This window comes from Burkholderia sp. S171 (assembly GCF_009766085.1).
Taxonomy (GTDB): domain Bacteria; phylum Pseudomonadota; class Gammaproteobacteria; order Burkholderiales; family Burkholderiaceae; genus Caballeronia.
Genome location: NZ_LMUF01000026.1, coordinates 58,131 through 115,801, shown reverse-complemented (window position 1 = coordinate 115,801; position 57,671 = coordinate 58,131). Strand labels below are relative to the sequence as shown.

Genomic DNA, 57,671 nt, shown 5'->3' with positions numbered 1-57,671 from the left:
TTAAGATCTACATCTACGGTTACCTGAACCGTATTCAATCCAGTCGTCGTCTTGAGCGCGAGGCCCAGCGCAACATTGAATTGATGTGGCTCACGGGCCGCCTGGCACCGGACTTTAAGACCATTGCGCGGTTTCGCAAAGACAACGGCAAAGCGATCCGCAGCGTCTGCCGTCAGTTCGTCATGCTATGCCAACGCCTGGACCTGTTCGCCGAAGCGCTCGTTGCGATAGACGGGAGCAAGTTTAAGGCAGTGAACCATCGCGACCGCAATTTCACGAGCGCAAAACTGGAGCGGCGAATGCGGGATATCGAGGCAAGCATCAGCCGTTATCTTGTGCAAATGGACACCGCCGATCGCCAAGAACCCACTATCGCGAAGGCGAAGACGGAGCGGCTGCAAGACAAGATCGCGGCTCTCAAAGAGCAAATGCAAATCCTCAAGCAAGTCGAAGTTCGACTCAACGCGACGCCCGACAAGCAAGTGTCGCTCACAGACCCGGACGCGCGGTCGATGAAGACGCGGGGGACAGGCGTCGTCGGCTACAACGTCCAGGTAGCGGTCGATGCAAAACACCATCTGATTGTCGCGCACGAGGTCACCAACAACGGTATTGATCGAGACCAACTCACGTCGATGGCCAAGCTCGCGCGTAAGGAAATGGGCGTCGAGAAACTCACGGCAGTTGCGGACAGAGGCTATTACAAAAGCGAGGAGATACTCGCGTGTCACCAAGCTGGCATTACCGTATTCGTTCCGAAGACAGTGACGTCGGGTGCGACGGCTCACGGTCGCTTCAGCAAAGACGATTTCATTTACAACGCCGAGGCGAACGAGTATCGCTGTCCAGCGGGAGAGCGTCTCATATGGCGCTACGTGACGATCGAGCGCGAGCTAAAGTTGCACCGTTACTGGAGCTCGAACTGCCAGCAGTGTTCGTTAAAGGACAAGTGCACGCCGAGCGTACAACGCCGGGTAACGCGCTGGGAACACGAAGGGGTTCTCGATGAGATGCAAATCCGTCTTGACCACAGCCCCGACATGATGCGTATCCGAAGACAAACCGTCGAGCATCCGTTTGGCACAATCAAGGCTTGGATGGGCGCCCCGCATTTCTTAACACGAACGATCGAGCGAGTCAGCACCGAGATGAGCCTGCACGTGCTTGCGTACAACATGAAGCGAGTCATTAAGTTACTCGGTTCAGAAACGGTCATGAAAGCGATGCAGGCATAGGCCCGCATGCGATCAACTGGGGACTAGACGACATCCTCTTTGACGAAATCGATGTTCCAAATGCCGCATTCAATATTCGCACTTCGCTGCGAGAACAGGTGTCGTCCGAGTCTGCGCCGCTACGCGTTTTGACACGGTCTGGGCCAGTTTCGGTCATTCGACGACGGCACTCGAAATGTGAAATATACGTATCAACGAACCTACGCGTTAGAACATCTTGCATTGAAAAATCTGGAGACAGTGATGAGATCGGGTCCTTGGAAACCGAGAGGGCCATTGGTGAAGTTGGTCAAAATGATTCCACTGTCGATCGACTATTCCGTTATTTGTGACCGCTGCTACTGATCGGCCGTGAATAGGCGCGGCATGAAAATTGCGCTTAGTTCTCGTCATCGCAGTAGGTGCGCACTTCACATTCGCTGGTGTCTTCAGCGCGGGCCGCAACCCTTTTCACGGAACGAAGATGCCAGCGTCGGTGGTGCTATCCTCAAAGGCGACTCAATGCGACTTCGAAAGTCTCGGCCAATCTGCGCGATCTGGAGCGTGCGCATCCCACAATGACAGATCATCGCCCTTCGGAATTACCCCCTGCGCTGGAAAATGACTCGCCTGTGAGCGCTTCGACCCTAGGATTTCCCGTGGTCGGCATCGGCGCGTCGTCTGGCGGCATACAAGCGTTGCTTCGCTTCTTCGAAAATATGCCGCGTGACTCTGGCATGGCCTTCGTGATCGTGCTGCACTTGTCGCCGAAATTTGAAAGCCACGCCGACGAAATTATCCAACGGGCAACGAAGATGCGCGTGACGCAGGTGACGGCACCTACGGTGATCGAGAAGAACTGCGTCTACCTGATTTCGCCGGCGAGCAACTTATCGATGATCGACGGCTCGCTGCACGTTACCCGTGCGGAACGCCCGCATGGTCGTCCTGAAGCGATTGACCTGTTTTTTCGCAGCTTAGCCGAAGCTCACGGGATGCGAGCGATCAGCATTGTCCTATCGGGTACCGGTAGCGATGGCGCGGTCGGAATCAGCCGCATCAAGGAGTGTGCGGGCGTCACCATCGCCCAAAGTCCGGAAGATGCCGAATACGACGAGATGCCGCGAAGCGCACTGGCGACCGGTATGGTGGACATCGCCTTGCCGGTGGTCGATATGCCGCAAAAGCTGATCGAACTGTGGAGCAACGCCCGTGTCATTGCGCTTCCCAAGACTGACGATAGAGAACTATCTGCCGTGGTGCAGGAGGATGGAGAAGACGCAGAGCGAGCGCTGCTCGGCATTCTTAAGACGCTGCAAGCCCGCACGGGCCACGACTTTTACCACTACAAGCGCGCTACGATTTTGCGACGTATCGAGCGGCGCTTGCAGGTCAACGCGATCGCTGACCTGCCCACGTACCTGCGCTTCCTGGACACGCACCGCGAAGAAACCACAGCATTGCTCAAAGACTTTCTGATCGGTGTCACGAACTTTTTTCGGGATCGCGAGGCATTTGAAGCGCTCGAGCGCGAGGTCGTGCCAAAGCTGGTGGCAAACCGCTCCGCAGAAGAGAAAGTCCGTGCATGGGTGGTGGGCTGCGCAACCGGCGAAGAAGTCTATTCGCTCGGCATGATATTGAGCGAAGGCGGCACCGATCCGCTGAACATGCCTGGCCTTCAACTGTTCGCAACCGATATTGACGAAAAAGCCATCCAGTTTGCCCGATCGGCGACCTATCCCGAGGCGATCCTGACAGATGTGCCGCCGGCCCGTCTTCAACGTTTTTTCGCGAGAACACGCGGTCGCTTAGTGATTTCGAAGGTGTTGCGCGAAAAGGTGCTATTCGCGTCGCACAATATTTTGCGCGATCCGCCGTTCTCGCAGCTCGATCTGATCTCCTGTCGGAACCTCCTCATCTACCTCGATCGGACGGTGCAGCGTCAGATCTTGCAAACCTTTCACTTCTCGCTTCGCCCCGGCGCCTATCTGTTCCTGGGCAGCGCAGAATCCGCCGAGATCGCCGACGACTTGTTTACACCCGTGGACAAGAAAAACCGGATTTACCGGGCAAGACTGCTATCGTCAACCCAACAGATGCGGACCCTGCCTCCCGTCGTCACACAGATCGCATCGACTGCTCAGTTCAGCGTTGGGCCGATTGCGCCGCCCCGTGCGCGATCGCCCTCGACCGGGACCGGGACCGGGACCGGGACCGGGACCGGGACCGGGCTTCATCAGCGCGTACTGGAACATCATGCCCCGCCGTACGTGATTGTCGATCGGGATACACAGATCGTTCACCTGTCCGACGAGGCGGGTCGCTTTCTCAGATACGTGGGCGGCGAGCCCACTCACCAGCTCCTGACGCTGATCAATCCCGACCTACGCGTGGAACTGCGTGCTGCACTGTTTCAAGCGCTTCAGCAGGGACAAAACGTCGACGTTCGACATGTACGGTTCTCACGCGGTGAAGCCCATTCCCACGTCGACATAGCAGTGCGCCCTTACCACGACAACGCGGACGATACCGATGTCGTGCTCATTACGTTTACCGAATTGCAACAGGCAAACACACCCGTTTCGGGGGATGGCAGCGAGAAGGTGCTCGATCCACTTGTCGCCCAATTGGAAGGTGAGCTACACCTTACCAAGGAACAACTGCAGGCCAGCATCGAACAGTCGAGCATGTCGAACGAGGAACTCAAAGCGTCCAACGAGGAGTTGCAGGCGATTGTCGAAGAGATGCGCTCGACCAGCGAAGAACTTGAGACCGGGAAGGAAGAGTTGCAGTCCGTCAATGAGGAGCTCACCACGGTCAACGGTGAACTGTTATCAAAAGTGGAAGAAACCGCCAAAGCGAACGACGATCTCGAAAATCTCCTTGCCGGCACAGGGATCGCGACGATCTTTGTCGATCGCAACATGCGCATCAAACGCTACTCTCCGTCTGCTGTTGGCTTGTTCAACCTCATTGATTCAGACATCGGGCGACCCCTTCCAGACCTGACGCATCGCCTCATTTACCCTCAACTTACCGCCGATGCGACAAGCTCCTTCGAGGACCTGAAGCTCATCGAGAGGGAGATCCAAACGAACGAAGACCGCTGGCTTCTCGCTCGTCTGCTGCCCTATCGCACTTCCGACGACCGCATCGATGGCGCGGTCCTCACGTTGATTGACATCACGGCCCTTCGACAGGCCCAGCATGAGGCACGAGCAAGCGGGGACCGCTTGAAGCTGGCGGCTCAAGCTACCGACGATTACGCGATCATCGTACAGGACACAGATGGCGTGATCGTCACGTGGAACAAAGGGGCCGAACGGGTATTTGGATATTCGGCGGACGAAGCCGTCGGTCAGCCAATCGACCTGATCTTCCTTCCCGACGAGCGCGCTGCGGGCATGGCGCTCAGGGAACGGCAGCAGGCTGCGACTGCGGGGCGCGCAGATGATGACCGTTGGCACGTGCGCAAGGACGGAACACAAATCTATTGCAGGGGCGTTGTCACGCCGATTGATACCGACAGTTTCAAAGGCTACGCGAAGATAGCGCGAGACGATACCGACAAAAAGGGTGCAGAGAGTCAGCAGGAACTGCAACTGACGCTGGAGCGCGCGATCCGTACGCAGGCCGAAGAGTCCAATCGGCTTAAGGACGAGTTCTTTGCGGTGTTATCGCACGAGCTCAAGAACCCGCTCAATCTGATTCACGTGAAAGCGGAACTGTTGACACGATTGCCCGCAGCGAAGGAGATCGCCCCCGTAAGGGAGGCGGCCGATGCGATCCAGCGTTCGGTGATCTCTCAAGCGAAGATCATCGATGACCTGCTCGATCTGTCGCGTGTGCGCACGGGCAAGCTGACCTTGCAATTCGAACCAGTCGATCTCGCAGCCGTACTTCGCGCGGTAGTCGATGCCAGTTCTGACGATGCAAGGTCAAACGGCATTGATCTTTCGGTGTCCGGCATCGACGCCCCATTGGTTGTTCAGGCCGATGCCGTGCGTTTTGAACAGATGCTGTGGAACGTGGTGCGCAATGCGCTCAAGTTTACGCCGCGAGGCGGCCGCGTAGACCTCTTGCTGTCGCGCGAGAATGGGTTTGCATGCATCGAAGTGGCAGACACCGGCCGCGGTATCCCCTCGGATTTCCTGCCCAAGGTCTTCGATATGTTCAGTCAGGCCGAAGGCGGAGGACGACGGGATCGCGGTGGATTGGGCATCGGCTTGTCCCTCGTCAAACAACTAGCCGAAATGCACGGGGGCCGGATAGAAGCCGAATCGGCGGGCCTCGGGCTCGGCGCTCGCTTTAGGCTATGGCTACCCGAGCGTTACTACTCGTTTTACGAAAAGAACTCCACTGAACCGATCGATCCGAGCATTTTAAAAGGACTGAGGATCCTGCTCGTCGACGATGCGTTGGATGGACTCGAGGCATTCCGCATGCTCCTTGAACTCGAGGGCGCGCATGTGCAAACGGCGACAAGCGGGGAGTTGGCCTTGTCTGCAGCTTCGAAGGACGACTTCGATGTGATCTTGTCCGACATCGGCATGCCTGAGATGAGCGGCTACGAGCTTATCGCGCAACTGCGCAAATCACCTCGCACAGCGAGGGTGCCGGCCATTGCGCTAACGGGATTCGGGCGGGAACAAGACATAGCAAGAGCCATAGAGGCAGGGTTTGACGCTCATATCAGCAAACCGGTGACGTTGCGCGCGTTGCTGGACGCGATCGGACGAAGCGTGCCGCGAAGTTCATGACGATTGACAGCGCTTGACGTCAGTTACACCTCGCGCATCCAAGGGGCATGCCTACGTCATTTCACTTCTATCTTAGTATCCGGGGCAGCCCCATTAGTCGATGTATCTTCGATTGGTAGCTTGCATCCGCCATGCGCTAACGCATTCTCAAGTGCTGCAGCGATCGCCAACCCGTTTCCAATGAAGCCGATCGGACCGTCATAGTCGATGGCGTTTTGCTGCATTCCAATTGGTTTGTGGGCCGGGTCGAGTACCATCGTCAGTCCCCCCGCAGCGTGAATGGCGGCCAATCCGCGCGACCCGTCATCGAGTGCACCGGAAAGAACGATGCCGACGGCCCGCTCGCCCGCGTGAAGAGCGATAGATTCAAATAGTGTATCGACCGTTCGATTCCTCAGGCGATTATCAGTTCCCTCGACGAGGAAAGCCCGACGCTCGGTCGACAGTGAGAGTGCCTGATTCGGCTCTCCGATGTAGCAGATGTTCGGCAAGAGTACCTGGGCTGCCTTCGCGACGACGATCGGCAGCGCTGAACGGCGACTCAGGATTTGTTGTAAATGGCTGATTTCATCGCTGGAGCGATGTAGAACAACCATCACCACCGCTTGAAGCTCATCGGGCCATGCGCTGAGAAGGTCCACGATGTCGTTGAGCCCCTCCGCTCCGGAGGCTCCTATCGCAACGACATACGGAAGGTAATTCGTTTCCATTAATCCATCATAGGCCACTATCTCGTCCCCTCGAAGCATGTGCGCTCACGCCACTTCAATAAACTCGAATGCGGCGCGTGCTTCTGGCAGCATATCGTCGAGTGTGACAAATTTCGTTCGCGGTTGCTGAATTTGCGCTACGGCTAAACGGCGTCGCACGATGTCAGTCGTGTCAACTAGCCAGACCGCGCTGGGTGCGTGGGATGCAAATTGAACGGCCGCTTCCCGGAAAAATCTACTGTCGCGTATGGGTCGACTTGCGTCGGTGAGGTGTGATCAACACCGGGCCACCAGCTCGGTTCAGCATCGGACTGGATTCGGGCGGCAGGACGCTGGACAGCGAGATCCGCGAAGCTAAAGTTAGACAGGCTTCCGGCCGAAATGGCGACCCGCTGCGATCCAGTACGTCAGGCCAGCCAGGGCGCCCGCCACCGCGAATATGTTTGCCATCGAATGGAATTCCTGCCAAAACGTGGGGGGCGGTGGAGGGTTCGGGGGATCTGTGTACCACGTCAAACCAGATGTTGCCCAAATGATGGGAGCGACAGTGAGAAGCGCTAAACAACATCCCATAAAAACGTAAAAAAGCGGATTTCGAAGGCGGTATCGGCGGGCCAGGAGTTTGAGCAGAACGCATGGCAGAACGGAAAAGAACGCAGCCGGCAACCAAATGACGAAGATGAGGCCGCAGTCTGAGAGAAGAACCAAAAGTGTTTGCCGCAGCGGGTATAGCAGTCCATCCGAAGCTCGCTGCGCGATTACGTGCGGAAACCCTGAGGCAGTCATATAAGTGGTCGCTGCGGTCACACTAAGCCATTAGGCCACCGTGGTGCGTATGGCCGATGGCTGCAGAGGTTCGCTGTCCTGGTTCATCGCGGCTGATAGTTCGATCATCGCAGAGATGATAAATCGAATGTCCGTTACGAAAACAATTGGATGACCGTTATGGGTCGGTACCTGCCCGGTCGCGACGATTCGAAGCCGGCACTGTTCAGCCTGTAACAACCTCAAACCACCGCATTAATAGCGTCGCGTGTTCGCCGCGCCGCTTGCGCCCCCGCATCAGCAAAATCATCGCCCTTGCCGGCATAGATAATCGCGCGCGAAGAATTAATCAGCATCCCGCCTTTACCCGAAGAATCCCGCCCAGCGCGAACCGTCGCTTCAACATCTCCGCCCTGCGCACCAATGCCCGGAATCAATAACGGCATATCGCCAACAATAGACCGCACGACCTCAATCTCCCGCGGAAACGTCGCCCCAACCACAAGCCCCAACTGGCCACTCGCATTCCACTTCTCAGCCGCGAGCCGCGCCACAACCTGATACAGCGGCGTTCCATCGACGTTAAGAAATTGCAGATCCGAGCCACCGGCATTCGACGTGCGGCACAAAACGATCACGCCCTTCCCGTCATGTTCCAGATACGGCTGAACGGAATCAAAGCCCATATACGGATTAACAGTGACGGCATCGGCTTTGTATCGATCAAACGCTTCGATCGCATATTGCTCGGCGGTGCTGCCGATATCGCCGCGTTTGGCATCCAGGATGACAGGCAATCCCGGATGCTCGGCATGAATATGCGCGATCAACTGCTCAAGCTGATCCTCCGCCCGATGCGCCGAAAAATACGCAATCTGCGGTTTGAACGAGCAGGCAAACGGCGCCGTAGCGTCGACAATTTGACGGCAAAAATCGAAGATCGAATCAGCGCGCCCGTTGAATGCGCCCGGAAACCGGGAAGGCTCCGGATCAAGCCCGACGCAGAGCAGGGACTGGGTCCGCGACCACGCGGCATTGAGCGATTCGATAAAAGACATGGGCATCCGGGGGCGAGAGGGCAAATAAGCGATCCCGCATTTTAACGCGCCGCCGCCACGCTTTCTGACAGCGCTATCGCACCGCCGCCGCCGTCTTGCGCGCTTTCTGCCCCGCGGGCTGCTTGGGCCGCCCACGCCGCTTGGCTTCCCCCGATCGTTCGACGGTAAAACTGAACTCGCGGGTCAGGCTTTCGCCCGGCGCCAGCACCGTCATGCCGTGCGCCGCGCCGCCACCGGGCAGATTCACTGCATTGATCGGGTGATCGACGGGTTCGAAGCAAAAGAAATTCTGGCCAGCCGGCGCGTAGAGCACGTAGTAATCGGTATCGGCGCAAATGGTCAGCGACAACCGCCGCTTCGGCCACATCACGCTCGTGCGCCCGCTCCATCCGGTGAACGCGTTGTTCACCATCGCGGCGGGCATGGGGTAAGCCACGCCGAATTGCCACGCGGGCGGGGCCGGAACGTGCCGGATCGGCAGGAAATCATCGCCGCAAAGCCACAAGCCGTCGGCGGCAGCAGACAATTCGGTATCGGCTTCACGCGTGATGAACGGATGCAATCCCAGCCCGAACGGCAACGTATCGCGCCCGGTATTCTCAATAGAAAGCGTCACCACCAGCGTCGACGCTTCGAGCGTGAACGACTGGGTCGCCAGATAGGAATACGGCGCGCCATCGCGGCGATCGAGCGTGAGCCGCACGTGCGTCGAACTCTCCGACGCCACGTCCCACGCGCCGAGCCAGCCGTCGCCATGCAGGGGCAGCGGCTCGCCGGGCCGGTTGCACGGCACATCGACACCGCGTCCGAGAAACTGAAACCGCCCGCCGCCGATGCGATTCGAATACGGCAGCAGCGGATAACACGCGAGCTCGTTCGGATCGGTGGCCGCGCTGGGCGCGAGGCACGGCCGGAAGATCGGCACGAGCGCGCCGTCGCTACGCCAGTCGAAGCGCGTGATGCCGCCGCCAAGCGCCGGCGCGATATCGAGGCGTAGTTGTGCGTTCGCGAGCGTGATGCAACCGTTGACACCCGCGCCGCCCATCGCGACAACCGACGTGGCGGGCCCGGGACGAATCGGCGGTTCCGTCGCGGCGGCAAGCTTCGAACGGCGGGTGGGCGCAGCAGCCCGGGACGACGCCGAAGGAGGCGTGGAGCTTACTGCTGGACGGGCAACGGTCATGGTGGCTGACTCCGAACGAGAGGCGATCGATCCCGTGGTTCTGGCCTGAGGCTCCAGCGTGCCCGGGAAGCTGCGGGCAGCGCGTCGTGCGCGCCGCCTCGTATTGTGCGTGCAAGGTGATACCGCGGGTCTGCGGCGCGGCATGTAGCGCCCCGCCGAGCCAACCCGCTCAATGCGTGTGGCTATGCCCGCGAAACACCGGCTCGGCGATACCCTTCGCCGACGGCGTCGCAATAAAAACCGCACCCGCGTGCGGATCGTCCTGCAACGCGGCCGCATCCAATCCGACCCGCGCGCTCGTGATGTACACCGTGTCGAGTTGCGCTCCGCCGAACGCGACGCAGCTTGGCTGCGCCGTTGGAACCTCGATACGCGCTGTTTCGCCGCCATCGGCGTCATAACGCACCACGCGGCTGCCGCCCCACTGCGCGTTCCACAAGCCGCCATCGCTATCGACTGCAGAACCATCCGGCTCGCCGCTCGCATCCGTCAGTTCGACAAACACGCGCTGATTGGCAAACGAATCGTAGTCACAAACACGAATCACACGTTCCGGCGAGTCGCAGTAGTACATGCGCGAGCCGTCCGGACTGAACGCGATGCTATTCGAAATCGCGCACTCGCCGAGCGGCAAACGCTCAAGCGATAAATCAGGGTTCAATCGATAAAACCCGCCGATCTTCTCCGCCTTCGCCACGTCGTGTTTCGTCCCGAACACGAAGCGGCCTTGTCGATCGCATTTGCCGTCGTTGATGCGAGTCGGCAGATCGGCTTCCACCGGCATGATCGTTTCAATAGCGCCAGTCTTCAAACTAAAGAACGCGAGCCGTGAAGCCAAGCCGAGCAGCAGCACGTCAGCATCGGCGCATAACGCGAAGCATGCAAGCCGTTCCGGCATGTCGAACGAAACGCGGCTGGCATCGCGGGGATCGTAGCGCCACAAACGCTCGCCTTCAATGTCCGTCCAGTAAAAACGCCCGGTCGCGGCGCACCATGTCGCGCCTTCACCCAGCGCGGATTGGCTGTCGATCAGCAGTTGCGCTTTCATGCCCAGCCTCCGTCAATGACCACTTCCTGCGCGGTCATCATGCTGCTGTCGTCCGATGCCAGGAACAATGCGGCGCGCGCAAGATGCACGGGCAGCAATTCCGCATCAATGCACTGGCCTTCTTTGATCGCGCGCTTGCCCGCTTCGTCGAGCCACAAGCGACGCTGTTTGTCTGTCATCACCCATCCCGGCACCAACGAATTCACCCGGATATTGAACGGGCCGAGATCGCGAGCGAGGCCATTCGTCATGCCTTGCACCGCCGCTTTCGCCGTGACATACACCGGAAAACCGCCTTGTTTAAGCATCCAGCTAATCGAGCCGAGGTTCACGATCGAGCCACCGCCGAGCTGCTTCATATCGTCGATCACCGCCTGCGCCGCGAAAAACTGATGGCGCAGATTCACCGCGATACCGGCGTCGTAGAACTCCGGCGTCACGTCTTCAATCTTATGACGCTTGTCGTTTGCCGCGTTGTTCACCAGCACGCTGATGAGGCCAAGCGTGCTGCGCACATCGGCGATACCTTTGCGCAACGCGTCGATATTCGTCAGGTCCACGCGCAGGAACATCGGCCGGAATTGCCCGTCGGCCGGATCCGCGCCGAGTTGATCCGCGAGCGCTTCGCCGGCATTGGTATCGATATCGAAGAACGCGACCTTCGCGCCCTGATCGAAGAAATGCTCGACGAACGCCGCGCCAATGCCCGTCGCGCCGCCGGTGATCAGCACCACTTTGCCGGCGAGGCTCGGATAGCGCGCGAGGTTTTTATCGACTGAACTGGACATCTGTTTCAACCCCACATTGAATCGCCGAATTTAGTCGCGCGAGCCGCGATTCTTCAACTGGTCGAGCAGCACAGCGGCAAGCAGGATCGCGCCGCGCACGAGGTACTGATAGAACGCGTCGATGTTCATCAGGTTCATCACGTTCTCGACCGTACCCATGATCAGCACGCCGATCACCACGCCCGAGATGGTCGCGCGGCCGCCGAGCAGCGACACGCCGCCGAGCACGCACGCAGAAATCACGTTGAGCTCGAAGCCGTCTGCGGCGTTCGGTTGTCCCGACGTAATCCGCGACGCCAGAATCACCCCGGCGAGCGCTGCCACTGCGCCCTGGATCAGGAAGATCCAGATGCGCGTGCGTTCCACATTAATACCCGCCAACCGTGACGCTTCCGGGTTACCGCCGATCGCAAGCGTATTACGTCCGTACACGGTTTGATTCAGCAGCACGCCGAAAACGATGAAACACGCCAGCGTGACCCAGATCGGCAGCGATACGCCGAACATGGTCAAGCCGCCGAGCGCGATAAACGTATCCGACGACACGCCCACCGCCTGTCCATGCGACACGATAAACCCAAGCCCGCGCACCACTTCCATCGTAGCCAGCGTAGTAATCAGCGCGTTGATCCGCAAGTACGCAATCACCGCGCCGTTCACGAAGCCGATAGCCGACCCCGCCGCCACCGCCGCAATAATCGCGATAAAGGTGTTGCCCGTGGCGTTCAGCACCATCGCGCAGAGCACGCCGGCGAACGCGACCGTAGATCCCACCGACAAGTCGAAATCCCGCGATGCGAGGCAGAACATCATCGTGCAAGCGACCATGCCGATCTGCGAAATCGACAGCGCCAGGCCGAGCATGTTCTCGATCGAGAAGAAGTGATCGACCGTGAGCGACATCGTGATGAACATCAAGACGAAGATCACGACGAGGCTGTATTCGGTGATCTGCTGCCACCACCGCTGCTTGTCGTTTTTCGCTGGCACCAGCGTGTTGGTAATATTTTCCCTGACTTCCATGATGTCCTCCATCTCCACTTTATTACTTCAGGCTGCCTGCGCAGTCGGTTCGGATTGCACAGGCAGCGCAAGATTCAGCACTGATTTTTCGGTCGCCTTCCCGCGCAGCAATTCGCCCGCGATCCGCCCTTGCCGCATGACCAGGATCCTGTCCGATACCCCCAGCACTTCCGGGAGTTCAGACGAAATCATCACGATCGCGCAGCCGCGTTCGGCCAGTTGATAAATCACGTTGTAGATCTCGTGCTTCGCGCCCACGTCAATACCGCGCGTGGGTTCATCGAGGATCACAACCTTTAGTTCCGGCTCAGCGAGCCAGCGCGACAGAATGGTTTTCTGCTGATTGCCACCCGAGAGGAAGCGAATCTTCTGCCTGCGGCTCGGCGTCTTGATCTTCAACAACTGGATGAAACGGTCGGCGGTTTCGGCTTCTTTCTTACGATCCAGGAACAGACCGGCGCGCAAGTAATGCCGGCGGCACGAGATATTGATGTTCTCCGACACCGAAGCCATGGCCACGATGCCCTCTTCTTTCCGGTCCTCTGGACACATCACGATGCCATGCCTGATCGCTTCACCCGCGCTGCGGACTTTGATCGGCTTGCCATCCAGCTCGATCGTGCCGGCCTTCTTATGGTCCGCGCCGTAGACGAGGTGCATCAGTTCGCTGCGTCCCGCGCCCACCAGCCCGAAGAAGCCGACAATCTCGCCGCGGCGCACTTCAAAACTCGTCGGTTCACGCAGCGCATGACCTTCCACATTCTTCACGGAGAAGCGCACATCGCCGAGCTCGCGTGGCTTGTAATCGTAGATATCCGCAATTTCACGCCCGACCATTTCCTGCACCATCGTATCGCGCGGAACCTCGGCCAGATTCGCGTGCGACGCGATCTTGCGGCCATCGCGGAAAATCGTGCATGTATTGCACAGCTCGTAAATCTCGTCCATGCGGTGCGAGATGTAGATCAGCGCGCGGTTGTCCGCTTTCAGCTCGCGCACGAGCTTGAACAGCACTTCCGTCTCGCGATGCGACAGCGACGACGTGGGTTCATCGAGCGCAATCACGCGTGCATTGCGCAGCAGCGCCTTGCAGATCTCCACCATCTGCCGTTGCGCAATGGAAAGCTTCTTGAGCTTTGCGTTCGGGTCGAGATCCACACCCATTTGCAAAAGCCGCTCGCGCACGTGCTTTTTCCCTTCGCGCTTGTGCACCCAGCCGAACGTGTTCGGCAAAGAACCGAGCAGCAGGTTTTCTGCGACCGTGAGATCGGGCACGTATTGCAATTCCTGGTGAATCACCGCGATACCCGCCGCAATCGATGCAGCCGCGCTGCCGAATTTCACCTCGTTGCCATCGATCAGGACACGCCCGGAATCCGGCTGATATTCACCGCCCAGCACTTTCAGCAAAGTCGATTTGCCCGCGCCGTTCTCGCCCATCAGGCCGTGCACTTCGCCGGCGTTGACGTCGAACGACACGCCGTCGAGCGCGCGCACGCCTGGAAAAACCTTACCGATATTGTCAAAACGCAGCGTCGCTGACACATCGCCTCCTTGGAATTCGTGCGGACCGCAACGCCTTAAGAGACGCTGCGATCCGTGTTGCTCTACCAATACCTGATACGAAAAGACCTTACTTAGCCGATGCCAGGCCCATCTTTTCGCGCACTTCACCCACGTTGTCACGCGTTGCCAGCATGCCGGTCGTCAGCGTCACGAGCGGCGGTTCCTTGCCGTCCTTGATCCATGTGTACATGAGTTCCGATGTTTCTTCGCCATGACGCTTCGGGCTGATGATCACCGTGCCGTAGAAGCCGGTCGGGTTCGGTTTCTTGAACTCGTTCAACGCCGAATCCGAACCGCCGATACCCACGCCAATCATGTTGTCCGCCTTGAAGCCACGGCCTTCTGCAGCACGCACTGCGCCGAGCACGGCTTCGTCGTTCAGGCCGAACGCCACCCAATGCTTGAACTGGGTGTTTTTCGTCAACGCGATGTTGGCTGCGTTGAAGGCGTTTTCAGTATCGGTCTTGGCTTGCGGCGCCATTACGATATTGGCCTTCGGAAAGCCCGCTGCGACCAGCGCTTCGACTGCGCCAGCGGTGCGGTCATGTGCGGTCGGAAGCTGTTCGTACGTCACGTCGATAGCGCCGACTTCGGCCATGTTCCAGCCGCGCTTCTTGATCTCGGCCGCAATGCCATCGCCCACTTGCTTGCCGATATTGAATGCCGAAATACCCATGTAAGGCACCGATTCAATCGGCTTGCCCGAGCCGTCGACCAGACGGTCATCCACCGTCATCATCTTCAGTCCGGCAGCCTTAGCCTTCGCAACGATGCCCGGTCCGAGCTTGACGTCAGGCGTGCAGATCACGAAACCCTGTGCCTTTTGCGCGGCGAGGTTATCGATCGCGCTCATCACCTTTTCACCCGACGGCGCGCCGATCTTCACCAGCGTGAAGCCCTTCGCCTTGGCCGCCATTTCGGCGAATTTCCATTCGTCCTGGAACCAGGGTTCTTCGGGTTGCTTCACCAGGAAGCCGATCTTGACGTCGTCGGCGGCTTGCGCCACCGGCGCCGCGAACATGGTCGCGCTGGCTGCGGTGGCCGTGGCAACCAGTGTGAGGAACATTCTGCGTTTCATGGTCTGTCTCCTGACTTGAGCTGTCTAGTTGGTACGAAGGTGTTGGCCGCGTCTTGTTGTCATGACGTCGCACCACGGCCAGTGCGTCATCCTTTACTACTGAATCGTTTACGTCTCGTTCAGTCGTGGTACAGCGCCGAGCGCCCGCCATCGACCGTAATGCAACTTGCGTTGATAAACGGCGCCTCGTCGGACGCGAGGAACACGGCGGTCATCGCCACTTCCTCCGGCTGGCCGATGCGCTTCATCGGCTGCAGATCGAGCGTTGCCTGTTTGGCCTTCGCCGGATCAGCCTGTTCGTTCCACCAGTCGTGCGTGAGTTGCGTCTCGATGTAACCCGGCGCAATCGCGTTCACCCGCACCTGCCGCCCCGCATATTCGATACCCAACGCCCGCGTCAATCCGATCACCCCGTGCTTCGCCACCGGATACGGAAAACACCCCGGGATGATCTTGAACGCGTGCGTAGAAGCAATATTCACGATGCTGCCGCGCCCGCGTTCAACCATGCCCGGCAACACGGCGCGACAGCCGTTCCAGACGCCGTCGAGATCGACGGCAAAACAGCGGCGCCAGTCATCGTCGGTCATGGTCAGCGGATCGCAGAACACATTGATGCCCGCGTTGTTTATCAACACGTCGACGGGGCCGAACTTCGCTTCGGCTTCGCTCACTGCGTGTTGCACCGACGCGCTTTGCGTCACGTCCGTTTGCACCGCGAGCACGTTGTCCGTCGATCCGATCCGCGCCGCCGTTTCACGCGCTAACGCAATATCCAGTTCCGCCAGCACCACCGCCGCGCCTTCGCGCACGAACGCGCTGGCAATCGCCGCGCCGATGCCACGCCCGGCGCCGGTGATGACCGCGACCTTGCCTGCGAGCCGGTTCATTTCTTCTGGCCTCGTGCCACAGCCAATCCATTGATGAACGCCTTCGCATGCGACGCCGTGGTCGCTGCGCTCTGACCCGGCTTGTACAGCGCTGAACCGAGACCAAAACCATTTGCGCCCGCGGTCAGGAACGGTCCCATGTTGTCCGGCGAGATTCCACCCACCGGCACGAGCGGCACTTGCGCCGCGATCACCGCGCGCCAGGCCTTCACCACATGCGCGCCAAGCTGCTCGGCGGGGAACATCTTCAGCACATCGGCGCCGTTCTTCAGCGCGAGAAAGGCTTCGTTCGGCGTCGCGACGCCCGGCGAACACGCAAGCCCTTGCGCTTTCGCGGCGCGCACGACATCGCCGTCGCTGTGCGGCATCACGATCAACTCGCCGCCCGCATTTTTCACTTGCGCGACGTAATCCGGATGCAGGACCGTGCCCGCTCCGACGATGGCATCGGCAGGCAACGCTTTGCGAATCGCCGCGATGCTGTCGAAGGGTTGCGGCGAATTCAACGGCACTTCCATGATCCGGAAGCCTGCTTCGTACAACGCGAGGCCGTGATCGGCGGCGTCCGCCGGCGTCACGCCGCGCAGAATCGCGATGAGCGGACACAGGCCGAACGCAGCCGCTAGACCAGCGTGTGGCGCGTACGGCGCGGGGAGGTTGATATCGATTTGCATGGTGCTGCTCCTAATTAGATGCGCTCGCCGTCGACTGGATCAGGCCGGCCTGCAGCGCGATCCGATGCAACCCGCGCTCGGTCGCGTGCGCGACGGTCCGCGCATCGTGGCAACCGAAACGTGCGAGCGCGTGGCGATAACGTTCGCACAGCGCGTCGTTACCGATCAGCCTTAACGCTTTGCCCGCGAGATCCGATTCCTCACGCGCCAGCACTTCGTTGAGGCCGCGTAATTCGTGGCCGATCAACAGGCCCGACAGGTAATCCGCTTGTTGCTCGGGCTGCAATTGCCCGGTCAGTCCCAGCGTGCGGGTGCTGAAAATCGTCGCGAGCAACCCGGCGTGGCCCGCGTCTTTGGCGGTATCGACACCGCGAATGAATGCGCCCAGGTCTTGCTGATCGGTCACGCGCATCGTGCGGCCGAGAATGGTGTGATCGCGCAGCGCGCCGAAGGTCTCGCCGGTCATGAAGGTGTAGAACCGTTCGATCCGTGCCTTCGATACCACCGCCCACTTCGCATGCGTTCCGGGCAAGCCGATCAGGCCGCCGTGCGGTTCTTGGTCCAGCGTGGGATCGCTGGCGAGCGCACCGAAGATCTGAGTTTCTTCACCGCGCATCACGTTCGGCAACGCGCCGTCTTCAAGCACGCCCGGGACGATATGAACCGCAATGCCCTTGAGCGTTGTCACGCGCACGATGCCCGCGACCAGCGCAGCCGGATCGGCGGGGGTGGACACGCACGGCGCCTCCACCCAGCCCTGCGCGCTGCCGACCATGCCCGCCGCAATCACCGGAAGCGACGCATCGTTCGCGAGCCAGGCGCCGCAGGTTGCATCGAATACTTCGTCGAAACCGCCTTCCGCTGCGGGCTTCGGCAAATTCATGATGCCCGCCGACGATGCCCGCGTATCCAGCACCGCGCCGCTTGCGCCGAGCAGATAGGCTCTTAGCGAAGTCGTGCCCCAGTCCAGCGCGATGAGCGCCGGCGCTTCGTTCGCGCGCGTTGATTGCGTCTCGGCCGATGTGTCGATCCGCGTCATCGTTTGATCCTGCGTGTTGCGGGCTGCGGAACGCGCCAGCCGAGTTCTTGCGAGATCGCGCGCGCTTCGCGCTGCACGACCGGAATCAGTTCTTCCATGCGCTCCGACGGCATGTACGGAATCGTGCTCGCCACCGACAGCGCCGCGACAATCGCGCCCGACGCGTCACGCACCGGCGCCGCGACGCAGCGGATCGACGCTTCGTTTTCCTCGAGATCGAAGGTGAAACCGCCTTGCGAATAACGTGTCATGCGCTGCACGAAGGTATCGATATCAGGCTGGTGATCGGGCTTGAAACTCACCTTTGCCAACACGCGATGCGACGCTTCCAGCAGCTTCGACCACGTTTCGGGCGGCAGGTCGAGCATCATCGCTTTGCCAATTCCCGTCGATGCCAGCGGCATCCGGTGACCTACGCGTGAGCGCATTTCGAGGCCGCGCGTGCCGGGAATCTTGTCGATGTAGAGCACGTCGTCGCCGTCACGCACGCCTAGGTGGATGGTGTCGTGTGTATGCTCGGCAAGCACTTGCAAATGTGGGCGCGCTACCGCGGTGAGCGGCATTTGCTCAAGAGCGATCGTGCCGAGTTCGATCAGCTTCGGGCCGAGCAGATAACCACCGCCGACCTGGCGCAGATAGCGCGCCTGCACCAGCGAGCTCACCAGGCGATGCGTCGTGCTGCGAGTCGTGCCGAGCGCCGCGCCGATGCTGCGCAGATCACGCGCGCCGCCGGCTGCGGCTTCGAGAATCGCGAGGCCGCGCAGCAGGGTTTGCGTGCCAGCTTGCTGCGGCGTGAGGTCGAGCAATGCGGCCGCCGATGCCTGCGCTTCGCTCGGCTTGTTCGCTTCGTTGGCTGCGTCTGCTGCATTTACCTCGGGCGCTGCCGAATTACCGGCCGTGCGGTCCATCGACAATTCATGCTCGACGGTGGGATTCAGGGTCTTAGTCATGGCACTCGATGTTCGCGGCTTGAGAATGATTACGCGTTCGTTCACGACGCGAGTTACCGGGCCGATGGAACGCGGCGAAGCGTCACGCAGGATGCGGCGCGGGGAATCATCGATAAGGAGTGCGAGACGCACGGAGGCGAGTGCAGATGCGAGCGCGCTGAGTGCGCTGATGTCGCTGACGTGGGCATGACTTGTCTCCGAGTGCTTTTTTCGTTTCACGCGGTCTACGGGAAAACCCCGAGCCGGGTGTAACTGCCGTTTTGGCTGTGATCGGATTTTAGAGCCGGGCGTCTCGATTATTCAATATGTGATTGATGTGTTCACATATTGGGAGGTTAATCGGGTTTTTAGTGAACGTTCGGAAAACAAAAAACCCCGACGAAGCGGGGTTTTGGGGGGGAAACGAGGGTTCGCAAACCCAGGCTGCGTCGGCTTATGCAGGAGTTTTTTCTTCAATGCGGCAGTTCCGCCGCCCCCATCCGCCGCGTAATCACTCCCGCCCGCTGCGACAAATACGCCGATCCTCTGTGTTCATCGAAGTATTTCGGCCTCGGCAACATCACCGCGAGCCGCGCCGATTGCCACGCGCTCAGCTTCGACGCCGACGTCTTGTAGTAGTAATTCGCCGCCGCTTCAGCGCCATACACGCCATTGCCCCACTCCACCGAATTCAGGTAGATCTCGAAAATGCGTTCCTTGTCCATCCAGAGCTCGAGCATCGACGTGATGACCAGTTCCTCCGCCTTCCTCACGTAACTCTTTTCCCGCGATAAAAACAGGTTGCGCGCCAGTTGCTGGGAGATGGTTGACCCGCCCGCGACAATTTTGCCGCGCGCCTTGTTCTTCTCCCAGGCTTTCAGGATGGCGTCGGTTTCGTAACCGTTGTTGGTGACAAAGTTCGCGTCCTCGGACGCAATGATCGCGCGCTTCAAATTGCGCGAAATCTGGTCGTACGGAATCCAGGTGCGCTGAATGGCGAGATCGGGACGATCTTGCGCAAGGCGCCACGCGTCCGAGCGCATGAACGCCGTCGATGAGGGATTGACGAACGTATAAATCCCGACCATCGCGAAGAAGTAGACCTGCGTGGCGATGACGGCAATCGCCATGACCGAGATGCCGTAGACGATCCACCGAGCCGGCCCGAGACGAACGGGCGATTTTGTTCTTGTCATCGTGCTTCTTCTGGTTGGAACGAATCGGAACATAACGGCGCGCTGATCCACGCGCTCAATTAAACCTTCGTCGATAACTCCAGCCGCAACGCACGCAGCACCGCGCCGCTGTCCGGACGCACCCCGCGCCACAGGAAAAACGATTCCGCCGCTTGCTCGACGAGCATCCCAAGGCCGTCGGCCGAACGTGCGCCGAGGCTGTCGGCATGACGCATGAATACGGTCGGCTGGGCGCTGTACATCATGTCGTAGGCGAGCGTGCCGGGGCCGAACGAACCGTCGTCGCAATCGGGCAGCGAGTCGTCGAGACTGCCGGCCGTCGCGTTGACGATCACATCGTACGGGCCCGCTTCCACGCTATCCGCAGCGCCGCCGGAGAAACGCACATGCACGGCGTGCGCGGCATCGGAGAAATGATCGACGAGTTGCCGCGCCTTCGATGCCGTCCTGTTCACGATAGTCAACGCCGCCACGCCGCCATCCAGCATGGGCAGCACGACACCGCGCGCCGCGCCGCCCGCGCCGAGCAACAGCACGCGCGCGCCTTTCAAACCAACGCCCAGATTCCCTTCGATATCACGCACAAGGCCCACCCCGTCGGTGTTGTCGCCGAGCACGCCGTCGGCGTTGAACGCCAGCGTGTTCACCGCGCCCGCAGCGGCGGCGCGCGGCGTGAGGGTATTGGCGAAAGCGTGCGCGTCGAGCTTGAACGGCACGGTCACGTTCATGCCGCGACCACCGGATTCGACGAACGCGCGGACATCGTCGGCGAACGCACCGATTGTCCCAAGCACGCGCCCATATTCGATCGCCTCGCCCGTCTGCTCGGCAAAACGCGCATGAATCCACGGTGATTTGCTGTGCGCGACCGGATTGCCGATCACGGCATAGTGGTCCCGAGACGCCAAGCCCGATGTCATCGCGTCGGCTCCGTCGTGTCGGGCGTGCTTTCGCCGGCCGGTTCGTCGGTTGCTGGTTCTGCGTTCGTGGCAGCTTCGCCTTCCGGCACCGCTTCCGCCTGCGCCTCAGCTTCGCTCTCTGCGCTCAAATCTTCCGCTTCGATCGACTCTTCTTCCGCTTCTTCCTGCTGCGCCTCAGCCTCTTGCGCCGACACCGGAGCGGGCGCATCGATCACATGCAGCAAGCGGCACGACGCCTCGACCGTGAGTTCATCGAGACTCATGACGTCCAGCATCACCTTCGTCCCGCGCGCGTGCACGCCAAGGCCAGGCACGTGCAGCATCAGCGGGATTTCATCGAGGCGCACGAGATCGTCCTTCACCACCGACGCCGCCACGTGCTTCTTGTTCTCCTGCTTCAACCATCGCAGACACCAGAAGTACTCCATGCGCCGTTGATAATCGGCGTACGCGGAATACTGATCATCGAAGCCCTGAACAACAGCGAACAAATCAGCGTCTTTCGGCTTGAACGGTGCGACCAGCGCAGCCGTCACGCCATGCCGCACACACGCGAGCAACTGCCATTGATTGACCAAGTCGACGTATCGACGCAACGGCGACGTGCTCCACGCATATTGCGCAACCCCCAGCCCTTCGTGCGGCGCGGGCGTGGTTTGCATGCGCGTGCGCTTCGGACCCGGCGCGCCGAATCCGCGCTGCGACCGGTAGATCCCCGGCACGCTGTGATCGTTAAGAAACGCGCCCCACGATGAATTCGCCAAAATCGCCAGCTCAGCGACGATCAAATCAAGCGGCGATCCGCGTCGACGCGGCGTGATCGTGATGTGCTCGCCTTCCACATAGAAATTGAAGTCGTTGTTCCGCTGCACCTCACGCCGCAGACCGTACCCGGCGCGCGCTTCCTGACGCTTTTCGAACAGCGCCTGCGCGAGCGGCCACAGCACCGCGATGTCATCCTTGTGCGCATACTCGCCGCTACCCGCCGCGAGCGATTCCTCGGTGACGTGTTCGTCCAGATGATTGTGTCGAAGATTGCTCTTCACGAACACACGCTCGGCGCGCGTTTCGGTCGCGACAATTTCCTGCGTTTCCCGATTCACGATGATGTACAGCGACAACGCCGGCCGCAATCCGCCTTCCGCCAGCGTGAACGCTTCCACGACGCTGTCCGGCAGCATCGTGATCTTGTCGCCGGGCATGTAGACGGTGGACAGGCGGGTACGCGCGATTGCATCGATCATGTCGCCGCGCGAGATCCCCAACGCCGGCGCCGCGATGTGAATACCCACGCGCACGCGGCCATCGGCGAGATGCTCGACGGAGAATGCGTCGTCAATTTCGGTGGTGGTGACGTCATCGATAGAAAACGCCTGCACGTTCGCTTCCGGCAGATCGTCGGGCAATGGTGGCACCGTGACCGGCGCGAAGCCCGTCCCGTGCGGGAAAAACTCCGACAGGAAACGCGCTTCGTGCAGCGCACGCGCCGAGGGAATGCCACCCACTTCCAGCATCAGCCGCGCTTGCGAAATCCCGCGAGCGGCAGCGGCCGCTTCAAGCGCCTTATATTCGATAGCGTTCTTGTCCGGCTTCGTCAGCAAGCCGATTGCCTTGCCGGCGAGCGCATCGGGCAGTTTTCCAGCGACCAGTTCGGCTTCGTAACCCGCTTGCACCAAGGCAAGTTGCCGTTTCTTTTCCAGACCGGCCAGCGCCATCTGCAACTGTTCCTGCGGCGCGCGCTGATACTGCCCGCGCCCCTTGCGGCGAAAATACACCGGCGAACCGTGCATGCGCAGCACAAGCGCGGCACGCTCGGTAGCGCCGAATTTATCGCCGAAATAATCCGCGCCCAGTTCCGCGAACGGAAATTCTTCTTCCGGTGCGCACTCCCATAGGAAGTCGAGATCGATGTCCTGTGCGATGGCATCGGCCTGCTGCATCAGATCGGCGGCGTTCGGTTTCTCGAATTCGATCAATACGTCTTTGGCACGCACTTTCGCGCGTCGCCCGCCCGGCAACTCGACCTGAAACGCATCGTTCTGCTTGGACAGAACGGCGCCGGCCTTGAAACTACCTGATTCCTCAAAAAAAACGTTCACTCAATACTCTCGAAAGACTGTTGGTCGACGTGGCGTTCAGTCGGGTTCGCATCCCGTACAAAGCGCCAAGCCCACATAAAAGGAAACGCTCAGGGTCTTCAGGCCGCGACAGCGGGCGGCCGAGCCTCGCAGAACGCGAGCACCTGGTCCAGGTAACTGGGAAAGTCGCTGATCGCGTGATCGCTGCCCTGGATTAGCGTAGTCCGCACATCCGGGTAATGCGCGAGCATGGTGCGATAGTCGAGCACTTCGTCGCCGGTGGCCGCGATCAGATAGTAGCGGTCCGGGCGGGTGATCGACGAGACGGAAAGCGCACGCAATTCATCGATATGACGCGGCTCGACCACAATACTGCCGCCGCCATGCCACAACGGCTGCTCGCCGAGATAAGCGCTCAGGTCCTCTTGCGGCACGACCGCCGGATTCAGCAGGACCGCGCGCCAGCCGTGTTTTTCGGCGAGCCACGTTGCGTAGAACCCGCCGAGCGAGCTGCCGATCACCGTGATCTGGTCGTCATCGGCAAGCGCTGCGAGAGATTCGGCCAGCGCTATGGCTTCGCGGGGCGAGACCGGCAACGTCGGGCACTGCCATTGGTCGATCAATCCGAGCTCTTCCAGCCGCGCGCGCATCACGCGGGCTTTGAAAGATTGTGGCGATGACCGAAAGCCGTGCAGATAAAGAATCACACCCGCTCCTTGGTGGCCGGCCGCGTGGACAGTGCGTCGAGCAGCTTCTGATGCACGCCGCCGAAGCCGCCGTTGCTCATGACAAGCACGTGATCGCCAGGACGCGCCGCGGCGGCGATTGCCTTGACGAGCGCGGCAAGGTCGCTGAACGCCTGGGCTTTATCGCCGAGCGGCGCCAGTGTCGCTTGCAGATCCCAGCCGAGCTTGTCGCGGCCTTCGTGCGCGCCATAGCCGAAAACCAGGTCGGCGTCGGCGAGACTGGCCGGCAATTGCGCTTTCATGGTGCCGAGTTTCATCGTGTTCGAACGTGGTTCGAGGACGGCAATGATGCGGCTATTTGCACCGATGCGCGTCCGCAATCCCGCTACCGTCGTTTCAATCGCAGTGGGATGATGCGCGAAGTCGTCGTAGACGGTCACGCCGTCCACGCTGCCCTTCACTTCCATCCGGCGTTTCACGTTCCGGAACGTGCTCAGCGATTGCGTCGCCTGCGCCGGCGGAACGCCTACGGAACGCGCCGCCGCGATTGCTGCAAGCGCATTCATTCGATTGTGCTCGCCTTGCACTTGCCAGTCGACCACGCCCAGGCGCTCGCCTTCCCAGAACACGGCGAACTGCGCGTCGACGGCCACACCGTCGATCGCGGGCAGCGCTTCCCAGCCGCCTTGCACACCGAAGCGTTCGACGCCCGACCAGCAACCACGTGTCAGCACGCGTTCAAGCGCGGCTTCGCGGCCGTTCGTGACGATTCGTCCGACGCCGGGCACGGTGCGCACCAGATGATGAAATTGCGTCTCGATAGCAGCAAGATCCGGAAAGATATCGGCGTGGTCGAATTCGAGATTGTTCAGCACCGCCGTGCGCGGCCGATAATGAACGAACTTGGAGCGTTTATCGAAGAAAGCGGTGTCGTATTCGTCGGCTTCGATGACGAAGAAGCTTGAATCCGTCAGCCGCGCCGAGATGCCGAAATTCAGGGGCACGCCGCCGATCAGGAAGCCCGGATTCATGCCGGCATCTTCGAGCAGCCACGTCACCATGGAACTGGTAGTGGTCTTGCCGTGCGTGCCGGCGACCGCGATCACCCATTTGCCGTTGAGCACGTGCTCACCAAGCCATTGCGGGCCGGACGTATAAGGCAAGCCGCGATCGAGGATAGCTTCCATTAGCGGATTGCCGCGCGTCACGACATTACCAATGACGAAGAGATCGGGTTCGAGCGCAATTTGCTCTACGCCATACCCCTCGATCAACTCGATGCCCTGCGCCTCGAGCTGGGTGCTCATCGGCGGATAAACGCCGGCGTCGCAACCCGTGACGCGATGACCCGCTTCCCGGGCGAGGACCGCAAGGCCACCCATGAATGTGCCGCAGATACCGAGGATGTGAATGTGCATAAAGCGTGTGTTCGTGGCGGAAGAGCCGTTAGCACGGGAAGGAATAGTGAAGGATTCCGGCGCCCGGAGCGGTACATTGTAACCGACGGATGGGCGGGGATTTTTGCTGACGGCAAGCCCGGCCTCGCCCCCGACCGCGAACAAAAACCTATCTCCGGTATCATTCCGCCATGATTCGCAAATCACATTTCGATCCGCTGCGCGTGCGCGAAGAAATCGCCATTGCGGCGGCGCGGCTGATCGCCGAAGACGGCCTAGACTATTCCACCGCGAAGCGCAAAGCCGCCCGGCAAGTCGTCGGAGAAACGCGCATTGGCGGCGAATGGCTACCGGATAACGGTCAGATCGAAGAGGAAATCCGCGAGTACCAAGCAATCTTCCAAAGCGAAAGCCAGCCAGCCGTCCTGCGACGCATGCGCGAAGTCGCATTCGAATGGATGCAGCGACTCCAGCCATTCAACCCGTACCTCACCGGCGCGGTGCTGAACGGCACGGCAGGCGAACACTCGGACATCCATCTGCAATGCTTCTGCGATAACCCCAAGGAAGTCGCTATTTACCTGCTGAACGCGAACGTTCAATACGACGTATCGGAAACCCGGCACTTTGCCGGCCGCGGTTACGTTGAAACCCTGAGCTTCCTGATGCGCCCCTCGCGCGACGAGGAACCCATGGGCATTCACGTCGCGCTCTACGACACCAACGATCTGCGCGGCGCCGTTCGCGCGGACGGCCGGGGCAAGCTTGCACGTGCAAGCGCCGCCGCCGTGCGCGCACTGCTCGACGAGCCCCCCGCCTCCACCCCGGCCCCCTCTCTATGAATTCAATGCGCATTGTTGCCGCCCTCGTTATCGCCATTGCGGCAACTGGCGGCGGTTTCTACGCCAGCCACGTGATGATGGGCGGTGAAACGACCCAGGCAGCAGAAACCACGTCGAAAGCAAGCGGCAACGCCGTCGATGATCTCTGGAAAGCGCAGTTGCAAAACGCTGCAGGCACGCAACAAGCGCTTGCCTCGTTCAAAGGCAAACCCGTGGTGGTGAACTTCTGGGCGTCGTGGTGCGGCCCCTGCGTGAAAGAAATGCCGACGCTCGCGGCGCTGCATCGAGAATATGAGAAGAAAGGCATCACGTTTATTGGCCTCGGCGTCGATTCCGAGAAAAATGTGAACGCGTTTCTTCAGAAGGTGCCCGTCGATTACCCGATCTACATTGCGGGCTTCGGCGGCGCCGATCTTGCCCGCAGCTTCGGCAATAACGCGGGCGCACTGCCTTTCACCGTCGTAATAGACGCGAAAGGGGTGATTCGTTCGACAAAACTCGGCGAAGTCGATCCAAAAGAGCTGAAAGCGACGCTCGACGCCTTATAAGACGGCCCGTTGACCCTCCGCAAATCGATATCGATCGCGGGGAGATGCAGTCATTTCCAGAAACTTTGCGCGAAAATACGCGCAAAATGCGCGTATACGGCCCTTCCGCACCCATGATTCGGGCCTCGGGCCGCCCGTGAAACTAGACAAAATTCTCTAAAGGGCGCTAAAGTGCGCCCAACTCCGCACAAACCAAAGCCACTATGTCACGACTGTTGGTCCTGCACGGCCCAAATCTTAATCTGCTCGGCACCCGCGAACCGGATGTCTACGGTCGCGTAACCCTTGCAGAAATCGATAAGGCGCTGGCAGAGCAGGCACAGGCTGCGGGCGCGGAATTGTCTTCGTTTCAAAGCAATCATGAAGGCGCGATCGTGGACCGCATTCAGCAGGCGCGGACCGAACAGGTGGACTTCGTGCTGATCAATCCCGCTGCCTACACGCACACGAGCGTCGCGATCCGCGATGCCCTCGCGGGCGTGGCGCTGCCGTTCGTCGAGATTCATTTGTCGAACGTGCACAAGCGGGAAGCTTTCCGGCATCACTCCTATTTCTCCGATCTGGCCGAAGCCGTGATTTGCGGCCTGGGCTGGAAAGGCTATGTGTACGCGCTCGATTTCGCTCTCGAGCGTCTTGCTATGAATGCTGCTGTAAAGCTCGCTGTGAAGCTGGCTGAAAAATCGGCTGAGAAATCGACTGAGAAGCCACGCGCTTGAGTCGCGATCCGCACAAAGCAATTGAACTGCTCGCACAACGTGATGCGGAGCGCGCGTCCGCGGTATCGGACAACGCTCCCGTCGGCGGCACCCAACTACCAAGTCAAGCACCGGAAAAAGCTTCCGGTCACCAAGCATTGAAAGGGGAATTTTCGATGGACCTTCGTAAACTGAAAACGCTAATCGACCTCGTCTCGGAATCCGGCATCTCGGAGCTGGAAGTCACCGAAGGCGAAGGCAAGGTTCGCATCGTCAAGAATGCCGCGCCGGTCTACATGCAGGCCCCGCAATACATGCAGCAACCGATGCAGCAAGCGCCGCAATACGGCCAGCCGGGCGACGCAGGCAATGCAGGTGCCGCCGCCGGCGCGCCGGCTACGCCGGCAGCCGTCGTGCCGCAAGGTCACGTGGTGACCTCGCCGATGGTCGGCTCGTTCTACCGCGCGCCGTCGCCGGGCGCCGACGCTTTCGTGCAGGTCGGAGACACCGTCAAGGAAGGCCAGACGCTTTGCATCATCGAAGCCATGAAGCTGCTCAATGAAATCGAGTCGGACAAGTCGGGCGTCGTGAAGGAAATCCTCGTCGAGAACGGCCAGGCCGTCGAGTACGGTCAGCCGCTGTTCTTGATCGGCGATTGATTTCCCGCGATGCTGCCGGACCCAAGCGTATGCAGTTGTCATGCGCCCAGCCGGTGGCCGCAGTACCCGGGCACTCGCCTGACTAACCGGCGAGACGCGCCGCCGATCTCCCAGGACCGCCACGGACATCCGTCCCGGCGTTCCATCGATGAGTCGAAACCTTGCTATGTTTGAAAAAATCCTCATTGCGAACCGTGGTGAAATTGCGCTTCGAATCCAGCGCGCGTGCCGCGAACTAGGCGTCAAGACGGTCATCGTCTATTCGGAAGCCGATAAAGAAGCCAAGTACGTGAAGTTGGCCGATGAAGCCGTGTGTATCGGACCGGCTCCGTCCAACCTCAGCTACCTCAACATGCCGGCGCTGATCAGCGCAGCCGAAGTCACCGACGCCGAAGCGATCCACCCCGGCTACGGTTTCTTGTCAGAGAACGCGGATTTTGCAGAGCGCGTTGAGCAATCCGGCTTCACGTTCATCGGACCGCGTCCGGAAACCATCCGCTTGATGGGCGACAAAGTGTCCGCCAAGCAAACGATGATCAAGACGGGCGTGCCGTGCGTCCCGGGTTCGGAGGGCGCGTTGCCCGACGATCCGAAGGAAATCGTGAAGATTGCCCGCGCGGTCGGTTATCCGGTGATCATCAAGGCGGCAGGCGGCGGCGGTGGTCGCGGCATGCGCGTGGTGCACACCGAAGCGGCGCTGGTGAACGCGGTGAACATGACCCGCGAAGAAGCCGGCCGGGCATTCGGTAATCCGCAGGTCTACATGGAGAAATTCCTGGAGAACCCGCGGCACATCGAAATCCAGATTCTTGCCGACTCATTCCGTAACGCAATCTGGCTGGGCGAACGCGATTGCTCCACGCAGCGCCGGCATCAGAAGGTGATTGAAGAAGCGCCGGCGCCGGGTATTGCGCGACGCTTGATCGAGCGGATTGGTGATCGTTGCGCCGACGCTTGCAAGAAGATGGGTTATCTCGGCGCGGGTACGTTCGAGTTCCTGTACGAGAACAACGAGTTCTATTTCATCGAAATGAACACGCGCGTGCAGGTCGAACATCCGGTAACGGAGCTGATTACCGGCGTAGATATCGTGCAGGAACAGATCCGTATTGCTGCCGGCGAAAAGCTCGCGTTCCGCCAGAAGGACATTGTCTTTCGCGGTCACGCGATCGAGTGCCGGATCAACGCGGAAGATCCGTTCAAGTTCACGCCGTCGCCGGGACGTCTCACGTCGTGGCATATGCCGGGCGGTCCGGGAATTCGTGTCGATTCGCATGCGTACAACGGCTATTTCGTCCCGCCGAACTACGACTCGATGATCGGCAAGCTGATCTCGTACGGCGCGACCCGCGAGCAGGCGATCAACCGCATGCGCATTGCGTTGTCGGAAATGGTCGTGGAAGGCATTTCGACCAACATCCCGCTGCATCGCGAGATGATGATCGACGCGAAGTTCGTCGAAGGCGGCACGAGCATTCATTACCTCGAAAACAAACTCGCCGCACGCAAGGCGGCAGCTGCCGTCGCTGCGGAAGACGCGGCGCAATAACGCCATAACGTATCAAGTAGGGCTTCAAGATGAGCTACCGGGAATTGATCGCCGAGCTGGACCGGGAACACGCGGAAGCGTTGTCGGATGCGCTGCTGGAGTTGGGCGCGCTGTCGGTATCGGTGGAAGACGCCGACGCCGATACCCCCGATGAGCAGCCGCTGTTCGGCGAGCCCGGCCTCACGCCGGACCAGAAGGCGTGGAACCGCTCACGCGTGGTCGCGCTTTTGGCGGACGCCGCCGATCCCGCCGTGCTGCTTGCGGCGGCGGCGAATGAAATCGGCTTGAAAGACGCGCTGGCGTTCACGCTGCGCGATGTCGAAGATCAGGACTGGGTGCGCCTCACGCAATCCCAGTTCGATCCTATTCCTATCGGCAAACGGATCTGGGTCGTGCCGTCCTGGCACGCCGCGCCCGATCCGGACGCCCTCGTGCTCGAACTTGATCCGGGCCTCGCGTTCGGTACCGGCAGCCATCCGACCACGCGGCTGTGCATGGAGTGGCTCGAGCAATCGGTGGAACAAAACCAGTCCGTGCTCGATTACGGCTGTGGTTCCGGCATCCTCGCGATCCTGGCGAAGAAATGCGGCGCGAACCCGGTGATTGGTATCGATATTGATCCGCAAGCCGTGGAATCCGCGCGTCAAAATAGCGAGCGCAATCACGCCGATGTCACCTACGGCCTGCCCGACGATTGCCCCGAAGGGCAATTCGATATCGTGGTCGCGAACATTCTGTCGAACCCGCTGAAGCTGATGGCATCGATGCTTTCCACGCGTGTGAAACCGGGCGGACGCATCGCTTTGTCGGGCATTCTGGCGCGCCAGGCCGACGAAGTGGCCGCGGTCTACGCACGCTGGATCGACATCAGCGTATGGCGCGAACACGAAGGCTGGGTGTGTCTTGCCGGTACCCGCCGCGAAAGCCTTTAGAATAGCGCCATCGTCCATCTACCGGCCTCTGGCCTTCGGCTACATATGGCGCTGGCAACCCGCTGTCCCCACTGCGAAACGGTATTCCGTCTTGACCCGCATTTGCTCGCGCCGCACGACGGCCGCGTGCGGTGCGGCCATTGCCAGGAAATCTTCGATGCAGCGCATTACCAGTTCGACCGCGACGAAACCGTCATGGCCGCGCTGGCTGCAACCGCGCCGAATTACGGCGTAGATCCGGCAAGCCCGTGGGCAGAGAAATCGAGTGCAGAGGTTTCCGGCGACAAACGTGACGCGCTCGGCATTCCACTGCACCCATTCGTCTCCAATGCTACCGCTCTCGCGCCTCAGGCCGAAGCGGAACGCACTCCGGTTGCGCGCGCTGAACCGCTCGCGGGGCTCGCTGCGGGTGAAGCGGTGTCGCACACGCGTGCGGACAGCGATTTTCCTGAAAAGGGACGCACTGAATTCCCATCGCAAGCGGTTAATCGCGCTGAGACGGACGTACACGCTGATGCGCCAGCCGATGCCCCGGCTCGCACTGAACTGCGCACTGATTCTTTCGTGGGTCGAAGCGAAGGCGATTCACTGAAGGAATCGCGCACTGATCCGTTCATTGGCCGCACCGAAAACGAAGCGCTTAACGAGTCACGCGCGGACGAGTCACGTGCTGACGGGCCACGTGCCGAATCACGCACAGAACCGTTCGTTGGCTGGAGCGAGCCGCGTGCGGAGAGTGAAACGCCCGCGCCCCGCCGCCCAGCCGATACCCCCACGCGCGCCGAACCCGCCCCGCTTGGCACCGCCGCCGCTGCTCCGTGGGCAACAGACCCCGTCGAACCGAGCTTTGGCAGCGCGGCTGTGTCGCCTGAACCTGCTTTTGAGCCCACTTCTGAGCCGTTCCCCGTTATCCGTGAAACGCGCACGCCGGCCCGTTCGGGAGTCGCGTGGAAGATCGTCGGCTCGTTGATCGCGCTCGCGCTGTTTGTCGTGTTGATCGCGCAGATCGCGTGGTGGCAACGGGAGACCGTCATGGTCTATTGGCCCGCCTCGCAGCCGCTCTTCGTGCAAGCGTGCGAGCAGATTGGCTGCGTGGTCGCGCCGCCGCGGGATATCGACGGTTTGCAGATCGAGAACTCCGGTCTGCGTCAGGTGGACGGATCGCACAAGCTTGAACTGAAACTATCGCTGCGCAATCGCTTCGACGTGGCGATCGCGTATCCGGCACTGGAACTTACCCTCCTCGACGACAAGAACAACGTCGCCATCCGGCGTGTCCTGTGGCCGCAAGACTACGCGCGTCCGGGTACGGTGATCGGCGCGGGCCTTGCCGCGCGCAGTACGCAGCCCGTGATCGTGCGACTCGATACCGGCGACGCGGTCGCGGCGAATTATCGCGTGCAGATTTTTTATCCCTGACACGCGTCTGCTTTAGCGCGTCCACTTACGCGAGTCTGCTTTAGCGCGCCCGCTTTCACGTTTTACGCTTAACCGTTTTCTACGCGTTTTCTGCGCGTGCCCTGTGATCCGTCAGTCGTTTTTTTCCGCGTGCGTCGCTCGTCCGTCCCCGGCCAAGCGACGCGCACATTCCCTGAACATCAGACACTTTCTGGAGTAGACATGAGCCAAGTTACCCTCGGCGGCAACCCGATCGACGTGGCAGGCACGTTCCCGGCAGCCGGTGCAACAGCTGCGGATTTCACCCTGATCGGCAAGGATCTGGGCAACCTGACGCTGGCGAGCTTCGTCGGCAAACGTAAGGTCCTGAACATCGTGCCGAGCCTCGACACGCCGACGTGCGCCACCTCCACGCGCAAGTTCAACGTTGCCGCAGCCGGTCTCGACAACACCGTCGTCGTAGTCGTATCGGGCGACCTGCCGTTCGCGGCAACGCGCTTCTGCACGACGGAAGGCATCGAGAACGTGGTGACGGCATCGACGTTCCGCGGTCATGACTTCGCGAAGGCCTACGGCGTCGATGTCACGAGCGGACCGCTGACGGGCCTGACGGCGCGCGCAGTGGTGGTGATCGATGAAAACGACAAGGTCCTGTACTCGGAACTCGTGCCGGAAATCAAGAACGAGCCGAACTACGACGCAGCGCTCGCCGCGTTGAAGTAAGTATCGGAGAGCGCGGGCCGGTTGCGGCTTGCTCTCTCCGAGCGGCGGCGAGGCCGATCTCGATCTGCATCTTGATTCGCCCCTCGCCGCGCCGGCTCAACACCCGAAGCAAGACAGTTATTCGGTCAGCCGTAGCGAGGTCAACTCGCAACGGCAGTAAGCAGCAATGCGCATCCGTGACGGGGTGGAACACCCGCCGCGTGACGAATGCGCAGCGTTTCATACAAGCGTGCACTGTGCACAGGAACTCAAGCCTGCGCGCACTTTCATCGACGCACTTTCATCGATCTACTTTCAGGGAATTCGCCAGTGTCTACGCTCATCTGCGGCTCGCTCGCCTACGACAACATCATGACGTTCCAGGGCCGCTTCGGCGACCACATCCTGCCAGACCAGGTGCATCAGCTGAACATCAGCTTCCTCGTCCCCACGATGCGGCGCAACTTCGGCGGCTGTGCGGGCAACATTGCCTACGCGCTGAACCTGCTCGGCGGCGACGCGAAGATCATGGCGACCCTCGGCGAAGCCGATGCCCAGCTTTACCTCGATCGTTTCGATGCACTGGGTCTGTCGAGGGAATATGTGCGCGTGCTGCCCGACCAGCACTCGGCGCAATGCTTCATCACCACCGATCTCGGCAACAACCAGATCACCGCATTCCACCCGGGCGCGATGATGGACTCGCACTTGAACCACGCCGGCGAAACCAACGGCATCACGCTGGGCATCGTTGCACCAGACGGCGCTGATGGCATGCGCCAGCACGTCGAGGAACTGGCGGCAGCGGGCGTGCCCTTCGTCTTCGATCCGGGCCAGGGCCTGCCGATTCTCGAAGGTGTGGAACTTCGTCGCATGATTGAACTTGCCACTTACGTGGCAGTCAACGATTACGAGGCGAAATTGTTGAGCAACAAGACCGGCTGGTCGATCGACGAAATGCTGAGCCGCGTGCAAGCACTCGTGATCACGCGCGGCGAGCACGGCGCGCAGATTTTGCACGCTGAAGGCGTCGAAGAAATTCCGGCTGTGAAGGCTCAGAAGGTTATCGATCCGACCGGTTGCGGCGACGCATTCCGCGGTGGCTTGCTATATGGGATCGAGAACAAGCTGGGCTGGGCAAAAACGGGCCGTCTCGCCAGCCTGATGGGCGCGCTGAAAATCGAGCATCAGGGTCCGCAGACGTATGCGCCCTCCCGTGCCGAGATCGGCGAGCGCTTCGAGCAGGCGTTTGGTTCGGCGCTCTAAGGGTTTTAAGCGGTGCAGTGAAGAAAGTTGAAAGGCAGAGGTTGAAGCGCAGAGGTTGAAATGCGTCATTGAAGCGGCTTTGGGCGACGCTCCGGCAATGACATGGAGCAGCAGGCTGTTGGCTTTCCAAGCAGCAGCCTGCCGTAATTTAGTGGAGTGAGAATGAAGATGACAAGTCGTATGGCGCTGGCAGCAGCGCTTGTTAGTTCCGTCGCCATGACGGGATGCGCCTATAACAGCAGTTCGCCCGATGTGTACACCGCGTCGCAAGCCCAGCGCGAAGAAACGGTCCGCATGGGTACCGTCGACAGCGTGCGGGGCGTCAAGATCAGCACGAACAACGGCCAGCCTAGCGGGCTTGGCGCTATCGGCGGTGGCGCACTGGGTGCGGTGGCCGGCAGCGCGCTTGGCGGCGGGCGTGGCTCGATTGTGACGGGGATCATCGGCGGGATCGCGGGTGCGGTGGCGGGCAATGCTGTCGAGAACGGCGTCGCCACGCAGAACGGGCTGGAGATCACCGTGCGCCTGGATAACGGCGACATGCGTGCCATTACGCAAACTGCAACCGGCGAAGTGTTCCAGGCCGGCGAGCGCGTTCGGTTGTTGTCGAGCGGCGGCGTGACGCGAGTGACGCACTAGCGGATGAAGAATCTGCCGGCATGATCGAACGGGTCATGCCGGCGTAAGAGAAAAGCGCATGCGCCTTCGGGCCCATGCGCTTTTTTTCGTCTATGAGTCGGGTATGCGTTCGGCGTTGGGAGTACTGAGGGCAACGCACCGCCGCTGCCCCGGTCCATGTCACCCTGTCACGGTCGATAAAAAAACCCGCTGCCGGCGAACCACCGGGAGCGGGTTTTGGACCGCGTAGCATTACACGGTCACGAGACACATCGCGTGTGTCGAAGTACTGCGTTACAGCCTGCGCTTACGGGCGGCTGCCCGTCGGGAACGGCCATGCAGCGGCCGGATTCAACGCCGTCTTGACCGTTGCAGCCGGGGCCGCAGGTGTCGTTGCCGTCGTCGCCGGTGCTACAGCAGCCGTCTTCTTCGCAGCGGCAGCCTTCTTGGCCGGAGCCTTTTTAGCAACCGGAGCGGGCGCTGCAGCAGGAGCCGCAGCCGGAGCAGCAGCTACGGCAGCCTTCTTCGCAGCAGGGGCAGCCTTCTTGGCGGGCGCAGCCTTCTTGGCGGCCGCCTTTTTGGCAGGTGCCTTCTTAGCAGGCGCCTTTTTAGCAGCGGCCTTTTTAGCGGCAGCCTTTTTGGCAGGGGCCTTCTTGGCCGCAGCCTTCTTGGCAGGCGCCTTTTTAGCAGCAGCCTTCTTCGCAGGCGCCTTCTTGGCGGCAACCTTCTTAGCCGCTGCCTTCTTCGCAGGAGCCTTCTTCGCTGCAACCTTCTTCACTGCAACTTTCTTGGCGGCAACTTTCTTCGCCGGCGCCTTCTTGGCTGCAACCTTCTTAGCCGCGACCTTCTTCACTGCGACTTTCTTGGCGGCAACTTTCTTCACTGCAACTTTCTTGGCTGCCGGTGCCTTCTTCGCGACCGTTGCCTTCTTGGCAGCCGTTTTCTTAACAGCCGGTTTCGCTGCAGCTTTCTTTGCGACGGACTTCTTGGCTAATGCCATCATTTTCTCCTTCAGGTTTCAAGATGAGAGTCAGTTCAAACAACACCCTTCGTCAAAACCCGCTTCCCGCGTGGGCTTCTCAGGACGCACGCTGCGAAGCGGATTATTCATCGGCGTACGCTGATGGAGCCTGCTTACGCTAATGAATACGGCAAGGCGCGCGGTGCCACACGGCACAGCGCGCCAAATTAAGTCAGCACCAGAAGAAGGTGCCGGCAATCGCTTGATCGGGCCGTCGGCGCTGCCGACGGCATATTTCGGGGGGAAGTTTGCCCGTCCCACTAAAGGGTCCGCAAAACGCCTGTCATCTATTTGGGCTGTTAAGCCACAAGGCGCACTTTGCATCAGGCGACCGTTCTCCTAAACCTGTTGGCCGGCGCGCGCGCAATCGTGATCGCACGCAATGGCGCCGGTTTGCCATTCTTCCCGTCTACTCGACGCCCTCTGTGAGCGCCTGGTCTGCATTTGATTCGTTGCGGCAATGCGTCCATTGCCGCTAGCTCTCGCTTATTCCCAAGTCAGCGCGCCGCCGGTCTGATACTCGATCACTCGCGTCTCGAAGAAGTTGCGTTCCTTCTTCAAGTCGATCATCTCGCTCATCCACGGGAACGGATTTTCTTCGTTCGGGAACAGCGGGTCGAGGCCGATCTGCTGGCAACGACGGTTACAGATGAAACGCAAATAACTCTTGAACATGGAAGCATTCAGACCGAGCACGCCGCGCGGCATCGTGTCTTCTGCGTACCGGTATTCCAGCTCGACGGCTTCCTGGAAGATCTCGCGGATCTCAGCGCGAAATTCCGGCGTCCACAGTTGCGGCTCTTCCAGCTTGATCTGGTTGATCAGGTCGATGCCGAAGTTGCAGTGCATCGACTCATCGCGCAGGATGTATTGATACTGCTCCGCCGCGCCCGTCATCTTGTTCTGGCGACCCAGCGCCAGGATCTGCGTGAAGCCGACGTAGAAGAAGAGCCCTTCCATCACGCAAGCAAACACGATCAACGACTTCAGCAATTTCTGGTCCGCTTCAAGCGTCCCGGTCGTGAAGGCCGGGTCGGTCAGCGTGTTGATGAACGGAATCAGGAACTCGTCCTTCGCGCGGATCGAGTCGACCTCGTGATACGCGTTGAAGATTTCGCTCTCGTCCAGACCCAGCGATTCGACGATGTACTGATACGCGTGCGTGTGGATCGCTTCCTCGAACGCCTGGCGCAGCAGGAACTGCCGGCACTCGGGCGCCGTGATGTGGCGATACGTCCCGAGCACGATGTTGTTGGCGGCGAGCGAATCCGCCGTCACGAAGAAACCGAGGTTGCGCTTCACAATCCGGCGTTCGTCGTCGGAGAGACCGTTCGGATCTTTCCACAGCGCGATGTCGCGCGACATGTTCACTTCCTGCGGCATCCAGTGGTTCGCACAACCCGCCAGATACTTTTCCCACGCCCACTTGTACTTGAACGGCACCAACTGATTCACGTCGGTCTTGCCGTTGATGATGCGCTTGTCCGCCACATTCACCCGCTTCGCACTTGCTGCTGCGATGTCGCTGGCGCTGGGTGCTGCGGGAGCAACGAAGTCGCTCGCAAAAATATTCGGTGCCGCTGACGTTTGATGAGCCGCTTGAAGAACGCCATGACCGGCGACTTGAGTGGCCGCGTGCGAAGTGCCTGGAGCTGCAGCACGCGATGCTTGGCTGACGCCGGCAACCTGACCCGCCGGGTTGCGCAACATGTTGTGTTGCGAACCGTTCGAGGGAGTTACGGCAGTGGTCTCGTCATCCCAGTTGAGCATAAATTCTCACCATCAATTTAGATCGGTTTGTACCATCTTTCCATGAGCGATAAAAGAGCTTGCTCATAAAAATCCTGTTTTAGTGTTGACGCTGCTACTTGCATACAACACTTTGCGTCGAGCTCACTGCTTGAAGCTTCATGCGAAGTCTCTATGAACGTGTTCGATGCAGTGCTTGTTCGGTGCTTCTTCAAGCTCGTTCCGCGTTGCTTTTGCTTGGAGCGCCTGCATCGTTCGGCTCTGCTGTGAATCGTGTTGCGTGCGTAATTTGCGAGGTAGAAAAGCGTGGAAGTTAAAGCGAGAGATCGAACAACTTTCACTGCGTGATTGCTTCGATGAAAACCTGGTGCATCTCTCATCTCGGCGCAGTGCGCATCGTCCCGTTAAGTGCTGCTCGCGACTCGTTCAAACCGGTCGAGTGAGAATGCGGATCATGCGCTTCAACGACCCGCTTCAACCCGCTTTTCGAGTGCTTCCCGACTCTCTAAAAACCGTTGCGCCGCGGTCGCGATTACACGCGTCTTGCTGCGGAAAACGTTACGCCGCGCGTCTCGTTTCCATGTCGAAAGTGTAGCACTCGACGCCGTCATCGCAAAGGCAAAACCACAAAATATTGGGTGTTTTGCGCCCGTGACGACTACCTATAGTACAAACGAATACGTCATGCAAGAGCAGATTTCGAGCGTGAAAATGCGGCTGCGAGGTCACTGGATGCACGCATGAATCACCCCGCAGCAGCCGCTTGCACGCGGCTTTTCAACCTCGTTTTTCGCGCAGCGGCGTGAGCAGTTCGCGCAAGTTGTTGTGATCGATTTCGTGCATCAGCGCGAGCAGCCGGCCGAGTTGTCCTGCAGGAAAACCCTCACGTGCGAACCACGCAAGATAGTGGCCAGGCAGGTCCGCGATCAAGCGGTCCTTGTACTTTCCATAGGGCATTTTCTGCGTGACAAGACGCTGCAAATCTTCCGGGTCCATCGTCGTTCTCCTCGAGTTTTATCGTCGCCGAATGACGCTCGAGCGCCGCACAAGCGTCGCTCATCACGGCACTTCGCGATGTCGCTGTCATGATATCGATGCCATAATCCCAGCTTCCCGCCGCGAAGAGATCCCCTTCCGTTCTCCATGTCGCTAGCCATCAAAGCTTTCGTTGCCCCTCTCATCGTCGCCTGCGCGATGTTCATGGAAAGCGTCGATGCCAACGTCATCGTCACCGCGATCCCCGAAATGGCCAAAGCGTTCGGCCGCGATCCTGTCACGCTGAAGATTGCCGTCACCAGTTATGTGCTCGGCCTCGGGGTCTTCATCCCGATCTGCGGCTGGGTCGCCGACCGCTTCGGCGCGCGCACCATCTTTCGACTCGCTATCGGTATCTTCGTCGCCGGCTCCCTCTTGTGCGCGGCGTCCACCTCGCTGATCCCGTTCACGCTCGCGCGCTTCGTCCAGGGCGTAGGCGGCGCGATGATGGTGCCGGTCGGCCGGATCATCATCTTCCGCTCGGTACGCCGCTCAGAATTCATCCGCGCGATGAACTACCTTTCGCTGCCGGCCATGTTCGGCCCCGCGGTCGGACCGCTGCTCGGCGGGTTCATCACCACCTATCTGCACTGGCGCCTGATCTTCTTCATCAACATCCCGATCGGCATCCTGGGCATCTACCTGACCAACCGTTACATCGGTAACGCACGCGAGCCGCATCCCGGACCGCTCGACTGGTTCGGTTTCTTTTTATCGGCGAGCGGCGGCACATTGTTTCTGCTCGGGCTCTCGCTGATCGGCGGCGAGCTGGTTTCTAATCGCACAGCTGCAGCCATGGCGCTCGCCGGCATGGCCTTCTTCATCGTGTATTTACTGCACTCACGACGCGTAAAACTGCCGCTCCTCGATCTGCGCTTCCTGTGCGTGCCGACGTTCCAGGCGAGTGTCGTGGGCGGGTCGCTGTTTCGCATCGGCTTGGGCGCGGTGCCTTTCCTGCTCCCGCTCGCGATGCAGGAAGGCCTCGGCATGAGCGCGTTCAAGTCCGGCTCGATCACCTGCGCGTCGGCGTTCGGCGGCATGTTCATGCGCTCGCTTGCGTCGCGCGTGCTGCACCGGTTTGGCTTCCGGCAGACGCTGATGGTGAACGCGGCGCTGTCGGGCATCGCGATCGCCGCTTGCGGCATGTTCTATCCGGGCACGCCGACGTGGGTCATCTGGGCCGTCGTGCTGCTCGGCGGTTTTTTCCCGGCGTTGCAATTCACGAGCCTCAACTCGCTGACGTATGCCGAGATCGAAAGCCGCGATGTGGGTCGCGCGACGAGTCTCGGGAGTTTTATCCAGCAGGTGTCGCTGGGGTTGGGCGTGACGGTCGGCGGGATCGCGCTGCAGATTTCGCATGACCTGCAGGGGCATCCGCAGATCGTCTGGTCGGATTTCTGGCCGGCGTTCGTGGTCGTTGGATTGTTTTCGTTTCTTTCGATTCCGATTACCGCGAAGCTGGCACAGAACGCGGGGCATGAGATATCGAGGGGAACGCGGGGGTGAAGCGGATGCGCGGCGCCTCGGAACGGCGGTGTCGATGCATATTGGAAAGCCAGCCCTGAATTCGCCAGCCCGGTCCGTTGTCGAAACAGCGAATGCATCTTCGGTACCGGCTTCGGATTTCAAACGGCGTAAAGCTTCTGAACTCAGCGAGCGTCAATACAAAAGGCTCGCTCCGAATCCGATCGCCCAAGCCGATTGCGGAAAGGGCAACCGCTTGAGAGCACCGCGACTCAAGTTTCAAACGCTGCGGCTACCGGAACTCAGCGAGCACAAATAGAAAAGGCCGGTTCCGAACCCGCCGCCCCTTCCGTTGTGGAAAGAACAGCCGTGTCGTACCGGCCTCGACTCTCTAGCACTACCTGAAGTACAGGCCGATTGCATCGGCCTGTAGCCTTCTAGCTCTTACTGGCAAGCCTCGCACTCGTCGAACCCGGCATCGCCCGGACGCATCATGCAGACCGGACCATCGGCCTCTGCTTGGGCCGCAGAGACAATCGCCGGTGCCGCAACCGCAGCGGCGTTAAAACCACCCGTCGACGACCCATGCGAACCCTGCGAGCCGAAACCGTTGCCGTTCGCGCCTGAAGCACCGCCCTCGCCGTTCCCCGAGTTACCCGAAGGCACCGAGTTCAGCTGACCGTGAGCCACAGTCGACTTCTCGACGTGCGTTGCGGCCATGGTGCGGAGGTAATACGTGGTCTTCAGACCGCGCAGCCACGCCAGCTTGTAGACCTCGTCGAGCTTCTTGCCCGACGCGCCACCCATATAGATGTTCAGCGATTGCGCCTGATCGATCCACTTCTGACGGCGCGATGCAGCTTCCACCACCCAGGTCGCGTCCAGTTCGAACGCCGTTGCGTAGATTGCCCGCAGATCAGCCGGAACCCGGTCGATACGCGACAACGTGCCGTCGAAGTACTTCAGGTCCGAGACCATCACTTCGTCCCACAGACCGCGTTCCTTCAGGTCACGCACCAGGTAATCGTTCACGACCGTGAATTCACCCGACAGATTCGACTTCACGTACAAATTCTGGAACGTCGGCTCGATACATGCCGACACGCCGATGATGTTCGAAATGGTCGCGGTCGGAGCGATCGCCACGCAGTTCGAGTTGCGCATGCCGTAGTTGGCGATCCGCGAACGCAGTTCGGTCCAGTCCATCGCCGAGCTGTCGTCCACTTCCACGTACCCACCGCGCGCTTCGGCCAGCAGCTTCAGCGAATCCTGCGGGAGAATGCCGCGGTCCCACAGCGAGCCGCGATAGCTCGAGTAACGGCCGCGCTCTTGCGCCAGTTCCGTCGATGCGTAGTAAGCGTAGTAGCAGACCGCTTCCATCGAGGTATCGGCGAAAGAAACGGCTTCTTTCGACGCATACGGCGTGCGCAGCAAGTGCAGGCAGTCCTGGAAGCCCATGATGCCCATACCGACCGGACGATGCTTCAGGTTCGAGTTACGCGCCTTGGCAACCGCGTAGTAATTGATGTCGATCACGTTGTCGAGCATGCGCATGGCGACGCTAACGGTGCGCTTGAGCTTGTCGTGGTCGAGGGCGAGCGTGCCGTCGGCCTGCGTCTTCATGTGCGCGACCAGGTTCACCGAGCCGAGATTACAAACGGCGATTTCGGTGTCGCTGGTGTTCAGCGTGATTTCCGTGCACAGGTTCGACGAGTGGACAACGCCCACGTGCTGCTGCGGCGAACGGATGTTGCACGGATCCTTGAACGTGATCCACGGGTGACCCGTTTCGAACAGCATGCCCAGCATCTTGCGCCACAGTTGCGCGGCCGGAACCTTCTTGAACAGCTTGATCTCGCCGCGTGCGGCCTTCTCTTCATACGCAACGTAGGCTTTTTCGAACGGTGCGCCGAACAGGTCGTGCAGGTCCGGGCAGGTTGCCGGCGAGAACAGCGTCCAGTCGCCGTTTTCGTGAACGCGCTTCATGAACAGGTCGGGAATCCAGTTCGCCGTGTTCATGTCGTGCGTGCGGCGACGGTCGTCACCGGTGTTTTTACGCAGTTCCAGGAATTCTTCGATATCCAGATGCCACGTTTCCAGGTACGCGCACACCGCACCCTTGCGCTTGCCGCCCTGATTCACCGCCACAGCCGTGTCGTTCACGACTTTCAGGAACGGCACGACGCCTTGCGACTTGCCGTTCGTTCCCTTGATGTGCGAACCGAGTGCACGCACACGCGTCCAGTCGTTGCCCAGGCCACCCGCGAACTTTGACAGCAGCGCGTTTTCCTTCAGCGCTTCATAGATACCGTCGAGGTCATCGGCGACCGTCGTCAGATAGCACGACGACAACTGCGAACGGCGCGTGCCGGAGTTGAACAGCGTGGGGGTGGACGACATGAAGTCGAAGCTCGACAGCACGTTGTAGAACTCGATCGCCCGCGTTTCGCGGTCGATTTCGTTCAGCGCCAGGCCCATTGCAACGCGCATGAAGAACGCTTGCGGCAGTTCAATACGCTTGGTTTCGTTGTGCAGGAAGTAGCGGTCATACAGCGTCTGCAGGCCGAGATAGCCGAATTGCAGGTCGCGGTCGGCGTCGAGCGCAGCGCCCAGGCGCTTCAAGTCGTACTGCTGGAGCTTTTCGTCGAGCAGTTCCGCTTCCACGCCCTGCTTGATGAACAGCGGGAAGTATTCAGCGTAGCGCGTGGCCATTTCGCCTTGCGAGACGTCTTCTTCCAAAATTTCGCGACGGATGGTGTGCAGCAAGATGCGCGCGGTGACCTGGCTGTACGCCGGATCCTTTTCGATCATGGTGCGCGCGGCGAGAATGGCGGAGTCATAGACTTGCGCCATCGGCACGCCGTCGTACAGGTTCTTCACCGTTTCCGCGACGATCGGGTCGGCGTTCACTTCGCTGCCGAGATTCACGCACGCTTCATTGATGCGGGCCTTCAACGCGTCCAGATCCAGCGGATGCGACACGCCGTTGTCGATCACGTTGATGCCAAGCGCATTCGCGCGCGTTTCCGGTGCGTGCGCGCGTTCCTGCGTGCGCTTCTCGCGATACAACACGTATGCGCGCGCCACGTTGTGCTCGCCGCCACGCATCAGCGCGAGTTCGACCTGATCCTGGATATCTTCAATATGGAACGTACCGCCGTTCGGACGGCTGCGAACCAGCGCCCGGATAACGCTCTGCGTCAGTTGTTCGACGAGTTCGCGCACGCGCGCCGAGCCAGCACCCTGGCCGCCGTTCACGGCCAGAAACGCCTTCGTCACTGCGATGGAGATCTTCGACGGCTCGAACGACACCACGGTCCCGTTGCGGCGGATGACTTTGTAGTCGGCCAGTGTGGTGTCCGGCGCGAGCGCGCTGGCGCTCGGCTGACTCTGTGCGCCCATGGGCCGCACGGAGGCGCCCTCATAGGAAGTCGTGGCGTTGTCGGTGGTTTGCATGTGCAAATCTCCAGGTGTTCGATGGTGCGGAACGTCCGCGGATTGAGATGCGTGCCGCGCGCGGTGGCTGCTGGTTGCTGCTTTGTTGCTGTTCACTGCTTTTGCCAACCGCGCACGACGATGAAATTGAAAAAGACTTATTCGGGAAAATTGCCGGTGCCGTTCTTGCGCTCGGTCCCCTGGTTTTTTCATGGGCCGATACACTTCAAACCGACGAAGACAACCTCTCTCGCTACGCCTGTTTGCCTCGGTCTTTCAAACTGAATGCCGACTGTTTTTACGCGACAAATCAGTCGCTTATCCGGTGTTTTCTTCTATGGCCGGACAAGCTTGCGGCGCCGGCTCTATGAGCGGGGCGCCGCCCGGACAACACAACATCTAGTGCGAATTACGTCTCTGAGCACCAAGTATAGTGGCATTCCGCACAGTCTCAAAAACTTTTATTTGCTGAAGAATGGCCTCAGAGGGTTGACTTTTGAAATGCCAAAGTCGGATAAGGGAAAGCGCGTCAACGTGCTGCGAACGCACGCAAACTCGCCGCAATGCAAAATGAAAGCTGGTCCAATCCGTTGCAAGCGATGAGGCAAGACTGGCGGGAACGCAGACGACGATGGCGAGACATGGTGCGTTGTCGCGGCTCAGTGACTCACGCGGCAACGCACTCAATCAGGTGTGAACAAGCAGCGAATCAAACGTCGCCGAGATAGGGAAAATACTGAAGCGGGAGTTGTGTATCGCGTTGCAGTCGCGACCATTCGAAGTACGGGCCAGGATCGGTTTTACGACCCGGCGCGATGTCCGAGTGACCGGCGATTGCTTCGATCGGATAGCGCCGTGTGACCGCCTGAACCACCTCATTGAGCGACAAATATTGCGCGTCCTCGAACGCACATCGATCGCTGCCTTCCAGTTCGATACCCACCGAAAAGTCGTTGCATCGCTCGCGCCCGAGAAAGCTCGACACGCCCGCGTGCCATGCGCGCTCGTTGCACGACACAAATTGTTCGATGCGGCCATCGCGATGAATCACGAAATGCGACGAGACCCGCATGCCGCGCAAGTGGTCATAGTACGGATGAGCGTCGTGATCGAGACGGTTCTGGAAGAACTCGGCGATAGCACTGCCGCCGAACTCATCGGGCGGCAAGCTGATGTTATGAACGACAATGAGCGTTGGCTCAATCCCGCCCGGTCGCGCTTCGAAGTTCGGAGACGGCAGCCGATGCGCGGCCGTGTACCAGCCGTCGGCATCGATCAAAGCGGTCACGCTCATCGAGCGTCGCGGCCTGTGGGATGAGTGGCGTAGCGCTGGGCGTGATCGGTGCAACAGAAGCGATGCCCGGCCACGACAATCGCTTCGCCGCTAGGCGTATGCACGCCGCATTCCGCGCAGCGCACTAGAGGATCGGGGAGTTGAGGTACGCCGCCGGAGGCTGATGGGCCACGCGAGGCGCGTGTCGCCCCTGCAGCGCCGCCCGTTTGCGGGCCCGCGCCGGCTTGAGCGCGCTTGAGCTTCTTGAACAGCCATTGGCTCGCAAAGAACACAAATATCAGCAGGAGAAGTTGGCGCATGATCTTACTAATAGTAGAGGCAATAAAAGCCCAGGGATTCAGACGACTACGTCAAACAACCGCGCGATGCAGCAGCACCTCGAACACGAAGCGGCTGCCCACATAAGCAAGCAGTAACGCGACGAACGAAGCGAGCACCCAGCGCAACGCAGCGCGGCCGCGCCAGCCCGACACGCGGCGAGCGGTCAGCAGCGCGCCGAACATCAGCCACGACAAAATGGCGAAAACCGTCTTGTGATCGAGTTTGAACGCTTTGTCGACGAGTTGTTCGTTGAACGCGACACCCGATATAAGCGTGAGCGTCAGCAGCACGAAGCCCGCTGAGATCAGCCGGAACAACAATTTTTCCAGCGTGAGCAACGGCGGCAAGGTATCGAGCCAGCTCGACACCCAGCTATTCGACGTATGCCGCGTAGCCGTCCCTCGCATGTTCTGCAAGCGCTTTTCCACCATCAGCATCAGGATGGCGTGAAGCGCGGCAATCGCGAACAGCCCGTACGCAATATTCGCGATCAGGAAATGCAGCTTGAACATGGGCGCGGCGGCATAAGGCAGCACACGCACGCCGCCGAAAATCAGCGGCATCACCGAGGCCACGCACGCAAGCGGAAGCACGAGCAGCCGCAAGCCATCGAGCGGGAAGAAAAAGCTCTCTATCCAGTAGATGCCCGCGCCCAGCCAGAACATGGCGGAGAGCGCGAAGGCGAAACCGAACACCATCGAGTTCTGCGGAAAGATGGTGGTGTGCAACAAGATGCCATGCACGAGCAACGCGACGCCCAGCAACGCGCGCCCTATCGTACTCATGCCCGACGCCTTCGATGCCCGGCCACTCTGCATGGAGTCGGCCATGCCGGCGTTCATTCCGGCAGGCATGCCCGCCAGCGCCGGCTCGACAGCCGTGTTGCGATGCGCGCGCCAGCCGGCTACGGCAAGTCCGCCGTAGAGAAGCGCAGTGAGGGCATACAGTACAATATCCATGTTCGAAGTTTACACCAGCCCCTGAAGCCGCGACGTCTTCCCCCTCTTGCCAGCTTGCCTGGAACTAGAGCCGCCAGGACGCCGTTACCCGTTACCTACTGTTATCCGGCACCCGGCCGCACTTTCCACACGCTCCCATGCTCGACACACTCACTACACGGATGGCGCGCGTCGTCAAGACGCTGCGCGGCGAAGCCCGGCTCACCGAGGCTAACACGCAGGAAATGCTGCGCGAAGTACGCCTGGCGCTGCTCGAGGCCGACGTCGCGTTGCCGGTTGTGCGCGAATTTATCGCGAAGGTGAAGGAAAAAGCGCTCGGCGAAGAAGTGCTGTCCAGCCTGTCGCCGGGTCAGGCGCTCGTCGGCGTCGTGCAGCGCGAGCTGACGGCGATTATCGGCGGGGATTACGAGGGTAAGGCCGTCGAGCTGAATCTCGCGGTTACGCCGCCAGCAATCATCCTGATGGCCGGCCTGCAAGGCGCGGGTAAAACCACCACGTCGGGCAAGCTCGCCAAGCTGCTGCGCGAGAAGCACAAGAAAAAAGTGCTGACGGTGTCCGTCGACGTGTATCGTCCGGCCGCTATTCAGCAGTTGAAAACGGTGACCGAACAGGTCGGCGCGGATTTTTTCCCGTCGGAGCCGGATCAAAAACCGGCGGATATCGCCCGCGCGGCGGTGGATTGGGCGAAACGCCATTTCCATGACGTGCTGATCGTCGATACGGCCGGCCGCCTCGGTATTGACGAAGCGATGATGAAGGAAATCGCCGAGCTTCACGCGATCCTGAAGCCTGCGGAAACGCTGTTCGTGGTCGACGCCATGCTTGGCCAGGACGCCGTGAACACCGCCAAGGCGTTCAGCGACGCCCTGCCGCTGACCGGCGTGGTGCTGACCAAGCTGGACGGCGATTCACGCGGTGGCGCGGCGCTGTCAGTGCGTCATGTCACCGGCAAGCCGATCAAGTTCGTGGGTGTCGCCGAAAAACTGGACGGGCTAGAAGTTTTCCACCCGGACCGGATGGCGAACCGGATTCTCGGCATGGGCGACATTCTCGCTTTGGTTGAGGAAGCGCAGAAAGGCGTGGATGGCGCGGCCGCGCAAAAACTCGCCGATAAAGTCAAGAAAGGCGGTGATTTCGACCTGAACGACTTCCGCGCGCAACTTGCGCAGATGAAGAACATGGGCGGTTTGTCGTCGCTGATGGACAAGCTGCCGGCACAATTCCAGCAAGCTGCCGCGGGCGCGAACATGGGCGTCGCGGAAAAACAGATGCGCCGGATGGAAGGCATCATCAATTCCATGACGCTGGTGGAGCGCGCGAAACCCGATCTGATCAAGGCGCAGCGCAAGCGCCGTATTGCAGCGGGCGCGGGCGTGCAGGTCCAGGAAGTCAACCGTATGCTCGCTCAATACGAGCAGATGCGCGGCATGATGAAAAAGCTGAAGGGTGGCAATCTGCAGAAAATGATGCGCGGCATGAAGGGCATGATGCCGGGCATGCGTTAAAGTTTTTATTTCGGCTCAGGTTTGATTTTTTACGACCCGCGTTTTCACCGAGGAACGCGGGTTTATGATGTGGCGCTTAGCGCCTCGTTTCCCCTATTTTTAGCTCTACACCCTCGCCGCCTGCCCTTATGAATCGCGAAGAAGCACTCCACATTTTCAGCCACTCCGAAGAGATCGTTTCGGCGCAAGACGTGACCGCGTCGATCGAAAGCATGGCGAAAGCCATTGGCGCGAGCACGGGCGAAGAGTTCCCGCTCGTGCTGTCCGTCATGGGCGGCGCGGCTGTGTTCACCGGCATGTTGCTGCCGCATCTCGATTTCCCGCTCGAGTTCGATTACATCCACTTGACGCGGTATCGGAACACGACCAAAGGTGGCGACAAGATGGAGTGGCGTGTAGCGCCGGCGGAAGCGGTGAAAGATCGCGTGGTGCTGGTACTTGACGACATCCTGGATGAAGGCGAAACCATGGCCGCCATCCGCGACCGCATCATGGCCATGGGCGCGAAGAAATTCCTCTCTGCTGTGCTGTGCGAGAAGCTCATCAATAAATCGAAACCTCTGCGGCCGGACTTTTGCGGCTTTGAAGTGCCGGACCGGTATGTCTTCGGTTGCGGCATGGACGCAAAGGGATACTGGCGCAATTTGCCGACTATCCGGGCACTGACGGAAGGCGCGTGATCGTCTTCGCCAGCGCTTGAGGTGCGGCGATTGGCCGCATGATCTCCTTGGCGGCGGGCGCAAGTCACCAAGATTAAAAGGCCGTTTCAACGTGAGTTGAAACGGCCTTTGTACGTTCATTGCGCCAAGGTCTTCAATCAGCCATTCGCAGCCAGTTGATGCACGAAGGTCCGTATTCCGGTGAGGATCATTTCCACCGATATCGCGACAAGCACCAATCCCATCAGCCGTTCGAACGCCGTGACCGCGCGCTCGCCCAACCAATGCTGAATCTTCTCGGCCAGCACGAGCACCACCGCGCAGACCATCATGGTGACCGTGAGCGCGCCGATCCATTCCCACATCTGCCCAGGCGCCTGCGATGTCAGCAACATCACCGTCGCCAGCGCCGACGGACCGGCCAGCGCAGGAATGGCCAGCGGCACGATCAGCGGTTCGCCACCGCGCGAATCGCCGCCCATCGGACCATCGGGATGCGGAAAGATCATCCGCAAAGCGATCAGGAACAACACGATCCCGCCACCCAGCCGCAACGACAAATCCGTCAGACTCATCGCGCGAAGAAAGCGGTCGCCGACCAGCATGAACACCAGCAGGATCCCGAAGGCGATCGCGACTTCCCGCAAGATTACAACCCGCCGGCGCTCCTTCGCCACCCCACGCAACGCGTTGATGAAGATCGGGATATTGCCGAGCGGATCGGTGATCAGGATGAGCAGCACCGTCGCCGAGAGGAAGTTGTACTGCACGTTACTGGGCCACTCCACGGGCCAGTGCAGCGCGCACCTTCTCGATCACGACGTTCGCCGCGTCATCCACCGGCAGCAAGGTGGCTTCTGCGTCGCGTCGCGCCTGGTACTCAAGCTTGCCTTCCTTGAGCCCGCGGTCACCAATCACCAGCCGATGCGGCACGCCAATCAGTTCCCAATCCGCGAACATCACGCCGGGACGTTCGCCGCGATCGTCCAGCACCACGTCGATACCCGCAGCCTGCAGCGCTGCATAGAGCTTGTCGGCCTGCTCGCGAACGGCGTCGCTGCGGTCATAGCCCATCGGGCACAACACGACTTCGAACGGCGCGATCGATTCCGGCCAGATGATGCCCTTGGCGTCGAAGTTCTGTTCAATCGCCGCGCCCAGGATTCGCGTGATGCCGATGCCGTAGCAGCCCATTTGCATAGGCGCAGGCTTGCCGTTTTCATCGAGAAACGACGCGCCCATGGCATCCGAATACTTGGTGCCGAGCTGGAACACGTGGCCCACTTCAATGCCGCGGCAGATTTCCAGCACGCCCTTGCCATCCGGCGACGGATCGCCCGCCAGCACGTTACGGATGTCCGCCACGACCGGTTCCGGCAGATCGCGGCCCCAGTTCACGCCGGTGGTGTGATAGTCGACCTCGTTCGAACCGACCACGAAGTCGCTCATGTTCGCGACCGTGCGGTCCGCGATCACCTTGATCGGCTTCTTCGTGTTGAGCGGGCCGAGATATCCGGGCGGCGTGCCGAACGTATCGATAATTTCAGCTTCGGTAGCAAAGCGATAACCCGCCAGGCCCGGCTGCTTGTTCGCCTTGATGTCATTCAGCGAATGGTCGCCGCGCAACATCAATAGCCAAATGGTCGGCTCGGCGCCTTCGTTTTCCGTCGCGAGGATGATCGACTTGATCGTGCGTTCCAGCGGAATGTTCAGCAACTCCGCGACCGCCTCGCACTTCGCCTTGCCTGGCGTGGCCGTCTTCTTCATCTCTTCCGTGGGCGCGGCACGCGTGGCGTTCAGCGGCACCGCGTCGGCGGCTTCCACGTTTGCCGCGTAATCCGAGGTCGGGCAATACGCGATTGCGTCTTCGCCGGTGTCGGCGATTACGTGGAATTCATGCGAACCGCTGCCGCCGATCGAGCCGTTATCGGCCGCGACCGCGCGGAATTCCAGGCCGATGCGCGTGAACACGCGCACGTAGGCATCGAACATTTTCTTGTACGACTCGGCGAGGGCCGCCTGATCGCGGTCGAAGGAATACGCGTCCTTCATGATGAACTCGCGCCCGCGCATCACGCCGAAACGCGGCCGGATTTCATCACGGAACTTGGTCTGGATCTGGTAGAAATTGACCGGCAGTTGCCGGTAGCTCTTGATCTCGCGCCGCGCGATGTCCGTCACCACTTCTTCGTGCGTCGGTCCGAGCACGAAATCGCGATCATGACGATCCTTGATACGCAGCAGTTCAGGGCCGTATTGCTCCAGGCGTCCCGATTCCTGCCAGAGTTCGGCCGGTTGCACGCCGGGCATCAACAATTCGAGCGCACCGGCACGGTTCATTTCTTCACGCACAATGGCTTCAACCTTACGGATGGAGCGCAGGCCGATAGGCAGGTAACTATAGATACCGCCGGCCACGCGGCGAATCATGCCCGCACGCATCATGAGTTGGTGGCTGACGATTTCCGCGTCTGTGGGAGCTTCCTTCAGGGTGCCGATAAAGAAACAGGATGCTTTCATTCAAAAATTTTCCAATGCGGGAGCGCGTCGATTGAATGGGCTATTGCCCAAACCTGCGGAACATGCAGAACGTGCGGAACGAGTGAACGACGGGACAGCGATGCGGTAAGACGTTGGCCGACCGCCCCGGCGCCCAAGTGAAACGAACCCCGATTCGGGTTCGTGCCGGTGCGCCAGGCCCGTTATCTGTTTATAATCAAAGCAATTTTAAAGGATTCGAAGGTGGTTGTATGCTGGATCGTGAAGGCTTTCGCCCGAACGTCGGCATCATCCTCTTGAACGCGCACAACGAAGTGTTTTGGGGCAAGCGGCTGCGTGAACATTCCTGGCAGTTTCCGCAGGGGGGCATCAAGTACGGCGAGACCCCCGTGCAAGCGATGTATCGGGAGTTACACGAAGAAACCGGTTTGCTTCCGGAGCACGTCAAGGTCGTGGGTCGAACCCGCGACTGGCTGCGTTATGAGGTGCCGGACAAGTTCATCAAGCGCGAGGTGCGCGGACACTATCGCGGACAGAAACAGATCTGGTTTTTGTTACGCATGGTAGGCCGTGACTGTGACATTTGTTTGCGTGCGACTGATCATCCGGAATTCGATGCCTGGCGGTGGAATGAGTATTGGGTCCCGCTCGACGCGGTGATCGAGTTCAAGCGGGATGTATATCAGCTTGCGCTCACCGAACTTTCTCGCTTTTTGAGGCGAGCAGTTGTGCGCGCTGAGCGCGCGGAACGGATGGCGCATCACGCCAATCGTTATCCGCGTTTGATTCAGGGCATGACTCTGGAAGATGCGGCCGTTTCTGCTAACGGCGGCATCGTTCAGGCAGAATGTTCGGTGACCGAAGAGCTGCACATCTACGCACAACGTCCTTCGCGGGATTAGGACGTGTGTTATCGAAGCGGCGGTGCGGCAACGCACGCCGCTTTTTTTCGTGCAGCGTCGAAGGCTGGGCTTGCGTGTTTGACATGCCGGCGTGTCCGTTTTCGGGACAATCGCGGCGCTTTTCACGCGGCACGATCGATTTGCAGTCGCTTCTGCATCAACCTCAGGAAATCAAGAATTGAAAGCCATTGCATTGTTCGCGGTATCCGCGGCAGCGCTTGCCGTGCTCGCCGGTTGCGGCAGCTCCAAGCCGACAAACAAAGACGACAGCGCGTTCGTCTATCTCATGGACCGGAAGCCAAACTGGGTCGAAAACACCGTCGACACCTTGCCGCCTTTGCCGCAGGACGCGAATCTCTTGCCGATCACGGTGTCGGAAAATACGCCGCTCAGTTTTTTCGTCGATAAAAACTCGCTCAGCGTTGGGACCGACGGCATCATCCGATACACAATTGTCGTGAAAAGCCCGGCCGGCGCGCGCAACGTCAATTACGAAGGTATTCGCTGCGACAACTATAACTGGCGCCTGTATGCGAGCATCAACGAGGACCAGACCGGCTGGGACCGCGCGGTCGAAAACGATTTTCGACGCATCGAAAACGGCGAATTGAACTCTTATCACGCAGCGCTGTACCAGGATTACTTCTGCGCGAACAAGTTGCCGATGGGGCCGGCCAAGCAGATTGAGCAGAACATTCAGATGAAGCGGACTGCCGTTTCGAACTATCACTAGTCGAAAGGCTGATGAAAAAGCCCGCTGTACCTGAAGGTCAGCGGGCTTTTTTATGGGGCTGCATCACGTTTGCGACCGGTTTCTGACGGTGGCGATCTCATAGAGCGAAACCGCGATGAGCGCTTCAAGCAGTTGATAGCTTGATCAGAAGATTTCGGTGGATATGGGGGATTAAGAAATGCTTTGATCCCCAAAATGCGCATTTTTCGACCAAAAATAAACTAAAAAGCCGCCAATTGGCGGCTTTTTAGCTTTGACGCGTCTGATGCTCACGCCAGCACCAAATTATCCCGATGAATCAGCTCAGGTTCAAGCATGTACCCGAGCACCGTTTCAATTTCACCACTCGGCCGACGCTGGATCAACCGCGCCTCCGAACTGCTGTAATTCGTGATGCCGCGCGCCACTTCCTGACCGCCCGGATTCATGCACGCGATCACTTCCCCGCGCGCGAACGCACCGTGAACATCGATTACACCGATTGGCAGCAAGCTTTTACCGTCCGCAGTGAGCTTCTCGACCGCGCCGTCGTCAATCACCACGTGGCCACGCACCTGCAAATGATCGGCCATCCATTGCTTTCGGGCCGCCATACGGGCTGTGCGCGCCATTAACTGCGTACCGATCATCTCGCCCGATGCCAGCCGGGTCAGGACATCCGACTCCCGCCCGCTCGCGATCACCGTATTCGCGCCGCTGTGCGCCGCGCGTTTCGCTGCGAGAATTTTCGTCAGCATGCCGCCACGTCCTAAGCTGGAACCCGCGCCGCCTGCCATGGCCTCGAGCTCCGGCGTGCCCGCATCGGCCTGTTCGACCAGCGTGGCCGTGGGATCGTGCCGGGGATCAGCGGTAAACAGGCCGCGCTGATCGGTGAGGATAATTAGCGCGTCGCCCTCTATGAGGTTCGCTACCAGCGCGCCGAGCGTGTCGTTATCGCCGAATTTGATTTCGTCGGTGATAACGGTGTCATTTTCATTGATGATCGGCACGCAACCCAGGCGCAGCAAGGTGAGCAGCGTTGAGCGTGCGTTCAGGTAGCGTTCGCGGTCGGCGAGATCGGCGTGCGTGAGAAGAATCTGCGCCGTGCGCATGCCGTGCTTGCCGAAACTGCTTTCGTAGACTTGCGCCAGGCCCATCTGTCCGACTGCAGCAGCAGCCTGCAATTCGTCAATTTCGCGCGGCCGCTTCGTCCAGCCCAAGCGATGAATGCCCTCGGCGATCGCGCCAGAGCTGACCAGCACGACTTCCTTTCCCTGCGCGCGCAATGCCGCAATCTGCGCGGCCCAGCGCGCGATGGCCGCGTGGTCGAGCCCGCGCCCGTCGTTGGTCACCAGGCTCGATCCCACTTTCACTACGAGTCGCTTCGAAGCGGCTATGACGGAACGCATCTGACGCATTTCTCCTCGGATTTGCCTCGATAACCACGGGTCAAACTCTTACACTTCGTCTTCGTCCTGGTCTTCGTCGATCTCTGGCGCGGGCTGCGGCGCCGCGACAGCAGGTTCGTCGCGGAAACGCACGTCGGCGGCAAGATCTTCGGCTTCTGCCGCTCGCGATGCATCCGAGTTCTTCGAGATGTAATCGAAGATGGCGTAGGTCAGGCTTTCGCAACCTTGACCCGTCAGCGCCGAGATTTCGAATACCGGGCCGTCCCATTCATAACGCTCGATGAAGTCGGCCACGCGCGATTTACGCTCGTCGTCCGGCACCATGTCGAGCTTGTTCAGCACGAGCCAGCGCGTTTTCTCGTAGAGCGATTCGTCATACTTGCGCAATTCGTTGACGATTGCGCGTGCTTCCACGACGGGATCGACTGCGTCATCGAACGGGGCCAGATCGACGAGATGCAGCAGCACGCCGGTGCGCTGCAAGTGGCGCAGGAACCGGTGACCGAGACCCGCGCCTTCCGCCGCGCCTTCGATCAAGCCCGGAATGTCCGCGATCACGAAGCTCTTCTCCGGTCCTACACGCACCACGCCGAGATTCGGTGCGAGCGTGGTAAACGGATAGTCCGCAATTTTCGGCCGCGCATTCGATACCGCCGTGATGAACGTGGACTTACCTGCGTTCGGCATACCGAGCAAACCGACGTCAGCGAGCACTTTCAGCTCGAGACGCAGCATGCGCCGGTCGCCGGGCTTGCCTTCCGTCTTCTGACGCGGCGCGCGGTTCGTGCTCGACTTGAAGTGCAGGTTGCCGAGGCCGCCCGCACCGCCGTGCGCGATCAACACACTCTGATTGTGCTCGGTCAGGTCCGCGATCAACTCGCCGGTTTCCGTGTCCGCGATGATCGTGCCGACCGGCATGCGCAAGATGATGTCGTCGCCGCCCTTGCCGTAGCAGTCCGCGCCGCGGCCGTTTTCGCCGTTGCGCGCCTGATGTTTCTTCGCGTACCGGTAGTCGATCAGCGTGTTGATGTTGCGATCCGCAACCGCATACACGCTGCCGCCCCGGCCGCCGTCGCCGCCGTCCGGTCCGCCGAACGGGACGAACTTCTCGCGCCGCATCGACGCGCTGCCATCCCCTCCGTCGCCGGCGATGACCTCAATTCTCGCTTCGTCAATGAACTTCATGAGTTGCTCCGTCCCGTGTTTCAGCGGTGTTCCGCCATTCTGCCGCGACCGGCCGATGCCAGCCACTAGGCCATTCGATATATGTCACTCTGGCCAAGCCAATAAAGCTCAAATAAAGCCGGCCAATAAAAAAAGCCCCGCGAACTTCGCGGGGCCTTTTCCGGTCCTGAAGCCCGTGCCTTGATAAACCTTAGGCAGCCGGGACGACGTTGACCAGATGCTTCTTTGCTGCGCCCTTCGTCGAAAAATTGACGTGGCCGTCAGTCAGCGCGAACAAGGTGTGATCCTTGCCCATGCCGACGTTGTCGCCAGGGTGCATGCGCGTACCGCGCTGGCGAACAATGATGCCGCCTGCATTGATAGCCTGGCCGCCGTAAACCTTCACGCCGAGGCGCTTTGATTCAGAGTCGCGACCATTGCGGGATGACCCGCCTGCTTTTTTGTGTGCCATTTAATAGCTCCTTGACCGTTTAGCTTAATCGACTCGACGACGCTTACGCGGCGTTGATTGCGTCGATACGCAGTTCGGTGTAGTTCTGGCGATGGCCAGCGTGCTTTTGGTAGTGCTTCCGGCGACGCATCTTGAAGATCGTAACCTTCTTGTGACGACCCTGGGACACGACGGTACAAATGACGGAAGCCCCACTGACCAGCGGTGCACCGAACTGAATCGATTCACCTTCGCCTACTGCGAGAACCTGGTCGAGCGTGATTTCAGCGTCAATGTCTGCCGGTATCTGTTCTACTTTCAATTTTTCGCCGACAGCAACCTTATACTGCTTGCCACCGGTTTTTATGACCGCGTACATTGAGAACCTCACTCTGAATTCATTTTTCCGCACACCGTGCGCGAAAACGCGTGATTATACAGAGAGTTAGGCTCTCCGTCAAAACCCTTGTTGATCGCGAAAAACGAGAGGCCGCAGTCGGGATCGAGCACGTCGCATGCACCATTATCGCGATTTCGCCGTCTGACGCCACCCGTCAGGCTTGTCGCCGGACCCTACGCGGTTCGTCCGAGGCGTGTTTAGAGGCGGCTATCGGCCGATTCGCCTTATAATTCGCGGCACTACCCTAATTGCCGATCATGTCGTCCACTGCCACTTCCTCCCCAAACGCCGCCAACGTACTCGAGCCTATCGCCGAGGACATGCAGCAGGTCAATCGCGTCATCCGGCAGCGCCTGGCATCCGAAGTGATGCTGATCAACCAGATTTCCGAGTACATCATCGGGGCCGGCGGCAAACGGCTCCGGCCCGCGCTGCTGCTGCTGGTCGCAGGCGCGCTTGGCGACACCACCGGGCACCGGCATGAGCTGGCCGCCGTGGTCGAGTTCATTCACACGGCCACGCTGCTGCACGATGACGTAGTCGACGAGTCCGATCTCCGGCGCGGCCGCAAGACTGCGAACGCGCTGTTCGGCAATGCGGCGAGCGTACTTGTCGGCGACTTTTTGTACTCACGCTCCTTCGAAATGATGGTCGGCGTGGGCAAGATGCGCGTGATGGAGATCCTGTCGGTTGCGACCAACGTGATCTCGGAAGGCGAAGTGCTGCAGTTGCTCAACATGCACGACCCGGACGTGGACGAAGCGCGCTACATGCAGGTGATCCGCTACAAGACAGCCAAGCTTTTCGAAGCGGCGGCTCAACTCGGCGCAGTGTTGTCGGGGTCGGATGCACGGACCGAGGCGGCAGCCGCAGAGTTCGGCAGGCGCATTGGCACAGCGTTCCAGATCATGGACGACTGGCTCGATTACACCGGCACGGCGGAATCGATGGGGAAAAACGCCGGCGACGATCTGCGCGAAGGCAAACCCACCCTCCCGCTCATCTATCTGATGGAGCACGGTTCGGCCGAACAGGCAGCGCTCGCGCGCGAGGCGATCGAACAAGGCGGCACGGATAAATTCGACACCATCTTCGAAGCCATCACGACATCGGGCGCGCTGGATCACACGTTGAAATGTGCAAGGCAGGAAGCTCAGGCGGCTGCGAATGCAATTTCTTCGTTTCCAGATTCCATTTTTAAAGAGAGCCTGCTAGAATTATGTTCTTACTCGACGGCAAGACAGTCCTGAAAAGGAAACGAACCGTCTCAGAGTGAACATTCGGGGTGTAGCTTAGCCTGGTAGAGCGCTACGTTCGGGACGTAGAGGCCGGAGGTTCGAATCCTCTCACCCCGACCAGAATTGATAAAAAACCGCCCAGCTTGCTGGGCGGTTTTTTGTTTTGGGTCATCGTTTTTTCAGGTCATCGACCATTGGTGATCTACACGTTCGGCGCAGGGTTTGCGCTGCCATCGTCAGATTCAACACTCTGCGCTCGCTCACTAATGTCTTCACTCAGATTTTCATCGGTTAGAAGAATGTCCGTCGGACAGCGCATCGGGCTGTGGTTCGTATTCCTGTATTTCCTGATCGGCGGTGCGTGCCATTTTTTGTACATGCCGCTGTTCGTGCAAATCGTGCCGGGCTATATCCCCTTCCCGCTGCTGGCCGTCATTGTGAGCGGCATTTTTGAGTTGCTTGGCGCGGTCGGCCTGATGATCAAACGCACGCGAAGTGCAGCCGGGATTGGGCTGACGTTACTGACCATTGCCGTTACGCCCGCCAACGTGTTCATGTATCAACACGCAGATCAGTTTCCACAAGTTCCATCGTGGTTATTGCTCGTGCGGCTGCCTTTGCAGCTTGTGCTGATTGCGTGCATTTTATGGAGCACGCGGCGGCGTGCGTGATTCGCATTTAACTCACTTAGCTAACCGGCGCGCGACGTGATGCCTGAGCCACGGCCCCTATAATGCAGAAGGCACCCCTCGGCGGTCACGTCCCATCATCCATCATGCTTCCTCTGAAATACCTCGGCGCCTATTCGCAAACACTTCAGGACAAGGTCCGCAAACTAATCGCCGATGATCAGTTGGGCGTGTATCTCGCCGACCGTTATCCGGACCGCCACGCCGTGCAATCGGACCGCGCGCTGTATCAATACACCACGGATCTGAAGCAGGAGTTTTTGCGCGTGGCACCCGCCATCGATAAGGTCATGTACGACGCGAAGCTCGACGTGCTGCGTCACGCGCTCGGACTGCACACGGCCATCTCACGCGTGCAGGGTGGCAAGCTCAAAGCGAAGAAAGAGATTCGCGTGGCATCGTTATTCAAGGAAGCACCGCCGGAATTCCTGCGCATGATCGTCGTGCATGAGCTCGCGCATTTAAAGGAAAGCGACCACAACAAAGCGTTTTATCGGCTATGCGAATTTATGCAGCCCGGGTATCACCAGATTGAATTCGACCTGCGCGTTTAC

51 protein-coding genes and 1 tRNA gene (2 of these 52 cut by a window edge) are annotated in these 57,671 nt (G+C 60.0%); 21 read left to right on the top strand and 31 right to left on the bottom strand.

What is annotated here, in order from left to right; genetic code table 11:
- Nucleotides 1–1,235 carry the 3' portion of an IS1182 family transposase gene (locus GSQ93_RS12675; RefSeq protein WP_158936115.1) on the top strand. It extends 196 nt beyond the left edge of the window, so 1,235 of the gene's 1,431 nt are visible here — the last part of the coding sequence; its start codon lies beyond the left edge, outside the window; it ends in the stop codon at nt 1,233–1,235.
- A gap of 611 nt (nt 1,236–1,846) precedes the next feature.
- Entirely contained in the window at nt 1,847–5,974 is a 4,128-nt protein-coding gene (locus tag GSQ93_RS12670) for a CheR family methyltransferase (protein WP_367889750.1), read from the top strand.
- A gap of 56 nt (nt 5,975–6,030) precedes the next feature.
- Here the strand turns inward: GSQ93_RS12670 and GSQ93_RS12665 are convergent, their stop codons facing one another.
- The 17 genes from GSQ93_RS12665 to mpl form a co-directional block, all read right to left on the bottom strand.
- Nucleotides 6,031–6,684, bottom strand: a complete 654-nt coding sequence (locus tag GSQ93_RS12665) for a chemotaxis protein CheB (RefSeq protein ID WP_121947342.1) — start codon at nt 6,682–6,684, stop codon at nt 6,031–6,033.
- Nucleotides 6,685–7,691: 1,007 nt separating this feature from the next.
- Nucleotides 7,692–8,507 (bottom strand): orotidine-5'-phosphate decarboxylase, encoded by an 816-nt coding sequence (gene pyrF / locus GSQ93_RS12660; protein ID WP_158936024.1) that lies wholly within the window; start codon nt 8,505–8,507, stop codon nt 7,692–7,694.
- A gap of 73 nt (nt 8,508–8,580) precedes the next feature.
- The gene (locus tag GSQ93_RS12655; RefSeq protein ID WP_158936022.1) at nt 8,581–9,690 is read right to left on the bottom strand and encodes an aldose 1-epimerase; all 1,110 of its coding nucleotides are present in this window, start codon (nt 9,688–9,690) and stop codon (nt 8,581–8,583) included.
- 169 nt (nt 9,691–9,859) lie between these two features.
- A complete protein-coding gene (locus GSQ93_RS12650; RefSeq protein WP_158936020.1) occupies nt 9,860–10,738 on the bottom strand; it encodes an SMP-30/gluconolactonase/LRE family protein in 879 nt (292 codons plus the stop codon).
- A complete protein-coding gene (locus GSQ93_RS12645) occupies nt 10,735–11,526 on the bottom strand; it encodes an SDR family NAD(P)-dependent oxidoreductase (protein WP_158936018.1) in 792 nt (263 codons plus the stop codon). The genes GSQ93_RS12650 and GSQ93_RS12645 overlap by 4 nt, the downstream gene beginning before the upstream one ends.
- Before the next feature lie 30 nt (nt 11,527–11,556).
- A complete protein-coding gene (gene araH, locus GSQ93_RS12640; RefSeq protein ID WP_031361326.1) occupies nt 11,557–12,549 on the bottom strand; it encodes an L-arabinose ABC transporter permease AraH in 993 nt (330 codons plus the stop codon).
- Nucleotides 12,550–12,576: 27 nt separating this feature from the next.
- Nucleotides 12,577–14,094 carry an L-arabinose ABC transporter ATP-binding protein AraG gene (araG, locus tag GSQ93_RS12635; protein WP_158936017.1) on the bottom strand — a complete coding sequence of 506 codons (1,518 nt, stop codon included), beginning with the start codon at nt 14,092–14,094 and terminating at the stop codon, nt 12,577–12,579.
- A gap of 88 nt (nt 14,095–14,182) precedes the next feature.
- Nucleotides 14,183–15,193, bottom strand: coding sequence for an arabinose ABC transporter substrate-binding protein (locus GSQ93_RS12630; protein ID WP_158936015.1), 1,011 nt, complete (start codon nt 15,191–15,193; stop codon nt 14,183–14,185).
- Between the two features lie 119 nt (nt 15,194–15,312).
- Entirely contained in the window at nt 15,313–16,083 is a 771-nt protein-coding gene (locus GSQ93_RS12625; protein ID WP_158936013.1) for an SDR family oxidoreductase, read from the bottom strand.
- Complete coding sequence (locus tag GSQ93_RS12620) at nt 16,080–16,757, bottom strand: 2-dehydro-3-deoxy-6-phosphogalactonate aldolase (protein ID WP_158936011.1); 678 nt, start codon at nt 16,755–16,757, stop codon at nt 16,080–16,082. The genes GSQ93_RS12625 and GSQ93_RS12620 overlap by 4 nt, the downstream gene beginning before the upstream one ends.
- A gap of 10 nt (nt 16,758–16,767) precedes the next feature.
- Nucleotides 16,768–17,796 carry a 2-dehydro-3-deoxygalactonokinase gene (locus GSQ93_RS12615; protein ID WP_158936009.1) on the bottom strand — a complete coding sequence of 343 codons (1,029 nt, stop codon included), beginning with the start codon at nt 17,794–17,796 and terminating at the stop codon, nt 16,768–16,770.
- Nucleotides 17,793–18,746 carry an IclR family transcriptional regulator gene (locus GSQ93_RS12610; RefSeq protein ID WP_254073858.1) on the bottom strand — a complete coding sequence of 318 codons (954 nt, stop codon included), beginning with the start codon at nt 18,744–18,746 and terminating at the stop codon, nt 17,793–17,795. Before GSQ93_RS12610 ends, GSQ93_RS12615 begins: the two co-directional genes overlap by 4 nt.
- 452 nt (nt 18,747–19,198) lie before the next feature.
- On the bottom strand, nt 19,199–19,921 hold the full coding sequence (gene mtgA, locus GSQ93_RS12605) for a monofunctional biosynthetic peptidoglycan transglycosylase (RefSeq protein WP_158936007.1): 723 nt from the start codon (nt 19,919–19,921) through the stop codon (nt 19,199–19,201).
- 59 nt (nt 19,922–19,980) lie between these two features.
- Nucleotides 19,981–20,841, bottom strand: coding sequence for a shikimate dehydrogenase (aroE, locus tag GSQ93_RS12600; RefSeq protein WP_158936005.1), 861 nt, complete (start codon nt 20,839–20,841; stop codon nt 19,981–19,983).
- Nucleotides 20,838–22,940: a ribonuclease catalytic domain-containing protein gene (locus tag GSQ93_RS12595; protein ID WP_158936004.1), complete on the bottom strand. Its 2,103-nt coding sequence runs from the start codon at nt 22,938–22,940 to the stop codon at nt 20,838–20,840. The genes aroE and GSQ93_RS12595 overlap by 4 nt, the downstream gene beginning before the upstream one ends.
- Before the next feature lie 98 nt (nt 22,941–23,038).
- Nucleotides 23,039–23,626 (bottom strand): YqiA/YcfP family alpha/beta fold hydrolase, encoded by a 588-nt coding sequence (locus tag GSQ93_RS12590; protein WP_158936002.1) that lies wholly within the window; start codon nt 23,624–23,626, stop codon nt 23,039–23,041.
- Nucleotides 23,623–25,023 carry a UDP-N-acetylmuramate:L-alanyl-gamma-D-glutamyl-meso-diaminopimelate ligase gene (mpl, locus tag GSQ93_RS12585; protein WP_158936000.1) on the bottom strand — a complete coding sequence of 467 codons (1,401 nt, stop codon included), beginning with the start codon at nt 25,021–25,023 and terminating at the stop codon, nt 23,623–23,625. Before mpl ends, GSQ93_RS12590 begins: the two co-directional genes overlap by 4 nt.
- Before the next feature lie 170 nt (nt 25,024–25,193).
- Between mpl and GSQ93_RS12580 the strand changes: the two genes are divergently transcribed.
- The 10 genes from GSQ93_RS12580 (at nt 25,194) to GSQ93_RS12535 (ending at nt 34,232) form a co-directional block, all read left to right on the top strand.
- Nucleotides 25,194–25,844, top strand: a complete 651-nt coding sequence (locus GSQ93_RS12580) for a UDP-N-acetylmuramate--alanine ligase (protein WP_158935998.1) — start codon at nt 25,194–25,196, stop codon at nt 25,842–25,844.
- Nucleotides 25,841–26,392 (top strand): TlpA disulfide reductase family protein, encoded by a 552-nt coding sequence (locus tag GSQ93_RS12575; protein WP_158935997.1) that lies wholly within the window; start codon nt 25,841–25,843, stop codon nt 26,390–26,392. Before GSQ93_RS12580 ends, GSQ93_RS12575 begins: the two co-directional genes overlap by 4 nt.
- 203 nt (nt 26,393–26,595) lie before the next feature.
- Complete coding sequence (gene aroQ / locus GSQ93_RS12570; protein WP_158935995.1) at nt 26,596–27,108, top strand: type II 3-dehydroquinate dehydratase; 513 nt, start codon at nt 26,596–26,598, stop codon at nt 27,106–27,108.
- A 155-nt stretch (nt 27,109–27,263) separates the two neighbouring features.
- Complete coding sequence (gene accB / locus GSQ93_RS12565) at nt 27,264–27,746, top strand: acetyl-CoA carboxylase biotin carboxyl carrier protein (RefSeq protein WP_158935993.1); 483 nt, start codon at nt 27,264–27,266, stop codon at nt 27,744–27,746.
- 166 nt (nt 27,747–27,912) lie between these two features.
- Nucleotides 27,913–29,295 carry an acetyl-CoA carboxylase biotin carboxylase subunit gene (accC, locus tag GSQ93_RS12560; protein ID WP_031360758.1) on the top strand — a complete coding sequence of 461 codons (1,383 nt, stop codon included), beginning with the start codon at nt 27,913–27,915 and terminating at the stop codon, nt 29,293–29,295.
- A 29-nt stretch (nt 29,296–29,324) separates the two neighbouring features.
- Nucleotides 29,325–30,227, top strand: a complete 903-nt coding sequence (prmA, locus tag GSQ93_RS12555) for a 50S ribosomal protein L11 methyltransferase (RefSeq protein WP_158935991.1) — start codon at nt 29,325–29,327, stop codon at nt 30,225–30,227.
- Between the two features lie 45 nt (nt 30,228–30,272).
- Nucleotides 30,273–31,646, top strand: a complete 1,374-nt coding sequence (locus GSQ93_RS12550) for a zinc-ribbon and DUF3426 domain-containing protein (RefSeq protein WP_158935989.1) — start codon at nt 30,273–30,275, stop codon at nt 31,644–31,646.
- A gap of 201 nt (nt 31,647–31,847) precedes the next feature.
- Nucleotides 31,848–32,348, top strand: a complete 501-nt coding sequence (tpx, locus tag GSQ93_RS12545) for a thiol peroxidase (protein WP_158935988.1) — start codon at nt 31,848–31,850, stop codon at nt 32,346–32,348.
- Between the two features lie 309 nt (nt 32,349–32,657).
- Entirely contained in the window at nt 32,658–33,593 is a 936-nt protein-coding gene (locus GSQ93_RS12540; protein ID WP_158935986.1) for a carbohydrate kinase family protein, read from the top strand.
- 162 nt (nt 33,594–33,755) lie between these two features.
- The gene (locus tag GSQ93_RS12535; protein WP_158935985.1) at nt 33,756–34,232 is read left to right on the top strand and encodes a glycine zipper 2TM domain-containing protein; all 477 of its coding nucleotides are present in this window, start codon (nt 33,756–33,758) and stop codon (nt 34,230–34,232) included.
- A gap of 286 nt (nt 34,233–34,518) precedes the next feature.
- On the opposite strand, the gene GSQ93_RS12530 is transcribed toward GSQ93_RS12535, so the two are convergent.
- The 4 genes from GSQ93_RS12530 to GSQ93_RS12515 form a co-directional block, all read right to left on the bottom strand.
- Nucleotides 34,519–35,211, bottom strand: a complete 693-nt coding sequence (locus tag GSQ93_RS12530) for a histone H1-like repetitive region-containing protein (RefSeq protein ID WP_158936114.1) — start codon at nt 35,209–35,211, stop codon at nt 34,519–34,521.
- 30 nt (nt 35,212–35,241) lie between these two features.
- Nucleotides 35,242–35,556: a hypothetical protein gene (locus GSQ93_RS38075; RefSeq protein WP_158935983.1), complete on the bottom strand. Its 315-nt coding sequence runs from the start codon at nt 35,554–35,556 to the stop codon at nt 35,242–35,244.
- Between the two features lie 162 nt (nt 35,557–35,718).
- Entirely contained in the window at nt 35,719–37,002 is a 1,284-nt protein-coding gene (locus tag GSQ93_RS12520) for a ribonucleotide-diphosphate reductase subunit beta (protein WP_158935981.1), read from the bottom strand.
- Nucleotides 37,003–37,758: 756 nt separating this feature from the next.
- Nucleotides 37,759–37,977: a DUF3820 family protein gene (locus tag GSQ93_RS12515; protein WP_158935979.1), complete on the bottom strand. Its 219-nt coding sequence runs from the start codon at nt 37,975–37,977 to the stop codon at nt 37,759–37,761.
- A 147-nt stretch (nt 37,978–38,124) separates the two neighbouring features.
- Between GSQ93_RS12515 and GSQ93_RS12510 the strand changes: the two genes are divergently transcribed.
- The gene (locus GSQ93_RS12510; RefSeq protein WP_158935977.1) at nt 38,125–39,522 is read left to right on the top strand and encodes an MFS transporter; all 1,398 of its coding nucleotides are present in this window, start codon (nt 38,125–38,127) and stop codon (nt 39,520–39,522) included.
- A 402-nt stretch (nt 39,523–39,924) separates the two neighbouring features.
- Here the strand turns inward: GSQ93_RS12510 and GSQ93_RS12505 are convergent, their stop codons facing one another.
- The 4 genes from GSQ93_RS12505 to ccsA all read right to left on the bottom strand — a co-directional run bounded on the left by GSQ93_RS12505 (nt 39,925) and on the right by ccsA (nt 45,489).
- Nucleotides 39,925–42,936 carry a ribonucleoside-diphosphate reductase subunit alpha gene (locus GSQ93_RS12505; RefSeq protein ID WP_158935976.1) on the bottom strand — a complete coding sequence of 1,004 codons (3,012 nt, stop codon included), beginning with the start codon at nt 42,934–42,936 and terminating at the stop codon, nt 39,925–39,927.
- Nucleotides 42,937–43,624: 688 nt separating this feature from the next.
- Complete coding sequence (gene ampD / locus GSQ93_RS12500) at nt 43,625–44,209, bottom strand: 1,6-anhydro-N-acetylmuramyl-L-alanine amidase AmpD (protein ID WP_158935974.1); 585 nt, start codon at nt 44,207–44,209, stop codon at nt 43,625–43,627.
- Nucleotides 44,206–44,508 carry a PP0621 family protein gene (locus tag GSQ93_RS12495; protein WP_158935972.1) on the bottom strand — a complete coding sequence of 101 codons (303 nt, stop codon included), beginning with the start codon at nt 44,506–44,508 and terminating at the stop codon, nt 44,206–44,208. The genes ampD and GSQ93_RS12495 overlap by 4 nt, the downstream gene beginning before the upstream one ends.
- A 51-nt stretch (nt 44,509–44,559) precedes the next feature.
- Entirely contained in the window at nt 44,560–45,489 is a 930-nt protein-coding gene (ccsA, locus tag GSQ93_RS12490; protein ID WP_158935971.1) for an inner membrane protein YpjD, read from the bottom strand.
- Between the two features lie 137 nt (nt 45,490–45,626).
- Here ccsA and ffh point away from each other — a divergent pair, with 137 nt between their 5' ends.
- Both ffh and GSQ93_RS12480 read left to right on the top strand, forming a co-directional pair.
- Nucleotides 45,627–46,994 (top strand): signal recognition particle protein, encoded by a 1,368-nt coding sequence (ffh, locus tag GSQ93_RS12485; RefSeq protein WP_158935969.1) that lies wholly within the window; start codon nt 45,627–45,629, stop codon nt 46,992–46,994.
- Between the two features lie 128 nt (nt 46,995–47,122).
- Complete coding sequence (locus GSQ93_RS12480; RefSeq protein ID WP_158935967.1) at nt 47,123–47,674, top strand: hypoxanthine-guanine phosphoribosyltransferase; 552 nt, start codon at nt 47,123–47,125, stop codon at nt 47,672–47,674.
- Between the two features lie 137 nt (nt 47,675–47,811).
- Here the strand turns inward: GSQ93_RS12480 and GSQ93_RS12475 are convergent, their stop codons facing one another.
- Nucleotides 47,812–48,423: a MarC family protein gene (locus GSQ93_RS12475; RefSeq protein ID WP_089162432.1), complete on the bottom strand. Its 612-nt coding sequence runs from the start codon at nt 48,421–48,423 to the stop codon at nt 47,812–47,814.
- Nucleotide 48,424: 1 nt separating this feature from the next.
- Nucleotides 48,425–50,173, bottom strand: a complete 1,749-nt coding sequence (locus tag GSQ93_RS12470; protein WP_158935965.1) for a proline--tRNA ligase — start codon at nt 50,171–50,173, stop codon at nt 48,425–48,427.
- A 230-nt stretch (nt 50,174–50,403) separates the two neighbouring features.
- On the opposite strand from GSQ93_RS12470, the gene GSQ93_RS12465 reads away from it, so the two are divergent.
- Both GSQ93_RS12465 and GSQ93_RS12460 read left to right on the top strand, forming a co-directional pair.
- Nucleotides 50,404–51,054, top strand: coding sequence for an RNA pyrophosphohydrolase (locus GSQ93_RS12465; protein ID WP_158935963.1), 651 nt, complete (start codon nt 50,404–50,406; stop codon nt 51,052–51,054).
- A gap of 178 nt (nt 51,055–51,232) precedes the next feature.
- Complete coding sequence (locus GSQ93_RS12460) at nt 51,233–51,787, top strand: CNP1-like family protein (protein WP_158935961.1); 555 nt, start codon at nt 51,233–51,235, stop codon at nt 51,785–51,787.
- A gap of 269 nt (nt 51,788–52,056) precedes the next feature.
- Here the strand turns inward: GSQ93_RS12460 and proB are convergent, their stop codons facing one another.
- The 4 genes from proB to rplU form a co-directional block, all read right to left on the bottom strand.
- Nucleotides 52,057–53,175 (bottom strand): glutamate 5-kinase, encoded by a 1,119-nt coding sequence (gene proB, locus GSQ93_RS12455; protein WP_158935960.1) that lies wholly within the window; start codon nt 53,173–53,175, stop codon nt 52,057–52,059.
- A 48-nt stretch (nt 53,176–53,223) separates the two neighbouring features.
- On the bottom strand, nt 53,224–54,360 hold the full coding sequence (gene obgE / locus GSQ93_RS12450; RefSeq protein WP_158935958.1) for a GTPase ObgE: 1,137 nt from the start codon (nt 54,358–54,360) through the stop codon (nt 53,224–53,226).
- A gap of 190 nt (nt 54,361–54,550) precedes the next feature.
- Nucleotides 54,551–54,811 carry a 50S ribosomal protein L27 gene (rpmA, locus tag GSQ93_RS12445; protein WP_089162436.1) on the bottom strand — a complete coding sequence of 87 codons (261 nt, stop codon included), beginning with the start codon at nt 54,809–54,811 and terminating at the stop codon, nt 54,551–54,553.
- A 43-nt stretch (nt 54,812–54,854) separates the two neighbouring features.
- Complete coding sequence (gene rplU, locus GSQ93_RS12440) at nt 54,855–55,169, bottom strand: 50S ribosomal protein L21 (protein WP_089162437.1); 315 nt, start codon at nt 55,167–55,169, stop codon at nt 54,855–54,857.
- A 278-nt stretch (nt 55,170–55,447) separates the two neighbouring features.
- Between rplU and GSQ93_RS12435 the strand changes: the two genes are divergently transcribed.
- From GSQ93_RS12435 to GSQ93_RS12420, 4 genes are all read left to right on the top strand, one after another.
- Nucleotides 55,448–56,440 (top strand): polyprenyl synthetase family protein, encoded by a 993-nt coding sequence (locus GSQ93_RS12435; protein WP_158935957.1) that lies wholly within the window; start codon nt 55,448–55,450, stop codon nt 56,438–56,440.
- Between the two features lie 31 nt (nt 56,441–56,471).
- Nucleotides 56,472–56,548 (top strand) — tRNA-Pro (locus GSQ93_RS12430).
- A 179-nt stretch (nt 56,549–56,727) separates the two neighbouring features.
- Entirely contained in the window at nt 56,728–57,099 is a 372-nt protein-coding gene (locus GSQ93_RS12425) for a hypothetical protein (protein ID WP_158935955.1), read from the top strand.
- A 104-nt stretch (nt 57,100–57,203) separates the two neighbouring features.
- Nucleotides 57,204–57,671, top strand: partial view of a M48 family metallopeptidase gene (locus tag GSQ93_RS12420; protein ID WP_158936113.1) — the 5' portion only. Its footprint extends 42 nt past the window's final position; the window shows 468 of its 510 coding nt (coding positions 1–468); the start codon lies at nt 57,204–57,206; its stop codon lies off the right edge, out of view.

Bases quoted from the DNA above. Each gene is read 5' to 3' on its own strand.
- GSQ93_RS12530 (WP_158936114.1), bottom strand. From the start codon at position 35,211: ATGGCATTAGCCAAGAAGTCCGTCGCAAAGAAAGCTGCAGCGAAACCG.
- GSQ93_RS12610 (WP_254073858.1), bottom strand. From the start codon at position 18,746: ATGACTAAGACCCTGAATCCCACCGTCGAGCATGAATTGTCGATGGAC.
- GSQ93_RS12435 (WP_158935957.1), top strand. From the start codon at position 55,448: ATGTCGTCCACTGCCACTTCCTCCCCAAACGCCGCCAACGTACTCGAG.
- araH (WP_031361326.1), bottom strand. From the start codon at position 12,549: ATGGAAGTCAGGGAAAATATTACCAACACGCTGGTGCCAGCGAAAAAC.
- ccsA (WP_158935971.1), bottom strand. From the start codon at position 45,489: ATGGATATTGTACTGTATGCCCTCACTGCGCTTCTCTACGGCGGACTT.
- GSQ93_RS12465 (WP_158935963.1), top strand. From the start codon at position 50,404: ATGCTGGATCGTGAAGGCTTTCGCCCGAACGTCGGCATCATCCTCTTG.
- GSQ93_RS12665 (WP_121947342.1), bottom strand. From the start codon at position 6,684: ATGGAAACGAATTACCTTCCGTATGTCGTTGCGATAGGAGCCTCCGGA.
- GSQ93_RS12480 (WP_158935967.1), top strand. From the start codon at position 47,123: ATGAATCGCGAAGAAGCACTCCACATTTTCAGCCACTCCGAAGAGATC.
- GSQ93_RS12550 (WP_158935989.1), top strand. From the start codon at position 30,273: ATGGCGCTGGCAACCCGCTGTCCCCACTGCGAAACGGTATTCCGTCTT.
- GSQ93_RS12515 (WP_158935979.1), bottom strand. From the start codon at position 37,977: ATGGACCCGGAAGATTTGCAGCGTCTTGTCACGCAGAAAATGCCCTAT.
- GSQ93_RS12615 (WP_158936009.1), bottom strand. From the start codon at position 17,796: ATGACGCGGATCGACACATCGGCCGAGACGCAATCAACGCGCGCGAAC.
- proB (WP_158935960.1), bottom strand. From the start codon at position 53,175: ATGCGTTCCGTCATAGCCGCTTCGAAGCGACTCGTAGTGAAAGTGGGA.
- GSQ93_RS12505 (WP_158935976.1), bottom strand. From the start codon at position 42,936: ATGCAAACCACCGACAACGCCACGACTTCCTATGAGGGCGCCTCCGTG.
- GSQ93_RS12580 (WP_158935998.1), top strand. From the start codon at position 25,194: ATGATTCGCAAATCACATTTCGATCCGCTGCGCGTGCGCGAAGAAATC.
- accB (WP_158935993.1), top strand. From the start codon at position 27,264: ATGGACCTTCGTAAACTGAAAACGCTAATCGACCTCGTCTCGGAATCC.
- GSQ93_RS12645 (WP_158936018.1), bottom strand. From the start codon at position 11,526: ATGTCCAGTTCAGTCGATAAAAACCTCGCGCGCTATCCGAGCCTCGCC.
- aroQ (WP_158935995.1), top strand. From the start codon at position 26,596: ATGTCACGACTGTTGGTCCTGCACGGCCCAAATCTTAATCTGCTCGGC.
- GSQ93_RS12470 (WP_158935965.1), bottom strand. From the start codon at position 50,173: ATGAAAGCATCCTGTTTCTTTATCGGCACCCTGAAGGAAGCTCCCACA.
- obgE (WP_158935958.1), bottom strand. From the start codon at position 54,360: ATGAAGTTCATTGACGAAGCGAGAATTGAGGTCATCGCCGGCGACGGA.
- ampD (WP_158935974.1), bottom strand. From the start codon at position 44,209: ATGAGCGTGACCGCTTTGATCGATGCCGACGGCTGGTACACGGCCGCG.
- accC (WP_031360758.1), top strand. From the start codon at position 27,913: ATGTTTGAAAAAATCCTCATTGCGAACCGTGGTGAAATTGCGCTTCGA.
- GSQ93_RS12535 (WP_158935985.1), top strand. From the start codon at position 33,756: ATGAAGATGACAAGTCGTATGGCGCTGGCAGCAGCGCTTGTTAGTTCC.
- tpx (WP_158935988.1), top strand. From the start codon at position 31,848: ATGAGCCAAGTTACCCTCGGCGGCAACCCGATCGACGTGGCAGGCACG.
- ffh (WP_158935969.1), top strand. From the start codon at position 45,627: ATGCTCGACACACTCACTACACGGATGGCGCGCGTCGTCAAGACGCTG.
- GSQ93_RS12650 (WP_158936020.1), bottom strand. From the start codon at position 10,738: ATGAAAGCGCAACTGCTGATCGACAGCCAATCCGCGCTGGGTGAAGGC.
- GSQ93_RS12625 (WP_158936013.1), bottom strand. From the start codon at position 16,083: ATGAACCGGCTCGCAGGCAAGGTCGCGGTCATCACCGGCGCCGGGCGT.
- aroE (WP_158936005.1), bottom strand. From the start codon at position 20,841: ATGACATCGGGCTTGGCGTCTCGGGACCACTATGCCGTGATCGGCAAT.
- GSQ93_RS12510 (WP_158935977.1), top strand. From the start codon at position 38,125: ATGTCGCTAGCCATCAAAGCTTTCGTTGCCCCTCTCATCGTCGCCTGC.
- rplU (WP_089162437.1), bottom strand. From the start codon at position 55,169: ATGTACGCGGTCATAAAAACCGGTGGCAAGCAGTATAAGGTTGCTGTC.
- GSQ93_RS12495 (WP_158935972.1), bottom strand. From the start codon at position 44,508: ATGCGCCAACTTCTCCTGCTGATATTTGTGTTCTTTGCGAGCCAATGG.
- pyrF (WP_158936024.1), bottom strand. From the start codon at position 8,507: ATGTCTTTTATCGAATCGCTCAATGCCGCGTGGTCGCGGACCCAGTCC.
- GSQ93_RS12620 (WP_158936011.1), bottom strand. From the start codon at position 16,757: ATGCAAATCGATATCAACCTCCCCGCGCCGTACGCGCCACACGCTGGT.
- GSQ93_RS12630 (WP_158936015.1), bottom strand. From the start codon at position 15,193: ATGAAACGCAGAATGTTCCTCACACTGGTTGCCACGGCCACCGCAGCC.
- mpl (WP_158936000.1), bottom strand. From the start codon at position 25,023: ATGCACATTCACATCCTCGGTATCTGCGGCACATTCATGGGTGGCCTT.
- GSQ93_RS12520 (WP_158935981.1), bottom strand. From the start codon at position 37,002: ATGCTCAACTGGGATGACGAGACCACTGCCGTAACTCCCTCGAACGGT.
- GSQ93_RS12655 (WP_158936022.1), bottom strand. From the start codon at position 9,690: ATGACCGTTGCCCGTCCAGCAGTAAGCTCCACGCCTCCTTCGGCGTCG.
- prmA (WP_158935991.1), top strand. From the start codon at position 29,325: ATGAGCTACCGGGAATTGATCGCCGAGCTGGACCGGGAACACGCGGAA.
- rpmA (WP_089162436.1), bottom strand. From the start codon at position 54,811: ATGGCACACAAAAAAGCAGGCGGGTCATCCCGCAATGGTCGCGACTCT.
- GSQ93_RS12425 (WP_158935955.1), top strand. From the start codon at position 56,728: ATGTCCGTCGGACAGCGCATCGGGCTGTGGTTCGTATTCCTGTATTTC.
- GSQ93_RS38075 (WP_158935983.1), bottom strand. From the start codon at position 35,556: ATGCAAAGTGCGCCTTGTGGCTTAACAGCCCAAATAGATGACAGGCGT.
- mtgA (WP_158936007.1), bottom strand. From the start codon at position 19,921: ATGACAAGAACAAAATCGCCCGTTCGTCTCGGGCCGGCTCGGTGGATC.
- GSQ93_RS12575 (WP_158935997.1), top strand. From the start codon at position 25,841: ATGAATTCAATGCGCATTGTTGCCGCCCTCGTTATCGCCATTGCGGCA.